The following is a 57671-nucleotide window of genomic DNA, read 5'->3' on the forward strand; positions in this document are numbered from 1 at the left end:
ATTCTGAGTCTTTGAAGTAATTCTTGAGGTACTTTAAGAGGCGTATAGGTAATGGAAGGGTTTACATGGTTATGGATAATTATTCTCCTCATAAAACCAAGGGTGCGCTTGAGGTTTGTAGTAGGAAGGGTATTTATCCCATATTTACTCCTCCTTATTCGCTTGAGCTTAATATGGCCGAGGCAGTCTTCAAGCCCTTCAAGGTATACATGAGTAATAAAGTTTCGCTCGATAGATGAGGTTGTAAATTGTATTGAACAGTTCTTTGAGGAAAAATAAGTATATGTTTAATCTTAATGCAATAACGTACTTAGGATTAGATAAAATTGAGGTCTAAGAACTTTCCGAATTTTTACCTGTTATGTGTACACGAAGTTGGGAGTTTATCTCATTTACTCTGTGGGGGATAGGAATGAGAGTACTTTCCGTGGAGTCAAAAAGTATTTGTTGGAGGAGGGTAGGTGGGTGAGTGATGATTATAACTTGTACTTCTGGTTGAAAGGTACACGGTTATCTCACCGGTTAACCCTAACGAGTCACTGTACTCTTCATTGAGGGAAAGGCTGGTTAGGTTCAAGAGGGCTACAAAGGCAGTAAATGGGAGCATTAGTACCATGATGTACTCCATAGCCCTAGTCTTATGGGAAAAGAGGTTAATCCTAGAATTTGTAGCTTAATAATTACATTATCTCCACACTCGTCCAGTCTATTGAAACGTTTATTTCCTTCTCTCCTTCAGCGTCTTCGAGGATATTTTCCTCACTTGTTCCAAGAGTTTTTCAAGTGGTGTTAGGTTTTACGGCATTGAATTAGAGGACATAAGGAAGGCAATTGAGAGGGCTACTGTTAAAGAGTAAAACATTTGATTTTCCTTAAATCTTGTTTTTTCTGCCAACTTTTCCGGAAAAGCTGACAGCATATTAGCAAAATTTATTTAAATCTTGACACCAACTATTATTGTGTCATACATTTCACAGATGAGCTTTCAAAACCCTTGGTGGGTTGATAAGAATAGGATACTTGAAGATGAACACGTGAAAAGGGCTAAGGTTATAGTACCACCAATCGATGAGAGTGCTTTGATATTAGGACCTAGGCAGGTGGGAAAAACGACTTTCCTGAAAACTACCATAAAGACCTTGCTTGAGAGAGAAGACCCTAGGTCAATTTTCTTCTTCTCTTGTGACGCGTTTTCCAAGAAGGAGGAGTTAATAAGTTTAGTTAACGAGTACAGAACGTTAGTCAATAGGGAGAAAAGTGCATACATATTTTTAGATGAAATAACTTCAGTGAGCGATTGGAATACAGCTTTGCTACACTTGTTCAATGCTGGTTACTTTAATGACTCATTGATTTACGTCACTGGTTCTTCCTCTATAAATTTGAGGAAAGAGATGCTACCGGGGAGACCCATAAAGAAGTACGTGTTTTACCCCTTGAATTTTAGAGTTTATTTCAACACTTTTTATAAAAAATTAATACAAGATCACGTGAAAGTTGACGAGAAGGATGAACTTTACGAAAACGCTTTGAAGCTTTTACCATATATTTCAGAGTTAAACAAGGCTTTATTGGAATACATTAGGCGAGGGGGTTTCTTCGCAACTTCATTTTCCGAAAACCCATTATCGCTTTACGAGGCTTATAAGGACGCAATACTTTCAGAGTTTTTAAAGACTGAGAGAAAGGAGAGCATGTTTAAGGTAATTATTAGGAAAATAATTGAGAGCTATGGTAGTAGGATTTCTGAAAACACTATTGCCAAAGACGTTAACGTTTCTCACACTACTATTGGCGATTACATAGACGTTTTAGAGAAGTTGTTCATTATAAGGACTTTTAGGAAGATAGAGGGAGGGGGAAAGACTAATTATAGGAGTTTGAAGAAGGTGTATTTTATTGACCCCTTCTTCTTTAGGGTAATGAAGATTTATAGTGTTGGCAAAGACATTGATGATATCGAGATACCTTTGATCGTTGAGGGAATTGTCGGCGAGCATTTGGCAAGGGAATACAAAGAGGTTGGTTATTTACATTTTAAGAGCGGTAAGGAGGTTGACTTCTCTGTAGGTAATGTAAAAGTTGAGGTTAAGTGGAGGAGAGAGAAAGAAAAGAAGAGATATAATAACGTTGATTACGTTTTAACTATTGATGAGTTTAAGAAAAGTGATGAGCAATTAACTTTGCCAGTCTCAATTTTCCTCTATTTAATCTCCTCTGATAAGTTATTTTATGAGTTGACTAGTATTTCCCACTTGTAAAAAACCCTAGTATTCTTGTACAGATAAGTCCACATCTCATCCACAACCTTAGTAACAACACTACCCTTAACTAAGCCTTTAGTCTTCCCCCACAACTTAACAAGCTTCTCGTACTTCTGCCCACTATAACGCTTAATCCAAGTGAACACAGTAACTAGAGGTACATTAAGCACCTTGGATATGGCCCTCATGCCATTAACATCTTTAAAGCCTCCTCCCTCAACTTCTTAGAATGGTAAGTAGCATCACCCAAGAAGTACCTACCACAATCCCTACACAAATACCTCTGCCTACTACACTTAACTACATGATGAGAACCACAAGAGGGGCAAGAAACGTCTTGCCTAACTACAGCCTTCCTACCCATAAGTAATACTCGTTATAAAAATATAAATAGCTTAATTGCTACACTATCTTTACACCGAATTATTCAGATTTAGGTTTAAACATTTCATGTCTAATATAAACATTAAGCCATAAGATTTAAAAATTAGAAATACTATTTATATATTAGTGGTGTTGTATGAGCTTAACACTTAAGCAAAAGGAAGACCTTCAGAATGTTAAGAAGAAGCTAGAGGAGATCTTCGACCCTCCAATATATGAGATACCGATAGAGAGACTACCGGAGGATCTAAGATATTGTCTTGAATACCCTAACGAATGGAAATATGTACAAAGAATAGGTTTATTCTTTAAAAAAGTAGTTTATCTTATGATAAAAAGTTAAATGAAATCTTCATCTCTTTTCTACATATAAGTTAATCTCTTATACTTCGTAATTCAGACAAGTAATTTTCTTAATTTGGAATTTAGCTAAAATTTACTTAAAATCTTTTCTTTTAAACTCTCTGAGTAACAATAAAATTTTTATATTGGGTTAAACTTACAATACTGTCACTTTATTAATAGATAAATCTTACGATAATTGAAACTAAATTTATACTTTAAATGATTTATACTGCACTAACAAAATTGTTGTCCTATATAGAACACCACACTCGCGTAAAGCTTTAGACTTAAGTCGTCGTCTCCGACCTCATCACCGCCCTAAAAGTGAGATTTCCCTTAGGGTAGCTCACAGTTTGGGTTTATCGCCTTCATCCTCACAACTTCATAGCTAGTGGGATTTACCCACCGTTTGTCCCTACACTTTCATTTCACTCATTTTATCTTCAATCATGATCGAGTGTAGGGACTTAGCCCTCAACCACTCACTTACTGTAGGTGGGTCATGGGACTCCTTTGAGCCCAACGGCACGGGGCTCACATCTCCAGCTCTCCTCGCTAAGTTGTACAGTGCAACTACATCCCTATGCCACTTTTCCTTCCCCTTCTCACAAACACCAACCCTTGGGGCATCGCCCCCATCGGGTTGGTAAACGATCTTAGTTCCATGAACTGGGCAAACAGTGGAAGTATAAGATGGGTTAACTAAGACCACGGGGACACCAAACTCCCTAGCCTTCTCAATAATAGCATTCTTCATTGAGGAAAATGCAGATCTATAAATCCTCAACCTAAGCTGTTTATCCTTAATATCCTTAACCATATGCTCTGGAGCCCTCTTGGGCAAGTCCTCTAAAACTATGACACTCCTACTTTCAAAAGCCTCTTTAACGATCAGCTTAGCTAATTTCCTCCTAATGTCTACTTTCTTATCCCTCTCCCTCAGCATCTTTAACTTCCTCCTCACTTCCCTATCCTTAGTTGACTTACCAGTAGTTATTGCCTTCCTCCTATACTCATAGCCCAGAGTAATTTTCTTAGTGTTAGTCTCAAGCAATAAGGGTTTACTATTGATGAGCACCGAGACCGAATTCTCGTTAAGGTCGACGGGAATAAACGCTTTAGGCTCATAAGGTTTAACATCTCTCTTAAAAATGACGTAGAACTCTACAACATTCCCCTTCATCAGCCTAAACCTGGCCTCACTCGCAATCAACCAACCCTTATTATAATATCTCCAGAAGATCTTAGGGAAGGTTGGTGAAATGAAAACCCTACTCCTCTTTGTGGAAATTGAAATCCTATCAAGGTTGAACTTCCACAGATGATCGTCGAGGTGAATAGTAACTCTCCTCACTGACGGTTTCTCAGTGTAACTTTTACCTCTCTTCTTCAACTTCTCAAAACTCTCTAATCTCTCGCTTGCATCCTCACAAGCGGTGTAAATATAATGGGAGGGTAAGTCCTTATGCTTCTCCCTCTCAGTCTTGTAAACTCCAGCTTTAATCCTGGTGAAGGAGGTAGTTTTGTTTGACAGTCCATAATTTATTGCCTCCTCTAGAACCTCTCTGTACTCCTTCTCGACCTCCTTAAGTGCTGAGTATGTAGAATAGTCAACCCTAACCCTTAACTTCACTGTCCTCTCCACTCAACTCACCTATTAACTTTTTTACACCTTGAACTAGGAGTGTTTTCTTGTGACTCCTCATTCCGTAAATTTTCCCTGCGAATGATGTAACGACGGAAATTAAGTCCTCAACTAGCTCTTGTGCGTCATCTTTGGGCTCCTCACCAAAAACTACTTCAATCTTAACTCCCATGGTTGAGAAGAACTCTTCAATGTACTCAAATCCAAATCTTGTAAGTCTGTCTTTGTATGTTATTAATACGATGTCGACACTCCTCCCCTCAACAAGTTTGAATAACTTAAGTAATCCTTTTCTTTGTGTGTTTAACCCGCTAGCTATATCTTTCAGTACTTCAACTACCTTGTAACCTTTTGCCGTTGCGTAATTTGTTAGGTAGTTTATTTGTCTTTCCAAGTCTTCTCTCTGGTCTGCTGACGAAACTCTTGCGTAAATTACAGCCCTCGTCTCTTCCCTCCTTTCTAAGTACTTCTTTATCTCGCTGTAAGGTATCCTATACTTCCCTCCTTCAGTCGTTACCACCTTTATTTTTCCTTCTCTAATCCACCGTAGGAGTGTTGAGTATGAGATGCTGAGTAGTTGGCAAGCCTCCTTAGGTCTCAGTAGTCTCTCCACAAAATTGGTTGATAATAAATAAATATAAAAAGATTTCTATTAACGTGAGAAAGAATTCAGCCCCGATTAAAATGCTGGAAAAGTGGAAATAGTACTTTGCAATGAGCGGTAAAGTCGTAATTATCATATTATTTGAAGCCCTTAATGAGAAAGTTATAATAACTATTATAACTGCATAGATAAGCGTTCTTCTGTTCATAAAGATATATCATAGAATAAAAGATATATCGTTTTCCCAGTCTATTTATGGTTATTGCCTAATGTGTGAATGCGGGGAATACCAAGACCTGATCACGTAATGCTCCTTTGAATGTTAGTATCGACTTTCTTCATTAATGAGAAGAATATTCCTTGGTCTACATGATATTCGACTTCAGAAAACCCTGCATTAAAGAAATCTTTCCTCATGTTTCTAACAATCTCCGGTTCAATAAGTATAAAATATCCGTTATCCTTTATTACTTTGCTTACCTCATTGGCTAAGTCGCTTCTTTCCTTTCTTATTTTATTATAAAAATAAAGGACAGAATAAGCTAAATCGAAGCTTTTCTCTTTAAAAGGTAAAGGAAACAAGTTCTCCACTAAATTATAATCCTCATCTCTTAAATAATCCTTAACTTCCTTGTCTGTAATTTCCTCGTTTCATACTTCTATTGAAATTAGGGAAGGAAGTTTAGTTTCCTTCTCGACGCTTAACGTAACTAAACAGTTACCGCAACCTATTTCCAAGACTTTTTTAGGATTGATCCTCTTTATTATTGATGAAACGAGTTTACCTATCCTCAGCTCTTCGCAAATTGTGACTCCCATTCTCCTGAAAGGTTTATAATTCCAGGAATTTATACTGTCAAAAATAGATGACATAGTTAATTATGATATCTTAAATTTATAAATTATGATAAATACTACGTCACTTTCTGACTACTCATAATCTTTAATGTTTACCTCCTTTATTTTGAAATTTTTGATTAAAACATTAAAATATTCTTCCACTTTTTGTCTATATTCTTTTTTAAGTTCATCCTTCCTTACATGCTCTCTTACTATACCTGAGATATAATCTGCCGAATGAATTAATTCGCATTTATCATGTCCGGTAAAATCGACTCCAAGGACTTTAGCTAAAGTCCATTTAGGAAAATTAATGGTAATGTATTGTTTATCGCTTTCTCTCAATATCGGAGTTCTATCATAATGAACAACGACGCTCTTGCTTGCTACGTATTTCCTTAAATGTAAGCCCAATATCTCTCCGTAAATTTTCGCCGAGCAATTACTTAATTTTGTTTCATTTACCTTCCTTATAATTAATGAGATTCCCGTCAGGTTCTTTAATACCTTGTTTACAAAAATTCCTTTAACGTCCTTTCCTAACTTGAATTGTTTAGGTGAATCTTCCGACCATTTAAAATATTTTATATTCTTGCCCGTGAGCCTTTGTGCATCCTTTATTGCTTCCTCGTATAAATTTAGGTAACAGTTTATATCGTTAATTAAAACTGCTGAAATTATAAACGGTTTTTCATCATTTGGATTTCCTGCCTCATCAATTGCTATGTGAATCTCATTTTTAGTCATTATTTAAAGAATTCAACTACGAGTAAAAAAGAAATCGATCACAAGTAAGCTTAAATATCTCTCCACACAAGTTATTAATTGGGAGTGCACGGGGATACGTGCACGATGATCAAAATTCACGAGTGCACGGGGATACGTGCACGATGAGTTAACCTCAAAAATCCTTCTTCAAAAATTATCATATGCTTGAGTCAATTAAACCTATGAGTAAGGGCCAGGAGGAATTACTTAACGCACTTACTAACTCCAATTATAATATTATAGGTATATTTGGTCCCACAGGGACTGGGAAAAGTTTATTTTCATTAGCTTACAGTATCGATTCAGTATCCACTGGAAAATTTAGGAAATTAATTGTAGCAAAGCCTATAGTTGACGTAGTAACTCAGGAAGAATTAACAAGAAAAGAATATGACAAGTATGAAGATATGGTAAAGGATTATATAAAGGACGTTCTTGGCGGTTTTGCTGAAGAGAAAACTATAGATGATCTGTTCTCTTCTGGGAAAATAGAAGTGTTAGATTCAAGGTACTTAAGAGGGAGGTCTTTCAATGATTCGATAATATTTTTAGATGATGTTCAGCTAATGAAGCCCGAAAGCGTACTAGAGCTGTTCATAAGGGCAGGTAAGAACTCAAGGTTAATTATAGCCGGAGATCCCGTTTTCCAGACTTTAAGTAATGAGGCAGATCCTTCTGAAATTATAAGGGAAGTGTTACTAAATGAGAAAGATGCAAAGGTTGTGGACTTAGGAATAAAAGATATCGTTAGGGCAGGGACCAAGAGAGGAATTAGGCTTTTGTTAGAGTATAAATTAAGGTCCAGAAAGCTCAGCTAAGCCGAAGAGAAGGTAATGGATTCTGCAAAAATTCGCGCTCCAGATGCAGATATAATAACTGTCGTTGAATTCTCAGAAGAAAAGAAAAAGCTTAATATAACCTCAGAGCACGTCCCAGACGCATTGATAGTAGTAAAGGAAGGCAACGCGGGTAGACTAATAGGTAAAAGCGGAGAAAGGATTAACGGAATAGAGAGCGATACTAAGATGAAGGTTAGAGTAGTGGAGTTAAAACTAGACTTTAAGGATATAATAAGGGCGGTGCATCTTTTACCTTGGGTAGTTAAGCACGTTGATAATGTAGATTTTCAAGGTAACGAGCTCGTAGTGAGATTAAAGAAAGAGTCCGGAGGCTTCATAGGCCAGAAAGGTGTAAATATCAGGCTAGTTGAATACGTAATTAAACAAATGTTTAATGTAGGGGTTAGAGTAATCCAGCCTAGCGAAGAAAATCAATCATAAAGGCTTTGCGATATCATGAATTGTCCATCTTAACGGTAACTCTTATTTTTGCAATCCTAGGTTGTCGATCTCCATTATTTATTTTAAGGTAAGTAGGCAAATATACTACTTGATGTTAATTAGAACTTCAGCAGAAATATATTTGGAGGAGGCTGATGAGTTTTTGAATAAGGGAGATTTAGTTGATGCTTGTGAAAAATATTATAAAGCTACAGAGGATTTTCTAAAGTATATAGCTATTGTAGATAATATGAGTGAAATATTAAATCAGGTAAACGCAAAAAACTATTGGGAATCTGAACTTTTGTTTAAAGTCGTTAAAAAGAAAGTTGAGCTAAAAGATATCTGGAAACCCTAAAAAGCTTAGGATTTGAGCCTGCAAGTATTGGATATGTAGTTGAACCTAAAAGCGAGAAAGGAATAGTTGTTGCAAAGACTGCAGTAGGGGGAGCAAAAATATTAGAAATGCCCACAGGGGATATCGTACCTAGAATATGCTAGTGATGTAAATGGGCGAAATAATAGAACTTGTCCAAGAATTGTTAGCTTTTAAGGACGCAATTAAAGAAGAAATAACAAGGCCCATAAAACAAGAATTACTCTCAACAATTTACGACATAAAGACAACCCCTGAGGAGGTTAATTTGGATAAAATGCTTAAGGAATATGAGGCAAAAGACCTCTTAGATTTGATAAGAAAAATACGGACTGGTAATAAATGAAGTTAGTTGTGGGTTTTATTCCTTTTTCTGCTACACCCGATGGGTTAGTTGTAGAGAAAGTTTACGAGATGTGGAAAGGCAAGGATTTTGTCCTAGACCTCGGTACGGATCCTATAGCCGCAGCAGAGGAGGTAAGAAAGTTATCTCCAGAAAAAGTATTATTGGTAGGAAGTAGTAGATATGCCCCAGAAGGTATAAGTGAGAAGGAAATAATTCTTGAGACTACAGATAGGTGGGAAATGTTAGAATTATTAAGACCTGGATTAGATGGCAGGTATTATTTAGAAGACGTAGCTTACGGCCTTCTAATCTTCTCAGTAGTGAACAAAGTATACGCCTTATATTTTAGGGGGGATTATAATGACGAAAATATTGCAAAGCTTAATGCTAAGGTGGAGGAGAAGGTAAATTGTCTATTAAAATCATAGGTCTAGGAAATAGACTTTACGGAGACGATGCGGTTAGTTCATTAACTGCGGCTTGTATGGAAGAACTTGGCTTGCCTGCATTTAATGCTGGTGCTAACGGCTTTCAAGCTCTCTCGGCAATAGAAAACGGAGACATAGTATTTTTTATAGACATTGTGCAAATGGATGAGGAGGAAGGAATATTTAAAGTCGATTTAGACAAAGCTGATTTCGTAGAGATAACAGATCCGCATAGATTAACTCCGTTGCAAGTATTATCTTTATCTGCAAGATCTAATAACAGACCTAAAGAGGCGTATATTGTGGGAATAAAACCGGAATACATAGACTGGCCCGGAATAAGCGACGCCGCTATAAAAAGACTAGAAAAAGTGCTACAGAAGTTTAAGAAATTCATTTCTACTTACGGAATTGATGTAGATATAGATAAAGTTATACAATGCGTAAAAAGCAAAAGCAAAGAACCTTGGTGATAAATGAAAACTTCTCATTGTGATGTTGAAAGCAATTAGCAAACCTTACCTATAGCTTGGAAAATATTAAGACAATTGACAAACAGTGGGATCTATCTTTTCATCATATCAACTACTTTCCGGCTGTAGGTGTTTACCCGTGGCGTAACTTATCCTTACTTCTAATTATTTTTAATTCCACTACGGGCACCCCTCCTAAGGGATCATACACAGTCACCCTTAAGTCCTTGGGGCTAGTCGAGGGAAACACCAATACCCTCCCATCCACCTTTCTTGCAATGTTAAGAGGAGCAATAGAATCCCTCTCCAAAAGAACTTCACCGCTTTCCAAGTAATATCATGAAAGCAATACCTACATATATTAAACATTTAGGCGGTAGGATAATTTACCGAAAATTATGAAGTTCCTTGTATTCCGTTTGCTATTGCCATTAGTAGCCCGACGTAATAAGCTGGAAAATGGGCAAAACACTCTGCAAAATCGGGGTAAATGCTAAAAATTGATAAGTAAGCAATAAACATTCCCGACATTAAAATTACTGCCCTTATAAAATATGGGGAGTAACCCTTTATGTTAACTTTTCTATTCTTGGAGTAAAGTTTTCGTTAACCTTAAAGTAAATGTAAGGAACAGGGATAAGGGGAATCCTTTTTTGTGGAAAAAGTAAAAGGGCTAGCATAAAAAGGACACGGATTTATATCCCCACCACTTTAGTGTGAGGGATTATGTTCGTCGCAAACAAAAATAACATAAGTCCTATTCTTATCAGCACTAATCACATCTAGTCTTGTTTCCGTAATCCTTATTACTCGCTAAGTAAAAATTATTAAAGAAATGGCGAGAACCAAGAACTGGGACGATGAACTCCTCAAGGCGGCTGAGAATGGTAACTTGATTAAAGTACAAACAGCACTCGAAAATGGGGCAAACCCAAACGCTAAAAATAATGACGGCTGGACGCCATTGCATATAGCAGCATATAAAGGTCATGTTGAGATTGTTAAGATCTTGCTTGATCGTGGTGCTGACCCAAACGCTAAAAATAATAATAACGGTAGTACGCCATTACATGAAGCAGCACTTAATGGTCATGTTGAGATTGTCAAGATCTTGCTTGAGCATGGTGCTGATCCGCGGATTGCCGACAATTGGGGGCATATTCCCTTAGATGTTGCTAAAGATAGTGCAATTCGTAGTTTACTTGAGAGTGCCTTGAGAAATAGCTACTCTGAAGTACAAGGCGTAATGCAAATCCCCAACTACGAGATCTTGGAACCTATAGGTGAAGGTGGTTTCGCTATAGTTTACAAAGCAAGGAGGAAAAATGATTCATTGCCTGTAGCTATAAAAGTTCCTAAAGTTCCTGATAAGGATTTCGTTAAAGAGTTGGCAGTATGGTTACACTTAAATCATCCAAATATAGTAAAACTCTTAGATTATGATGTAAATCCTAGACCTTACATGGTAATGGAACTAATGAATGGGTCACTTCATGGAAAGACTTTTGATAAGGATACAGCTACTAGGATAATTTTAGATGTTCTTTCTGGATTAAAATATGCTCATGAAAAGGGAATAATTCATAGGGACATAAAATCGTCTAACATACTTTTAGATGCTAACGGTAGGGCAAAGATTAGTGATTGGGGATTAGCAAAATTTTCAGATATAACCACATCTGCAAACGGAGCATTTACCACTATTTATGCGGCTCCGGAGCAATTAGATACACACTTAGGTCCAATTGACGAAAAAACGGATGTATATCAAGTATGTGAAGTATTTTATGAGATTCTTACTGGTAGGCCGGTTTTCCAAGGAGATGTAAGTGAAGTATATAATAAAAAACTTAATATGCAAATCACTCTACCGTCTAGCATTAATCCAGACCTAAAGGATTATGACGAAATTTTTGAAGTGTTTATCTCCCAAGAAAGAAAACAGATATTCTACTGAAGAACTTATATCCATTTTATCTAATAGGCAATATACTAGACTTACAACTAAAAATACTGCGTATGCCTTTGTAGAGTTAGCATATCATGTTGTTAAATATTCAGATAATTATGAGGAAGCGCTATTTTGGATAAAGAAAATTAACACTGTAGATACAAAGGATGTTATAAGCAGTTTAGAGAAAAAAATTAAATATAATATAGGCACAAAGGAAGATATTTTAAAGAGGATAGAGCTTTTAAGAAATCAAATTGGTTTATCGAAAAAATAGATATTGAAATAATTTATTTTTGTATATAACTAATATGCTAGAAATTTTTGGTAGATTAGGCAATTCTTACATACCCCTATATTTTAATCTACTGCTGATAAATATCCAAATATATTACTAATACCATGATCTATTTAGTCTCTCTTTAAAACTATTTCTCCCTTTACTTCATGGATTTTTCCTATATTCTCATTTTTTAACGCATAAAATGCCTTTTTAGCTATCAATTCTGTTAAATTATAGTTTTGTACTACTGATGATAGTGTAACATAGCCTGATTTCATGAGTTCTCTTTTAATTATATCTTTAGCTTCAAATATTTTTTCAGTTTCCAGCTCTGGTTCAAAAATATGGATATAACTATTTATTCTGTCATCTAGCTTATTACAGATTTAGACTTTCTTAGATTTCGCACAAAATTGTGTTTTGTTTATTTTTAAGGCTTCACTTTTCTTTTGGTGAAAGATTAAATACTAATCTTTCTTAACTAATATAGGATGAGCATAACTATAAGTGCTGAAGTATACTATGACGAAGCAGAAGAATTACTTTCAAAGGGTGACCTTGTTCAAGCTTGTGAGAAGTATTATAAAGCTGCCGAGGAAGCAATAAAGCTTCTGGTTATAGAAAATAACCTAAAAGAAATAATTAAAGAGGTCGAAAATAAGGGAAGATGGGAAAGTGAAAGTTTATTTAAAGCCTCTAAATTGTTACGAAATAAATATCCCGAAATTGCCATTCAATGGAGAAATGCATGGACTCTTCCTGTTGAGGGATTTCATGAAATTAGCCTAAATGAGAAAGAAGTTACAAAATTGAAAGAAGATGTTAGAAAACTGGTTGTAATAGCCGTTGTCAGCAGTTTCCGATAAACTGTGAAGTTTATATTACTTTGATGGAAAATATAAAGCAGTCACACCAGATGGGTGGATATATCACGATGAGGTGTGACGGTGAATAAAAGATATGCGGGTTTCCCCACATCCGTGCTGGATGTAGGCTGGGGTTATCCCGCTAAAGGGTCAGAGGGGTAACGGATGTGACGGGGCTACTGGGTATAGTTGTGTGAGAAAATATGTAAGCAGAAGGTTAAAAGTCTTCATCAAGACTCACCTGGAACCTTGAAGCGTGGAGTTGTTTGAGATGATATGAGTAATGCCTTATCACCGACATGGGCCTGAACTTCCAACGCGAATTACTTTCATGGATCGAAACGTAGAGATAGACCTCCAAGGAGCGAAGAGAGGGAAAGTAACCTCCGAGCTCCTCCTCGAACCTAGCCAGGGTCGAGTTGAAACTCTCCGACGTGTTATTAGTGTAGAGGTAGTGTCTAATCTCCCTGGGGAAGTTGAGAAAGGAACAATACTTGTCAGCAGCGTCAAGAAGCCTCTTGGCTCGGGCTGGAGAAAAGGGTTGGACAAGTTGGCTGAGGGACAATATAGCCTTCCTTCCCTCCTCCACGTTCCTGGAGGACTTTAGATCCCTAACTCTAATCATTAGTTCCTCCTTGTCTGGGAGGACCCTCATGAGGTTCCTAACCATGTGTGTTATACAGAGCTGGTGTTGAGAGGAGGGAAAGAGCGTGGACACGACGCGATCGAGTCCAGAGAAGTCATCGCTCACGATTACGTCAACCCTGCTGACTCCCCTGCTTACGAGTCCGCTCAAGAAGGACTTCCAACCGTCCAAGTCCTCCCTATCCCTAACTTCGTAGTCCAAGACGAACTTATTCCCTTCTAAGTCAACTCCTATGGCAATGTAAATGGCTCTCTCCATGATCGACTCGCTGATTCTGACCTTTACGATCTTCACATCGATGTAAAGGGCTAGGAGATCGTGAGGTAGTTCGCGGCTCTTGTATTCCTTGAGTTTGTTGGATATTCTCTCGGCAACCCGATCCATTACGATCTCACTATACGGTATTCCCTTGGCTGCTAACACGGCCTTGACTTGACTTGGAGTCATGCCTGATAGAACGAGCTGCTGGAGGAAGTCCTCGTAATCTGGGCTGGTCCTTTCTCCGGAAGGATCTTGGGTCTGAAGCCACCCTTTCTGGTTCTCGGTACTCTGAGTCTTAATACTCCGTCTCCGGTTCCCAGATATCTGAAGTAGGTCCCGTTCTTGTGGTCGTCCTCAACTTCTAGGTAGGCTTCCCTCTCTTCCATCATGGCCTCTTGCAAGATTATCTCCTCTATTTCCCTTAGGCTAACTCCTTCTTTGATTGCCTTTCTTATCTTTTCTCTTATTTCTTCCATTACCTTCATGGTATTACTCTCCCTTATGGTATTACCCCTTCCGGGGTTATTTTTACTTTTTGTCATTATTTTTCACCTTTTGCTACCACAACTATAACTGGTAGCCCCTGTGACTCTGTTGAAGTCCAAGGGCTGAGGATTAGATATAATTTCATGAAAATTCAATGAAGTCCAAACCCTCAAAAATCTTGCTTATGTTATTTCTTATCTCCTCTATAAGGTAATTTCACCTTTAATGGATATTCTAACGATAGGTTAAATTTTGACAGCAAATTCCTAATTCTTTTTACTCAGTTTTAAAAGCCCAGAGTAGAGTTCCTCGTAAAGCTTTTCAGCAGGAACTTTTTAGATACGTCGTCGTAGATTTTCCTTACGTCTATGAAAATGCAATTCACGTTTAAAGAGTTAAGAGTTGAGAGTACTAAACTGGATTTTCCAGTCCTCTTTAAGCCGAGAACTACTATCATTCTCTCGTTTAAACTCCTTTTAACTTATCTATTTCAGTTTCGCGATCGAATAAGTGTCTTTAATGGAATCTTTAGGTTCTGTTGAAAATAGCAAGTATCACCCCTGATACTTAGTATCACCGTTTGTCCCTACACTTTCATTTCACTCATTTTATGTTCATTCATGATCGAGTGTAGGGACTTAGCCCGTGGGTCATGGGACTCCAACGGCACGGGACTCACATCTCTGCAATCACTCCCACTCTTTTGGGCATAGCCCACATCGGTGTGAGAGATCATTATTTATCAACAAAAATTTGTTATAAACAGACAAAAAGATTTCTATTAACGTGAGAAAGGATTCAGCCCATTTCATTCGTCCAGCGGTAGACCACGGGCTGAGCTTTCAGCCCATTACGCCTATCCCTCACCAAGAGTGTCTTTTACTCCCGGTTTTTCGAGACTCGGGGATATGCAAAGGCCCGCGGGGATCCTTATCTTCAGTATGTCCACTTTTGTGGGCTTCCTCGCACTTCATCGATAGCACACTTCAAGCTATTAAACTAAGATTAAAAGCTTTAACCCCATCTCAGAGAGGCGAAGGCTTGTCGTTCTTTTTGTTAAGCATAACATAATCAAGAGTAATGCATACTTGATTACCATACCTAGAAGAGTTGGAAAGTCCATTTAAGCATCAAGATTTATATACTATGACTATAAAGAGAGATCATGCCTCAGTATGAAATTCTTGGAAAAGATTTACAGTACTTAAAAGTAATGCTAGGTGAAGGAGAAGCAATTTACGCTGATGCAGGGCATATGGTTGCAAAACAAAGTTCAGTGATAATGAAGACGACAATGAGGGGTGGATTTTTTGGGGCTTTAAAAAGGGAGATAACTGGCGGATCATTTTTCGTAACTGAATTTTTAGGTCCAGGGGAAGTATACTTATCTGGAGTCTTTCCAGGTCCGATAGTTCAAATACAACTACAAGGCAATGGAATTCTAGCAGAGTCCCATTCTTTCTTATGTGCAGAAAACAATGTGAATTACGATGCTACTTTAAATAAACTAGGTGTAGGATGGTTAGGTGGAGAAGGTATATTTTTAGCAAGGTTTAGGGGTGATGGCAACGTATTCTTGCACGCTTACGGAGGTTTAATTGAGAAATACCTTAATCCTGGAGAGAGTTTGGAAGTTGAAGCGTCTCATTTAATGGCATTTGAAGAAGGTATGAGATATGGTATTCAACCCGTAGGAGGAATACGATCACTGTTATTCTCTGGAGAGGGTCTATTCTTTGTAAATATTGAAGGTCCAGGAAAAATATGGCTACATACATTGACTGTTGAACAATTAGTAGCCTCATTAAGACCATATTTACCTCAAGGTCAGCAAGGTGGTCCAAGCTTTAATATTAGGATATAACCCCCATTAGTTTTATTCTTTTTGTGTTAAAATGCTACTAACTCTATTCTGTACATTGATGATTTCAAAGAGTTGGCTAGAAAGAAACTCGGTTTTCAGATAATATATGATTATCAAAAGCATGTTAGTGTTAAGATAAGGGAGAGGGTCATTCACGCATCCTTTGCGAATTCAGTTTATTTAAAGAATCGTAATGAATTTAATTAAATATCGCCGCTCTGACTAGGTGGAGATCCACGCTCAGTAGTTTACTTTGTTTTATCCATCTTATTCACAAATTACAATTCGCAAAAGAGACCTGAATCGCCCTAAGGGAAACGAGTGTTAACAACAATTTCATTCATTTGAAATATTTACATTTATTATCACCTCCTTGTCTAATAAACATGTCGGGGTGCAAAGCGTGTTGAATATTAGAAAGAATGTTGATAACCACCTCGTTATTGTTAACTTGTTGGAGTTCCAAGGGAAGTGGAAGTCCATTGATGCCAGCCTGTGTTTCAAGCTTCTGAACCCTTGTTCCGCATATTCCCTCTCGTTGAACGTTACCCTTTTGTGTTCTACGTTAAACCATGAGAAGGCGTTGTATGCAGTTGCTCCGTCATGCAGATAAACTACCTTATCTACCCTCGTCCTAAACACCCTCCTTGTGATTTCCTCAACCCTACTCATGTTCACCAAAACTACCAAAATATGTACTCCACTCCTAACACCCGTTAACATGAAGAAAAGTATAGCCTTGGTTTTAACGTCCCTGACGATCCACACGTAATAGTACTTGTCCTTGACCAGCCTCACCTTAGTCTCATCAATCGCATAAACCCCGCTCAATGGTACAGCGTACTTAACATAACTCAACCTCCTATGGTAGTAGAGCAAGGTAGAGTGGGGTAACACTGCCCTCCAAGAGGATAATCCGGAAATGTAGTCAGCCAAGGCATAGGCTAAGGTATCCTTAGAGTAAAACCTTGGCTTAAGATTAATATACTCCATTAGTATTAGTAGTAATTGGATGAGCACGGGAACTTTCCATATAGTTCCCGTAATCTCACCTCCAAGTAATATTACCCCTGCTCACCCAAAAAAGTATTACACAAATTATTCTCTCTAAAAAGAATAGACAATTCATATAATTTATTTGGAATTAGCAAAATTGTTGTCCATACTGGTAGTGTCGTCGTTAAGTTATTTATATTTGTATAACGAGTATTACTTATGGGTAGGAAGCCTGTATTTAGGCAAGACGTTTCTTGTCCCTCTTGTGGTAGTCATCATGTTGTTAAGTGTGGTAGGCCTTTGGGTAGGCAGAAGTTTTTGTGTAGGGATTGTGGTAAGTACTTCTTGGGTGATGCTAGTTATCATCATCATTCTAGGAAGTTGAGGGAGGAGGCTTTGAGAATGTATGCTAATGGTATGAGTATGAGGGCTATTTCTAGGGTGCTTAACGTACCTCTTGGTACTGTTTTCACTTGGATTAAGCGTTATGGTAGGAAAAAGCATGAGAAGTTGGTTGAGTTGTGGGGTAGGGCTAAGGAGCTGGTCAAGGGTAAGGTTGTTGCTAAGGTTGTTGATGAGATGTGGACTTACTTGTACAAGAATGCTAGGGCTTTTTACAAGTGGGTTTTCACTTGTTACGTGTACACGAAGCTGGGAGTTTACCTCATTTACTCTGTGGGGGATAGGGATGAGAGTACTTTCCTTGAGGTCAAAAAGTATTTGCCTGACGAGGGTAGATGGGTGAGCGATGATTATAACTTGTACTTCTGGTTGAAAGACCACACGGTTGTCTCGCCAGTTAACCCGAACGAGTCCTTTCATTCCTCATTAAGGGATAGGCTAATTAGATTCAAGAGAGCAACGAAGGCAGTAAATAGGAGCATTCGCACCATGATGTACTCCATAGCCCTAGTCTTATGGGAGAGAAGGTTAATCCCAGAATTTGTAGCTTAACGACGACACTATCTCCATACTGGAAACTTTAAAAGAAAATTTTATTTAGCTTTTGGATTTGTTATTATATTGAAAGACCTAAATGTATTTTTAATAGGGAAATCAACTTCAGCAGTGACTAGTAATAAACTCCACAGCCTCTTTTATCGAGTCAACATAATTTTCTATTTTTGCAAATCCATGTCCTTCATCTTTGTATATCTTATATTTAACTTCTCTACCTAACTTTTTAAGTTCTTCAACTACTTGCAAAGTTTCCTCAGCTGGACATCTTGGGTCATTTTCACCAGCTAAGAGAAGCAATGGGGCTTTAATCCTATCAACAAAGAATATAGGTGATCTATCTCTCAATAAGTTTTCGTCACTACCAACCTTTATTTCGTCATATTGTTGAAGTATTTCCCTCTCAAACTTCTTTTCGGTAAACCAATTAACAAAAGGTACTACAGCTACAGCAGAGCACCAAAGATCTGGGAACTTAGTAATAGCCATCATAGTCAAATAACCACCATAACTTGCACCAGTTATTGCAATCTTTTTAACTCCTAAGACCTTCACTGAATTTATAACATCTAACAACTCACCTCCGCCTGGGTCTTTATCGTTCAAATGGTTAAACCTCCTTCCATAACCTATAGATCCTCTGTAATTGGGACAAATAACCTTAAACCCTCTCTCCATAAAGAATTGAATTTCCGGGTTAAATGAGTTTACGCATTCCCAATCTGGGCCACCGTGAATATAAACTATACCCTTATCCTTATCACCTTTTTCATAGAGTAAGGCGTAAATTCTAAGTCCATTAGAGTCGTAAGAGACAACCTTAGGTTTTATGAAATCCCCTTTAACATAGTTCATTGAGTCAGTTAACCTCTCTACCTCTTTCCCATATCTGTATAGGTCTGCTGATCTATCATGTTTAGAGTTTACGAAATAAATATAATCTCCATCAACCTTTAAGGAGTGTGTAAAGCCTTCATTAACTACTTCTTTTTCGTGAATTAAGACGAAGTTGCCGTGCCTATCCTCGACATAAGCGATAGAACCCTTATATGGAATAGCCTCGAATATTTCATAATCACTTTCCCTTATTTTTCTGATCTCTTCCTTTAAAATATCAAACTCATAAACCTTAGATAAATCCTCGTGATTTGAGAGGAAGATGAATGATGAAGGAGAAGTAAAACAGTTCTCATTTGCAAGCTCTTGCTCTGAGTTTGGAATATTAATTACATGAATTTCATTACCACTGAGATCTATCACGTGAATATTATTATCATAAATCCCAGTAGAGTAAACTATGTATTTGCCATTAAAACAGTAATTGTTTACTGGCCCTTCACCCTTACTTAGCTTAATATATTTTCCTTCATTGTGAAGGTAAAGATGTAATGTCTTTTTATCATAGTTTGAGATTACTAGAATCCCTTCATTTGTCTCGCGAGGAGAGAAATTATCAAACTCATTATCAATAATTTTCTCTATCTTTCCGTGATCATAAAGGTAAATCTTCCTAATTTCACTACCGTTAGGGTCTACTGTGATAAACATTTTATTTCTATTTATCCAGTCTATTTTTTTGGCATATCCTTCTAGCTGGACTTTTTCCTTGTTGACGTAAAGGACGGGTTTTTCATCTCTTATAATTGTTGCTATTTTTCCGTTATATACATCATAATCGAGTACAGGTTTTATCTTAAATAAATCTTCATATTTCATAAATAATAAAAGAAGAGTAGAAATAAAAAGTTATTCAGATAGCTGGCCTCATATCACCAATCGTTCTCATTCAAGTTCATCATCAGAATATGATATAAACTCTCCCATATTAAATCATTATTATTTAGCTAATTATGGTTCCATACACTTCCTTCCTATTGCATGCATCCCGGATTTTGATATAACAAGTTGATATTACTTATCAAATAAATCTTGCCCTTTGAGGTCTGACCGAGCATAATACTTACTAATGATTTTTAGAGCCAAGGGTAACCATCATAATATGAATTGGAAGTAAATATTTATCCTAAGTTTATACTTTTTTTAGCTTAAAGGGTGAAAATATCTTCAAGAGAGTGTCCCAAACGCAAATAATTCAATAAATATAGATAGAAAAACGATCTTATAATTAATTAAGAATAAAATGCAATTATATCTTTCAGTATAACGAGAGATTAAGCTTATATTGTAATAGAAAATAATCAAGTATAGAGAAAAACAGAATTTTCAACATAGTCCACACTACCTCGATTAACTCACGCGGTACAAGTTAGTGGGCGAGTTGGCTCTCGGGAACCCGCGAGAGCACTGAGGTGTAGATGGAGGAGTTATAGATCAACGCAACAACGTAAACGAAAAGTTCCTCCATATCCTTTTCAGTAGCTCCGTGTTTAGTTTAGGTTATGGAGTTTGTCAAGATTACATCCACGTTACTTTGGGATTACTCAGAGCATTAAGTATTCCAGCCAGATATGTCATGGGGGTGAGATGAGGATAAGAGCTCAGCAAGAAAATCAACCGTAATAAGGGTTGAATCCTTTCTCACGTTAACAGAAATCTTTTTATATTTATTTATTATCAACCAATTTTGTGGAGAGACTACTGAGACCTAAGGAGGCTTGCCAACTACTCGGCATTTCATACTCAACACTCCTACGGTGGATTAGAGAAGGGAAAATAAGGGCAGTAACGACTGAAGGAGGGAAGTATAGGATACCTTACAGCGAGATTAAGAAGTACTTAGAAAGGAGGGAAGAGACGAGGGCTGTAATTTATGCAAGGGTCTCCTCTACCGATCAAAAAGAGGACTTGGAAAGACAAATAAACTACCTAACAAATTACGCAACGGCAAAAGGTTACAAGGTAGTTGAAGTACTGAAAGATATAGCTAGCGGGTTGAACACACAAAGAAAAGGATTGTTAAGGCTATTCAAACTTGTTGAGGGGAGGAGTGTCGACATCGTATTAATAACATACAAAGACAGACTTACAAGATTTGGATTTGAGTACATTGAAGAGTTCTTCTCAACCATGGGAGTTAAGATTGAAGTAGTTTTCGGTGAGGAGCCCAAAGATGACGCACAAGAGCTAGTTGAGGACTTAATCTCAATCATTACCTCATTCGCAGGGAAAATTTACGGAATGAGGAGTCACAAGAAAACACTCCTAGTTCAGGGTGTAAAAAAGTTAATAGGTGAGTTGAGTGGAGAGGACAGTGAAGTTAAGGGTTAGGGTTGACTATTCTACATACTCAGCACTTAAGGAGGTCGAGAAGGAGTACAGAGAGGTTCTAGAGGACGCAATAAATTATGGGCTGTCAAACAAAACTACCTCCTTCACCAGGATTAAAGCTGGAGTTTACAAGACTGAGAGGGAGAAACATAAGGACTTACCCTCACACTACATCTACACCGCTTGTGAGGACGCAAGCGAGAGATTAGACAGTTTTGAGAAGTTGAAGAAGAGAGGTAAAAGTTACACTGAGAAACCGTCAGTGAGGAGAGTTACTATTCACCTCGACGATCATCTGTGGAAGTTCAACCTTGATAGGATTTCAATTTCCACAAAGAGGAGTAGGATTCTCATTTCACCAACCTTCCCTAAGATCTTCTGGAGATATTATAACAAGGGCTGGAGGATTGCGAGTGAGGCCAGGTTTAGGCTGATGAAGGGAAATGTTGTAGAGTTCTACGTCATTTTTAAGAGGGATGTTAAACCTTATGAACCTAAGGGTTTCATCCCAGTTGATCTAAATGAGAATTCAGTCTCTGTATTAGTTGATGGAAAACCGATGCTTTTAGAGACTAACACTAAGAAAATTACTCTGGGCTATGAGTATAGGAGGAAGTTGACAATCACTGGTAAGTCAACTAAGGATAGGGAAGTGAGGAGGAAGTTAAAGAGGCTGAGGGAGAGGGATAAGAAAGTAGACATTAGGAGGAAATTAGCAAAGCTGATCGTCAAAGAGGCTTTTGAAAGTAGGAGTGTCATAGTTTTAGAGGACTTGCCTAGGAGAGCTCCGGAGCATATGATAAAGGACGTGAAGGATAAACAACTTAGGTTGAGGATTTATAGATCTGCATTTTCCTCAATGAAGAATGCTATTATTGAGAAGGCTAGGGAGTTTGGTGTCCCCGTGGTCTTAGTTAACCCATCTTATACTTCCACTGTTTGCCCAATTCATGGGACGAAGATCGTTTACCAACCCGATGGGGGCCATGCCCCAAGGGTTGGTGTTTGTGAGAAGGGGAAGGAAAAGTGGCATAGGGATGTAGTTGCACTGTACAACTTAGCGAGGAGAGCTGGAGATGTGAGCCCCGTGCCGTTGGGCTCGAAGGAGTCCCATGACCCACCTACAGTAAGTGGGTGGTTGAGGGCTAAGTCCCTACACTCGATCATGAATGATCATAAAATGATTGAAATGAAAGTGTAGGGACAAACGGCAGTAGGAAAAAGAAGATAGTTTAGATCTTATTCTTGGACTTTCGCATAATATTTCTCAAGTTAGATGTTTTCTCGTAGTTAACTTTGTTATTTTCAATTACTACACCATAAACTTTTTGTGCTATCTCAGATGTGATATATTCATTTCTTACGTCTTGTAGAACTAGTTCTGGGTCTCTATCTAAAGGATCTCCCCAACCTCCTCCTCCAGCACTATGTAGACTTACCTTATCTCCATACTCTAATTTTATCGCTGCTACCTTTCTGATAACTCTGGGTTTTTCTCCTTTCTTATAAACTATTGCATAGTTTGGAGGACCATTAAATCCTCCATTAATTCCCCAAGGTGGAAATTTAGATCTTCCTATTGAGACTGTAAAGTATGCTTCTTTAGATAACACTACATAATCCTTAATAATTCCCAGGCCTCCTCTGTATTTTCCGTGACCTGGACCGTCTTCTGAATTTAGACTTTCTCTTTCAACTAAAATGGGCATTTTTCTTTCATAAACTTCTGCAGACGCTATATATGTTTCTCCATCACCGCTAGCTACTAGGGCGCTTTCCCCATCTTGATCATTACATCCTCCCCAACCACCTGGTTGAGGTTCCACGATTGCAAAGGGTTCACCAGTTTTTTCATCATATCCTCCTAAGATTGTAGCTAATATTGATAAAAAGTGTCCCGCAGACAATTTATCCGGTACGTAGGGAGCTAATGCTTTCCATACTAAATCTGTTGCGTATGACATCGACTCCCAGTATGTTGATGTGGGAGCTGGTTTTCTGGGATTGAATATACTTCCCTCACGTGCTATCACTTTTAGAGGTGAGAAAAATCCTGCATTAGGCAAAGCACGGGGATCCGTTATAGCCATGTACGTCTCTCTGACTGCAGAAACAGTCGCTGGTAAAGGTGAATTTATAGGCCCATTAACTTGATTAGAACTTCCAGTGAAGTCAACAATGAATTCATCATCAGTTATGGTCACCTTTACCTTGACATAAACAGGGTTGTCCGAAATTCCATCATCATCAATATAATCTTCCGCTTCAAATTTACCTTTAGGTAATTTGGCTAGTTTTAACTTGCTTAATTTAACCCCATCTTCTATAAGCTTATCCATAGCCTCAAGTACGTTATCTAAACCATATTTTTCAATAAGCGTATTTATTCTTCTTGCTGCAATCTTCATGGAGGCAATCTGAGCTTCCATGTCCCCTAATGTAGCGTTAGGCATTCTAGAATTGGCAGATATTATATCAACTACATCTCTATTGGGTTTTCCTCCAATGTATAATTTAATGTTTGGTAGTTGAAGTCCCTCTTGGAATATCTCCGTGGCATCTGAACTCCAACTGCCAAAATGCATTCCCCCAATTTCGCTCCAATGTCCTTTATTTACTATGAATCCGACTAACGTATCCTTCGCAAACATAGGCATAATTAATGCAACATCATTGAGATGCGTACCACCCGAGTATGGAATATTAGTAGCAATCACATCCCCTGGATTTATATCACTTTTCCATTTTTCTAGCACCTCTCTTATCGTAAAGTCTAAAACCCCTGAAAACCCCGGAACTCCCGGAGCTTGTGCTACCAAGCCTCTCCCCTTAGCATCAGTTATTCCAACAGCGTAATCTAGTACCTCATATATAACTGGACTTTTAGCAGTCCTTCCGAAGGCGTAGAACATCTCCTCAGACGCCACTACAAGACCATTTTTTATAATTTCTAATGTAAATGGATCCACCATGGTCAATCCCTCTCAATAATTAGATTGCCATAGCTATCTAGCATTCCCATTTGTCCCTCTAGTATTAACGATGTAGAAGTTGGATCTTCTATGATTGCTGGACCATCTATTTGATAATTAATGGGCAAAAATTCTTTATTATATACGTTCCACTCCTCGTATTTCCCTTCATAGAATACTTTTCTTTTTCCGATTAACGCTTTGCTAATATCTGAATTATTCCTTTCTATCTTCATTAATGGAATACTCTCAGCCTTAACTACACCACTCACGTGGAAGTTTACTATTTCAATTGGACTATCTAAAGTAAATGCGTAAGCGATTTCATGAGCCTCATGAAACCTTCTTTTTATCTCCTCAATTTCACCAGTTCCAATCTTTCCCGGCATTACATTCACTTTTACAGTGTGTTCTTGGCCGTAATATCTCATTTCGGCGTATCTTAGCATTACGATATCCTCCTCTTCGAATCCTTCCGATATTAATATAGATCTTATTTTGCTTTCTAATTCATTAAATTTTTCATTTATCAGATCTATACTATTCTCCTTGTCAATCCTCAAAGGATAAGACAAGACAAGATCGTGTCTGATATCTGAAACAAGCATACCCCATGCAGAGAACACTCCTGCAGGGAGAAATGGTACTATTATCTTCTTTATATCTAATTCTTCTGCAACAAATGGAGCGAACATTGGACCAGAGCCACCGTATGCTACTAACGTAAATTCCCTTGGATCGTATCCTCTTTGAACAGATATTAATCTCACTGCATTTACTGCATTATTATTAGCAATTTTAACTATACCGTAGGAAACTTCTTCAATAGACATGTTGTAATATTTCGCAATATTTGAAATAGCTTCCTCGGCAAGTCTTTTATTAACCTTTATTTTCCCACCAAGTAGTTCCTCTTGATTTAGAAATCCGCAGACTATGTAAGCATCAGTCACGGTAATATCTTTACCTCCTTTTCCATAAGCCACTGGTCCCGGATAAGCACCAGCGGCTTTAGGTCCTACTTTTAAATTGTTTGTTTCATCAATCCAAGCTATGCTTGTTCCACCATTACCTATTTCAACTATATCCAATGTTGGGACTTTTACTGGATATCCTGGGTTGTACTTATCTCTTCCAATATAGTAATCAGTGTTTATATTAGGTACTAGGTTTCTCACTAAACTTGCTTTGGTTGTAGTGCTTCCACCATCCATTGCTATAATATCTTTCTCTCCTAATGCGCCACTTATCTTAATAGCTCCCATAACTCCTGCTACCGGACCGGATTCTAATGTATATATTGGAAATCTTTTAGCGTATTCAAATGTGGCCATACCTCCATTGGAAAGCATAGCAAAATAATTTCCTTTAAAACCTCTCCTTTTAAATTCACTTTCCAACTTGCTCAAGTATCTATTCATTTTTGGCATGACGTATGCATTAAGTACGGCGGTACTAGTTCTCTCGTATTCTCTCCACTCTCTAGTGACCTCATGGGATAGTGTTACCATAATACTAGAATCAATTCTCTTAATAATCTCTCCTGCCTTAAGTTCATGTATAGGATTAACGTAAGAATTAATAAAACCTACAGCAATAGCTTCTACGTTTTCCTCTTTTAGTTTTTTAACTGCCTCAACAACTTCGTTTTCGTTTATAGGCAGTAAAATATCACCATTGCTCTTTATCCTTTCACCAACCTCTAGCCTCAAATACCTTGGAACCAAGGGAATTGGCTTCTTATATCTGAAATTGTACATATCTCTTCTATTAGCCCTTTGGATTTCTAGGATATCTCTAAAACCCTTTGTTGTGATTAGACCTACCTTTGCTCCTTTCCTTTCTACTATTGTGTTTATGGCTAGTGTCTGACCATGAATTATAGTATTTACATAGCCTAAATTTATTTTAGTCTCGTCTATCGCCTCAAGTACACCATTTGAAGGATCATCTGGCGTAGTCTCTACCTTTACCCAGCTTATTTCTCCATTTTCTTCGTTATAGACCACTACGTCAGTAAAAGCACCTCCAATATCAATGCCCACTTTTGTCATTGATTAAGTTGTATTGTTTTGAAAATATTAAGCAGTCTAATAATCCTCTGTGTTAACAAAGTGTTTCAAAAAGACTAAACAGCACGTAAGAATATCTTCTTAAATTACTATATATATTTATTATTAGACAATGATAGATCAGTCGAAAGAAAATTATAAATAAGGGTAATTTTTATAAGTTTATTAAGTTAGGAAATGTCTTGGGAAGAAGTATTTCGAAATTATCTTGATGATAAAGATATAAAGATTTTGAAACTTTTAAATCAAGACGCAAATATCTCTGATGCTAAGCTTGGAAAATTAGTCGGGCTATCAAAGACCGCTGTGAGATTAAGAAGAGTAAAGATGCAAAATTCTGGAATCTTAAAAATAGTTGGTGTAGTTGTGTTACAAAACTTAGGTATTCCGTATGCTGACATTTTAGTAAAGTTAAAGAATGATATAATACTAAGAGAGCAGTTTATAAACAAACTCATTGCTGATGATCTAGTATATGAAGTAACGGAATATATGGGAGATTGGGATTTACTTATAAGATTATTTCATAACAATATCACTAAGTTAAAGGATGAATCATTAAAAATTATCAGTGATAAAGCTGTTCAAGATTACAGAATTAGTTATGTAGTAAAAACTTATAAGGCATGGGGAAAATCGATTCTTTCAAGTATATAAACCTTACTTGAAAACTCATAGTCTAATAGACTATTCCATTTTAGTTTTTTAGAATAGAGATAAAGGAATAGTCGACTGAATAACAGGGTTAGTAATTGTTATTTTATATTGAAACGATTTCTTCTAAACTATCATAATATTTTTATTCCATATTTAAACATTAGAAAATATGACTGGAAAGGAAGAAATTAGCTCAAAATATGATGACTATTCACTAAAGGAAGTTCCGAAAGATTCCAGATATGGCTTCTTTAACGTTTTTCTAGTATTTTCATCTGTTTATGGTGCAATAGCTGTAATATGGGCTGGAGGAGCACTAGGTTATGGACTCACATTTTCTCAAGCTATAATAGCAGTATTGTCGGGAACAGTAGTATTAGGCATCTTAGGTTCATTGACTGCAGCTGTGGGAGCTTATAGTGGTCTCTCAACTTATGTTATGTGGAGACACCCCTTAGGAAGATGGGGAGGTAAAGTTGCTGGATTATTGCTGATAACTATAACTACGGGAATAGGATGGTATGCAGTCGAAACGTGGCTATTTGGTATAGTAATGAGTGAGATATTCCCAAATAATCCTTTCTTTTCTGTTGGAGTAGCTGCCATTTGGGGAGGAATTTTAATGACAATAATGACATATGTAGGCTATAGGATGCTGTCTTTCCTAAGCTACTTTACAATTCCATTTCATATATGGCTGATAGCAATAGGAATAGCAATAGTGTTAGCACTTAAAGGTGGATTTCACACAGTTATGGCAGCAGTTCCAACAAGTCATATGAGCTTACTTGATGGTATATCCGCTACCATAGGATTATATAGCGCTGGGACTATAATTTCTCCCGATATCTCCAGATTTGCCAAATCAGCGAAAGATGCTGGCTATGCATGGTTTGCTCATATAATTTTCCTATATCCATTCTTAATATTGGGAGGAGTAGCAATAGTGTTAGCAACTGGTTCCTATTTGATAACTAATGCAATGCTAGAGTTAGGAATGGGAGTTGGTGTTTTACTAATTATAGTTTTCGGTCAATTCATAATAAATACTGATAATCTATATAGTGGTTCCTTATCTTTAGTTAACCTAATTCCAATGAGACGTGAAATAGCCTCCATAATTAACGGTGTCATAGGTACTGCAATTGCAGCATATGTTGGATTCTCTGCAGGTTCGTCAATAACTCCCTTTGAGAACTTTATCTCTTTGTTAGGAGACTTCTTACCTGCAATGGGAGGAATTGTACTAGCTGACTTTTACATTGTCAAGAAATACATTAATAAGATTCAAGATCCTCATAAACGGTATCAGTTCGTACCAAATAATAAGTATTATAATATAAATATTGCAGGAATATTAGCCTTAGCATTAGGTTCAATAGTAGGTTACTTCGTAAATGCCGGTATACCAGCAATAAACTCCTTAGTTACCGGCTTCTTATCCTACATTATAATATATTACATTATCAACGCATTAGGTAAGAGTCCAGAAATACTGCCTTTCAATTACGAAGGAGGGATATTAAGATGAACTTATTTGATAACTATAAAATATTTACCATTTCTAACATTATAGTGGGGTTAGTCTTTAGTGCACTGTATTTCATTACAACTGGGTTTATACAATACTATAACTTAGTTTATGGTATCCTTACGTTAGGAATAGCCATATGGGGAATTGGAAGATATTATTTCAAAAAGATAGAAGATGATAAAATAAGAGTAGGAGTTCAGACATCATGGCTAATAGTCTCTTTCGCTTTAGGTTACATATCAATAATTTATGCCCCTGTTCTGTTCACTAGGTTAGAAATAATAATAATTGAATCCATTCTATCAATAATACAAATTTTGTGGGGTTCAGTCTTATTAGCAATTTCATATAGGAAAGGATATTCAGTCATAAAGGTGTAACTAAATGGAAACGTATTTCATTCAAGAGAGAGATTTACAAAACTTAGTTACTGGAGCGTCTTTTTTAGGTACCGGAGGCGGAGGAGATCCATATATAGGAGGGCTTATGTTAAAAAGGGAACTAGAGCTTGTAAAAAAGATAGAAGTAATAACTGGAGTGAAGTACTCAAATAGCAAATCCTTTGTTTTAGGTAGTGCAATGATGGGGGCTCCTATAGTGATGATAGAAAAAATACCCAGTAGCTCTGAAGCTAAAAAAGCTCTTGAAGTTTATTCCAAATTTTCCGGTAATGAGGTTGAATATATCACACCATTGGAAATGGGTGGAGTTAATTCAACGATCCCATTAATAACATCAGCTAAGACTGGTATTCCAGTAATTGATGGAGATGGTATGGGAAGGGCATTTCCAGAATTACAAATGACTACCTTTTACTTTTATGGCGTTCAACCTTCTCCGATCGTAATATTCGATGAAAGAGGCAATGTAAGCATAGTACAAGGTATAGATGGCTATTGGTCTGAGAAAATAGCAAGAGTTATTACTGTAAGATACGGAGGAAGTGCATACATCGCTCTATATGGTACGTCATTATCAACTTACTCAAATACTGCTGTGCTGGGCACACTGAGTTTAGCCTTAGAAATAGGTGAGCTATTAAATCAAATGCGTCTTGATGATGTCTTAGACCTTTTAAAGGCAATGATAGTGTTTAAAGGTAAGGTAGTAGATGTGCAAAGAAGAGTAGAGAAGGGATTCTCTAAAGGAAATGTAATTATAGATGGATTAGAAAACATCAGTGAACAAACTATGAAGATTGATTTTCAAAACGAATTCTTAGTAGCGAGGATTAATAATAACATAGTAACTACTGTACCAGATCTCATAACAGTTTTAGATTTATTCACGTTAAAACCCATTACGACAGACAGAATAAAATATGGTCAAAAAGTCATGGTTATCGGTATACCTTCAAGTGTTAGACTGAGGAGTAAGGAAGCGTTAAGGTATATAGGACCCAGAGCCTTTGGATATGATGTGGATTTCATACCACTCGAGGAAAGGTGGAAGAAGGTTGAGAATTAGAATAGGTATTGATATTGGTAGTACTCATACGGATGCAGTAGCATTAGAAGGTAAAGAACTAATAGTAGCGGATAAAGTAATGACTACGCCAGACTTAACCACTGGACTTTTAAATGCCATAAGTAAAGTAATGGAAAAACTTGGAGAGAGAAAAAACGAAGTAGATACACTGATGATAGGAACTACTCATGGTCTAAACGCTTTACATCAAGGTAAAGGCTTAAATAGAGTAGCAATCATTAGAATTGGCTTACCGGCTGGGGAAGGAGTTCCTCCAGTATTTGACTGGCCCGAGCAACTGGCAAACTTTGTTACTTATAAATATATGGTAAGAGGAGGGCATGAATATACTGGGGAAGAAATAGTAGAGATGGATGAGGACAAAATAAGAAAAATCGCTGAGGATATAAGCGGTAAAGTCGATGCCATAGCCATTAGTTCAATATTTTCAGTGGTAAATTCATCACATGAGATTAGAGCAAAGGAAATTTTAAGAGAGAAAGGAATTAATGTCCCCATAGTTCTTTCTCATGAAATCGGTGGAATAGGACTGCTAGAGAGGGAGAATTCAGCAATCTTAAATGCGTTGATACTTAAAATCTTTGAGAACTTAATAAACAAAATCAAACAGTTACTATCTTCTTTGGGCATAGAAAATGTGAAACTATTCTTTGCACAGAATGATGGAACTGTAGCTTCTGAAGATTTTATCAAGAACTATCCAATATTCACTGTAGCAGGGCCAGTTTCAAATAGTATTAGAGGAGCTCACTTACTGACTGGAATAAAAGATGCCATAGTGATGGACGTAGGAGGTACTACGACAAATGTGGGTGTTCTCCATGAGGGATATCCCAGAGAATCCTCCTCTGTTGTAGAGATAGCTAAAATAAGGACTAATTTCAGAATGCCTGACATATACACGATGGCATTGGGAGGAGGCACGATAGTTAATAAAGAGAAAATAGGACCAGAGAGTGTGGGTTATGCGTTAATAAATAAAGGAATAGCATGGGGAGGCGACACTCTAACTGCAACAGATGTAGCTATGATAGTAAAAGGAATAACAATAGACGGTACAAATCCGCAGTTAATAATTAACAAATTCCCTCCAGAGTACTTCCTTAGTATATACACTAAAATGGTAGGAATGTGGGAAGACGCTATAGACTTAATGAAAACTTCAAAGGATGATGTAACGGTAATTGTTGTGGGTGGTGGAAGTATAATGGTTCCAGAGAAATTAAAAGGGGCAATGGAAGTTATAAGACCACAAAATGCACAATACGCTAATGCGATAGGTGCAACATTAACCAAAGTTGGTGCTATAATGGAAAGGACGTTCTCTTATGATCAAATAACTAGGGAAAATGCTATAAAGAGTTTAATTGATGAGGCTAAAAGTCTAGCCATAAAAGCTGGAGCCTTACACACAACAATAGAAGTTAGAGAAATAGAAGAAATGCAAATTCCTTATCTACCTGGAAATTCAGTGAAAGTTAAAGTTAAGGTAGTTGGCGAATTTTCTTAATTTCTTCAAATACCATTTCCTTAATCTTATGGTATCCCCCAACTTCTCTCCACTTATTACTTACAGGGATTTCTAATACTCTCACCTTTATTCCGTACCTAAGGGAGTCAGAAGTCACTACATTATTATTATAATCGATTAAATTGATAATTTCAGGTGATATTGATAGAATTTTTTCTTCTTTAAGGAAGCTTAAATACTCATTTTTAAATACTACTTCGGCATTTTCACCCCTATATTCTTCAAGGCCGTCAATTTTAGCTATACCAATTGCAAATCCTCCTAAGTTAAATCTCTTTACATCAACTATTTTACCTTCGAAAATTATCTTACCTCTTGCCAAGCTAATCATTTCATCCAATCCTTCTTCAGTTAATGTTTTACCTAACTCGAAAGCTAGGCTTACTGTACCCAAGATAGCTCCGTTAATATACTCCCTACCAGATGCTGGGTAAAGCGAGATATATCCTCTTCCACCAAATCTTACAGTTATACTCCTTGCAATGATCTCTGCCTTGAAGTTATCAACAGCGTCTATAATAACGCAATTTTCACGCTCATCGCAAATACTCAAAGGTGTTGCCTTATATCCTGCAAAATGCATAGTAGTCATATATAATTCTGGAAAAGCTCTACCCTCATAATCTCCATCTACTAATGGTTTCTTACTCATTAACGATGCCATAAATGGGACAACTGAGTTTATACCACCTATTTCAATAGAAGTTATTTTAGTAATGTCTTTTCTCAAAAATTTAGTTAAGGTCATAAGAGATTTATAATATTCATGGCCTGCGGGAATCTTCTCTATACCTATCAATGGCGACCCCATACCGCCTACTCCTATTATGAAATCTCTATCTTCATCAATTTCGTCAGTATATTCAACATAATCAATATTCATCTGAAGCATTTTTGCTTTGACAATTTTATATCCTAAAAACGGATTTCCACCACCACCAGAACCTAATATTGAACTCCCTATTGCGAGATTGTATAGATCACTAACAGAAATTTTCATGTTTTATTATAAACCCCCATTAATAATATAAAGTTTAAAGTTTTACTCGCCATCGTTTACTGTATAGTCTTTCTTAGTAAACGCGAAGGGAACATAACACTTTTCAATACAAAACATATCCGTCTATTTCCTTTAGGCTCATCATTCCCCAATATCCCTTAGATTAAACTTAGCCCTTTTGCTCTTTTACAACTATTGTGAAAGAGACTATAATAATACCTTATTTAATGCACATACTCTCTATAAAGACATAGTCGTTTAACAAATTTGTATACCTAATGATGATACCATGCACACTCATGGTTAATAGTAATAATTCTCTTTCTACAAGATTTTCATTGTGTTGAAGGAAAAGATATCCTTAGACCCCAAATTCATTTTACAAAAATAATTGCATTGTATAATTTTTTCTAACCAAGAAAATTTTGTAATTAGAGAAAAAGTTAAGGGAGATGTAGTCTGGTATTACTTTAGGGGAGAAACGCTTGACAACACCAGACTACATCTCCCCTAAAATACGAGTACAAATAGAGGAAAAATTATTTTCCATCATAAACTTCAAGGGAAGAAAGGCAGAAGAAGTCAAGAAAACACTTGTAACAGCAGCACTAACAAAAGATTCAGTAGAAAACAAGGCAAAAGAGCTTGGCATATCACCACAAACAGTTAGAAACTACGTGGAAGAACAACCACAAGTAATAGACCAAATGCTAAACGTGATCAAAACGATTTCCGCTAAGGAACTAGGTGGAAGAAAACGTGTAAAAATATCAATAGACTGGACATCAATAGAATACAAGGGAAAACCTATATAGGTTTATTAGTCGAGGAGAGTAATACTCTCCTCGACTGGGGAAACATGGTCGAGAGGGAAACTGAAGCGAAGTCTTCGGGTAGTGGCGTGACAAACCCCTACCATCGGACTGAACATTGTGATAAAATTCACGCATATAGGTGTGATAAAGAGGTAGGGGTAATAGGGATAGATGTATCAAAGGACCATTTAATAACTAGCAGGGGGAGGGTGAGAAGATACGAGAACAAAAAGGAGGGTTATGAGGAAATCCTCAAGATGAAAGCTTGCACAATAGTCCTAGAGCCTACCGGAGTATATGCAATAAAGCCTTCACAATACTTCAAGGAGAGAGGGGTAAGAGTACTACAAGTCAGCCCAAACGTGTTATCAAGGGAAAAGGAGTTTAGGGGAAAGAAAACAGATTTTTACGACGCAGAAAAATTAGAAAACATGGTCGACAAGGCTAAGGAGTACGATTACAACCCCTTAAAGGAATTAGTAACACTCTACCTCTTCCTAAAGGACATAGAGACGAAATACAAGAACAGGCTAAAGAGAGCACTATTCCTAGTAAGCGATAACGATAAGGTAAGCAAGGACAGGTTGGAAAAACTTGCGAAAGGAGATTTCACACAGGAAGAACTATACCAACTTGAATACACCCCCTTAGTGCTTGAGGAAATCAAAATCCTGGCTAAAAACCTCCTAGAAACGCAAGAGAGGTTGAAGGAGGTTAGGAGGATGATTGAGGGGCAAGTCCCTCAAGACCACGTCCTATTAACGATACCAGGTGTTGGGAGGCTTGCAGCTGGTATTGTTGGTGATGTTAAGCGTTTTCCTAAGCCTGAGTCCTTTGTTGCTTATTGCGGTTTAGATCCCGTAGTGGAGAGGAGCGGGAAGGCTGTGGTAAGTAGGGGGATTTCCAAGAGGGGTAATAAGTACTTGCGTAGCTTGTTCTACTTTTTAGCAATGAGGAGTTATTCTAGGAACCCAACCTTATTGAAGTTTTATGAAACACACAAGGATAGGTTGAAGGGTAAGAAGTTGTATGTCGCTTTGGCTAGGAAGTTGGCAAGGGTTGTTTGGAGTGTTTGGTATAATAATAAGCCTTATGAGCCTAAATAGGTAAGCCCTCCCCCGAATCGCCACGTGGGTTGAAAGGATCCACGTGGCAATGTTAGCTAATACTATGCTTGAAGTTTGAGCGAAAGATTTATTACTGAACGCCCGTAGAAGGACTAGGAGGGTCAGAAAAAGGCTACGCGTGGAATTACGCAACGACAAGAGTAAAGCGAAAAACACTAACACTAGCATTCACACGCGTAGAAAAAGGAATGACTAGACTAAAGATAGTTGAAAGCCTAATACAACAAATACTAGCATTGGGCCTAGAAATAGAATTAGTAACACTAGATGCTGGTTTCTATTCAGTGGATGTGATCAACTACTTGTCAAGGTTTAACTTCATCATTGGAGTACCCGTGGGTAAGGTAGGGATACATAGGAATTTTGATGGAGATTATACTGTAAAGTCAAATGGTAAGAAAGCGACATTTAGGCTAATAGTACATCATGGTAGGGGAAAGGAGTACTTGGCAAAGGGGACAAACCTAGACGTAAATAGGAGTATTGTTGTGAAATGGTATGACAAGGTTAGGACGCCAATAGAAACATCATACAAGTTGATTAAGTCTTTCCTAATCTTTACCTCATCAAGGAGTTGGTTATTCCGCTTGTTCATCTTCGTACTAGCAATGTTAATCTATACACTATACTTGCTCCTCAAGGGGACAACGAGCAAGGAAGACTTCCGCTTACTCCTAACTATCTTGCTCTTGCAAGATAATATTACTATTTTGCAAGAATATTTAGTTAAATTATTTTATCCACTTTTTAACTCCCTTGAATTATTTTCGGGGTGATGAATTTGGGGTCTAGGGATATCAACTTCTTTTGCGTGTATAAATCTTTTATAATGTTCATTATATGAGGTAAAAATATATACTAAATAAATGGAATTTGCATTACAATCATTTGATCACTTATGGTAAGTTATCAAAAATTGTACTCAAGTCTAACGTAATCAACAACCCTAAACTATTATATATTTTAAATAATATACTTTAATCGTGTCACTATTTAACTTATCACTAGTAACTTTTGAAATAGATCATGAGGATTGTTGGAGTAAGCTTACGTCAAGTTACCCTGTACTAGTAAAGACCATTTTTGCGAAGCCGAATAAGGGAAAAGATTACATTTTAGGAATGGACGAAGTTAAAACTTATAACAGAAGAACTTTTAAGGACTTTTTAAAGTCGTTCAAGAGAGATAAGAGTATTTACGAGATTATACAAATCTTAGAGTTGGACAATAGGAGGGGAATTTATAGGATATTATTTAAAGAAAGGTACGAGAACATGATCATGAGTATCATAGGAAATTATATGACGTTCTATATAAAAGACTTGATAAAAGAAGGTAATGAAAGATTATTACTAATTATGCCTTCAAGTGACGTTACAATGCTTAAGAGGGATTTGGAATCAATAGGGAAGATCCATTACTTTAATGCTAAACTTGTAAACTTTAATGACTTCGTACCTACATTCTTTGATTTTTCTGAGCAAGAAAGGAATGCTGTGCTTCAGGCCATAAGACTAGGATATTATGAATATCCTAGAAGAATAAATCTAGAAGGATTAGGGAAGATTATGGGAATATCAAAACCCACATTAGAAGAATATTTAAGGAAAGCCGAAAAGAAGATTATGTCTAAAATATTTAGGGAGTTTTGCCAACAAGATCTACTTTTTCACTCTCCAGATTATTAAGCTCTAAGCATATTATGTTTTAAAAATTTACCGGACAGAATACATATCTCCATATAAGTATGGATCCTTACTTATAAACTATATATAACATAAATACCAATAATGAGTGAACCTTCAGATCCTCTAAAAGCACTTGATGAGGCTAAACTATCATCTACGCACTATAGGTGGACAATCCTATCTGCTTTAGCAGATTTTCTTGATGCAGGAGCGATAGTTGCGGGTGCCGCATCAGTAAGTATATGGGTTTCCCTCTTCCATCTTAATTCCCTTCTCTTAGGTATAATAGCTGCGTTAAGTCCAAATGCCTTTGCCGCTGGTATAGGAGCTTGGATAGCTGGACCACTAGGTGACAGATATGGAAGGAAGGCTATATATACATATGATCTAATCGTATATGCAATAGGTGCAATAATTATATTATCAGCAATAAATTACTACATGGTTATTATAGGGTATACTATAGTAGGGTTGGCAGTGGGAGTTGACGTACCAACAAGTTGGTCACTAATAGCTGAGCTAGCTCCTAAGAGGAATCGCGGAAGATTAATGTCATTTACTAACTTATTCTGGTATATTGGACCCATAATAATATTGCTTCTAGGTATAGGCACGGTTCCATTGGGTGTTAACTCCTTTAGAGTCCTATTCGGGTTTTTGACAATAGTTGCAATAGTAACATGGGTCCTAAGAAGAGGAATTGCTGAATCCGCTAGATGGGGACTAGTGAAGGGAAAAGAAGAAGTGGTTAAACAAGCATTAGTACAATTAGGACAAAGCGTAAGTGTAATACCTAAGGCTGAGACCAAAGGTAAGTGGAGTGATATGTTCAAATATTGGAAAGGATTAGCCTTCATGATCCCAATCTATATTTTCTGGGGAGTACCAGCTGGAACCTTTGGATTCTTCTTACCTTTCCTCATAGAAGATTTGTCTATCAAAAGTTCTGTAGTAGGTGATCTAGTTCAAATCGCGTGGTTCGTGACTGCAATAATTGGAGTTGTTGGAGTATACATGCAGCTATCAGACAAAGTGAATAGGAAGCTATTATATGCAGTAAGTTCTCTTATTTGCGCAATTGGTTTCGCATTACCTATAGGTTTACCATTCAAGATACTTTGGGTAGCATTATTCAATGTATTCTTATTTGGATTCGGTCATGGAATGGCGTTATGGCCTCAAACTAGAGTCTGGTCAACGGAGCTTTTCCCAACGGAAATAAGAAATACGGCTCAAGGTTTTGTATGGGGCTGGATGAGAATAGCATTGGGAATATGGAGTATCTTCGTACCTTCAATAATTACTGTAATAGGTTATTCAGCAATAGCTGCAGTAGCTACTTCATTCTTTATACTAAATATTATTTTGGGATTATTAGTGGGACCAGATACACATGGAAAATCCTTAGAGGTGGTAATAAAGGACTTTTATGGAGGTAAAGTTCCAGTATCTAAAGTAGTAGAAGTGAATACAAGACCTCTTGGCAACAAATAAACTATTAAAGGTCATACTTTAAGCCAAAACCTTTTTCTTCTCCCAATTCGAAATATCCCTTTATTGGCTTAGGAGGATTTATCATTCTATCCTCTAGCCATTTATATTTGGTTAAGTACTCAGCCATTGGCGAAACACTTTCTGGTTCTGATATTATAAAGTGCAAATTGTATATGTTAGAAGTATGAGGGATTACAACACCACCATAAGCTTCAGCCAATCCAGTAATTCTCTTCATTGGAGTTATCCCTCCAACCCATACGGCATCGGGCTGTAATATTCTCACTCCGGAATCCAAAAGCCTCTTGAAATCGTAAACGTGATAGTGATGTTCACCAGCAGATATTGGAATATCTGTTCTTTTACTTAAGTAACTATAAGACTCGAAATCATCCGGTAAGAAGGGTTCCTCAATCCAACACAACTCATATTTCTCCAATCTCCTAGCCATCTTTAATGCGAAATTCAAATTCCAAGACATCCACGCGTCTCCAGCTAAATCCACAGAGTAACCAACACTGTCCCTTATAACTTTTACCAATTCGGCATTATTGTCAACGCCTAAAGGATCAGAGGGACCACAGCAGAACCTCATCTTCATCGCAGTATATCCCTCTTCCACATAACTCCTAGCCTCCTTTTCCAACTCCTCCTTACTTGTGGGATGTAAGTGACTTGCGTAAGCCCTTATCTTATCCCTTGTTTTTCCTCCTAACAGTTCGTAAACTGGAACTCCTAGTAACTTTGCATACGCGTCGTACATTAAAAGATTAACAACACTTATGGCGTGAATTGCTATCCCACTCCTACCGATTGGCAGGGTGTATCTATATAACAAATCCCACGCCATACCTATCCTAGAGATTGGTAGACCCCTAACAAGGTTAGCTAAATTAGACATTACGAAATTACATACTGATTCAGAGGTTTCAAGAATGGAATAAGTAGCGTTATCGTCTAGATCCATTCTTATAAAACAAATCTTATCCATGAACGCTGATTGAAATGGTGATAAAGATCCCAAATACTCTCTGTAATAATCAGTTGGCTTAGCGTAAGGAAAGTTCTGTCTTGAAATACTCTCCGTACTAATTACATATATCTTATCAATTTTTACCGTCATGCTATAACATTTATCTGCTAAACTTTTATCTATTAACCCTAACTTGTGGGGATAAGAATGATAGTCTCATACAGAATATACTCAACTAATCTTAACATCTATCTAAAAATTAATACCAAACCCTAACATGTTTGGAATCACCTTTTATTCGGCGATGAGGAAAAACATAAGTATGGTTAAATCAAAAGCAGCCCTTCTGAAGAAGTTCTCAGAACCATTATCGATAGAAGACGTTGAAATTCCTGAACCAAAGGGGGAAGAGGTTTTAGTAAGAATAGGAGGGGCTGGAGTCTGCAGAACCGATTTGAGAGTATGGAAAGGAGTTGAAGCGAAACAAGGTTTCAGATTACCAATAATATTGGGCCATGAAAATGCCGGGACAGTAGTAGAAGTTGGGGAATTGGCAAAGGCAAAGAAGGGAGATAACGTTGTGGTTTACGCAACTTGGGGTGACATGACTTGTAGATATTGTAGAGAGGGGAAGTTTAACATTTGCAAAAATCAAGTGATCCCTGGGCAAACAACAAATGGCGGTTTCTCAGAGTACATGTTAGTTAAAAGCTATAGATGGTTAGTGAAATTAGACAGCCTAAGCCCAGTTGATGCATCACCATTAGCAGATGCTGGTACTACTTCTATGGGAGCTATAAGGCAAGCCTTGCCATTCATGAACAAATTCGCAGAACCAGTTGTGATAGTTAACGGTATTGGAGGGTTAGCCGTTTACACCATCCAAATATTAAAGGCGCTAATGAAGAATATAGTTATAGTTGGAATTTCTAGGAGTAAAAAGCATAGGGATTTGGCGTTAGAGTTGGGAGCGGATCACGCGGTTGAAATGAAAGAAGCTGAAAGTTTAATAAGCAAACTCACAGATGGCTTAGGTGCCAGTGTTGCAATAGATTTAGTGGGAACAGAGGAAACTTCTTATAATTTAGGAAAGTTGTTAGCACAAGAGGGTGCAATAATACTAGTGGGTATGGAGGGGAAGAGGGTTAGTTTAGAGGCCTTTGATACTGCGGTATGGAATAAGAAGCTTCTGGGTTCCAATTACGGTTCACTAAACGATTTAGAAGACGTTGTAAGACTTAGCGAAAGTGGGAAAATTAAGCCATATGTTGTTAAAATACCTTTAGATGAAATAAACAAGGCCTTTAAGGATTTAGATGAGGGAAGAGTAGAGGGAAGACAAGTAATAACACCTTAGCTCAAGTTAAGGCTTAAATGGTAACTTTTATCTCATTGGATGAAACTATCCTAAACCACGTTATTGGCCTTTCAATAATGTTACTCCAAGCTTTAACTTTACGTTATCGCTAACCTCCTTGTTAATATCAGCTTTTAACTGTAGTTCAGCATCTCCGTTAATTGAAGGATTAATCTATTTGCACAAGGAGTGTAGTACCACTTACCCTCCCTTCCCTTGAACTACCCCTTAGTCATAGGGCAGAATCTTCTTTATCGTAGTGTAATCCACGTTTAGACTATAGCAGTTTATAAGTAAGTCTGCACACCGATATGGATTTTCTATTGTATATCAAAAATTTACTAACCGATCATATGTAGCTGATAATCTAAAGATCGAGGTACTAGAACTAAATATTTTTGAATCTGTGAGACCATTATCTTGGAATATCGAAAATTAGAAGAATTCTCATGAACACCTTCTGAAGATGGTAAAAGCTTAAACAAAAAGTTTATATATTATAGTCTTATGAGACTATTCCCGTGAGACTACATCTCAGAAGACGAGAAGAGAAGAAGATTGCCAGCATAAAGAACTGGACGCTAATTTATGGTAGGAGAAAAACAGGCAAAACTACATTAGTTAAGAGTGCATTGAAATACGACACTTATATTATAATAGGAGACGTAAATAACGCAATAACTCAAAGCGGTGAAATAGTAAGAATTGAAAAGGCATTGGAAGAGGTGAAGAGAACTCTAAAGAATGGAGGAATAGCGGTAATTGACGAATTCCAAAGATTGCCAGAGATATATTGGTCTCTAATTGCCAGTTGGGCGCCCTTCTGGTATATTGGTAGCTATTGGCTCAAGTTACGGGATTGTCAATAAGGTTTTTGATAGAAATAGCCCCTTGTTAGGGATTTTCACACCTTCAGAAATAGGTCTAATCTCATATGAAGACGTGCTGTCACAACTTAACGACCCAGTCTTATCGGTACTTTACAGAGACCCTTGGATAATTCCCTTCATAGAAAGTTATGATGAGTTAAAGAAGAGAATAAAGGAGTTTTCACTAGTTGCAAAGGGTTTAATAGGAGGGTTTTCAAAGAGGAGGAAAGACAACTCACAGATCTATATTACAAAATATTGTTAACCTTAGGGGAAGGTGTATGGAGGAGTAAGGAAATCGCTGGAATAGTACAAAGGGAAGAACCAACAATCACCTCAATGATAAATAAATTGGCTAAAATGGGCTGAATACTTTCTCACGTTAATAGAAATCTTTTTATATTTATTTATTATCAACTAATCTTGTGGAGAGACTACTGAGACCTAAGGAGGCTTGCCAACTGCTCAGCATCTCATACTCAACACTCCTACGGTGGATTAGAGAAGGAAAAATAAAGGTGGTAACGACTGAAGGAGGGAAGTATAGGATACCTTACAGCGAGATTAAGAAGTACTTAGAAAGGAGGGAAGAGACGAGGGCTGTAATTTACGCAAGAGTTTCGTCAGCAGACCAGAGAGAAGACTTGGAGAGACAAATAAACTACCTAACGAACTACGCAACGGCAAAGGGTTACAAGGTAGTTGAAGTACTGAAAGATATTGCAAGCGGGTTAAACACACAAAGAAAAGGATTGCTTAAGTTATTCAAACTTGTTGAGGGAAGGAGTGTAGACATCATATTAATAACATACAAAGACAGACTTACAAGATTTGGATTTGAGTACATTGAGGAGTTCTTTTCAACCATGGGAGTTAAGATTGAGGTTGTTTTCGGTGAGGAGCCCAAAGATGACGCACAAGAGCTAGTTGAGGACTTAATTTCCGTCGTTACATCATTCGCAGGGAAAATTTACGGAATGAGGAGTCACAAGAAAACACTCCTAGTTCAAGGTGTAAAAAAGTTAATAGGTGAGTTAAGTGGAGAGGACAGTGAAGTTAAGGGTTAAGGTTGATTATAAAACTTACTCAGCACTTAAGGAGGTCGAGAAGGAGTACAGAGAGGTTCTAGAGGAGGCAATAAATTATGGACTGTCAAACAAAACTACCTCCTTCACCAGGATTAAAGCTGGAGTTTACAAGACTGAGAGGGAGAAGCATAAGGACTTACCCTCCCATTATATTTACACCGCTTGTGAGGATGCAAGCGAGAGATTAGAGAGTTTTGAGAAGTTGAAGAAGAGAGGGAGGAGTTACACTGAGAAACCGTCTGTGAGGAGAGTTACTATTCACCTGGATGATCACTTATGGAAGTTCAACCTCGACACGATTTCAATTTCCACAAAGAAGGGTAGGGTTTTCATTTCACCAACCTTCCCTAAGATCTTCTGGAGATATTATAATAAGGGTTGGTTGATTGCGAGTGAGGCCAAGTTTAAATTGTTGAAGGGGAATGTTGTAGAGTTCTACGTCATTTTTAAGAGGGATGTTAAACCTTATGAGCCTAAAGCGTTTATTCCCGTCGACCTTAACGAGAATTCGGTCTCGGTGCTCATCAATAGTAAACCCTTATTGCTTGAGACTAACACTAAGAAAATTACTCTGGGCTATGAGTATAGGAGGAAGGCAATAACTACTGGTAAGTCAACTAAGGATAGGGAAGTGAGGAGGAAGTTAAAGATGCTGAGGGAGAGGGATAAGAAAGTAGACATTAGGAGGAAATTAGCTAAGCTGATCGTTAAAGAGGCTTTTGAAAGTAGGAGTGTCATAGTTTTAGAGGACTTGCCCAAGAGGGCTCCAGAGCATATGGTTAAGGATATTAAGGATAAACAGCTTAGGTTGAGGATTTATAGATCTGCATTTTCCTCAATGAAGAATGCTATTATTGAGAAGGCTAGGGAGTTTGGTGTCCCCGTGGTCTTAGTTAACCCATCTTATACTTCCACTGTTTGCCCAGTTCATGGAACTAAGATCGTTTACCAACCCGATGGGGGCGATGCCCCAAGGGTTGGTGTTTGTGAGAAGGGGAAGGAAAAGTGGCATAGGGATGTAGTTGCACTGTACAATCTGAAGAAAAGGGCTGGAGATGTGAGCCCAGTGCCGTTGGGCTCGAAGGAGTCCCATGACCCACCTACAGTAAGTGGGTGGTTGAGGGCTAAGTCCCTACACTCGATCATGAATGAACATAAAATGATTGAAATGAAAGTGTAGGGACAAACGGTTGGTAAGTAAGATTCTCACATTAGGAAAAGAGAACTATTATAAAGTATCTTCCCCTCCCCTTTCCTTAATCTTGTATGCTGAAAGTAAGTATATGGTAGGCGAAAGGGATGCGTTGATAGAGGAACTACCCATTGGAAGGGAAGTCCAGTTTTCAATAGGAGAAATGTTAGCTAAGTACTTTGGAGGCCAACTCTACTATTCTCCTAAAGAGGACATAGATGTTGTAATAGTTAAGAAAAAGAAGCCAATATGGGCTTTTGAAATTAAGATGGGAGAAATTACTAAAAGTGAAGCATTAAATAGTATAAAGAGGATGAGTAAGGTAAGCGAAAGGGTTGGTTTTGTCAGTTTAAAGGAGAAACCAAACGATTATGGTGACTTAAATTTAGGTCCTAAGGAGTTAATGCAAATCGCAAAGGAGTTATCTAGTTAAGAGAAGAAGAAATATTACTTCCAACTACCACACTCTATATAATGGAATGGAAGATAAGGATTAAGGAGGTAATCGAAAAGATCGCTACGGTAAAGAGGAGGATGCCAGAGGTTAGGGTAGATAACGAGGGAAACCCAGAACATGAAATTGAGGAGAGAATAATGACGATAGAGCTACTTAGTGAAAAGGTAAAGCCAGAAGTCTACCCCTTGGACTACTTTAAGTACGATAGTAATAAGAGAATTGCCTCCTTAGATTCCTCCTCTAGGTATTTAAGGGACCACTCCGTCAACACTTGTCTTGTAGGATTGTCAATTTACAGTAATAAAAAGGGGTTCATGGACGGTCCATATACAATAAATACTCCCTACATGGGGATAAGTAGCTATGAGGACATCTTAAAGGCAATTAACGTCAATGACAATTACATCAGGACTAAGAACGTCATAGGCTACTATTACGTGAATGAACCCAGAAACGAGTACAAAATAGATGACATAGCTGATGAGATCAGAACTGAGGCAGAAAATATAGGTTTGAAAGAGGTAATTGACGATCATGATATAGTAATAGTTGACGGCCCCATTTATCCAACACCCCTAGAGTTAACTGAGGAATTGGAAGTCATAACTGAGGCTAGAAGGAAGCACAAAATCGCGTATGCGAAGCTTGTGAACGATAGGATAAAAGCTCTAAACGACAAAGTCATTGGAGTAGTTAAGAGGTTGGAGAACTCCAAGAAGCTCGTAAATGAGAAGAAGATCACCGAATTGTTGGGAATAGAGAACAGAAACATTAAGGATAATACTGTATTGGAATTAATAGATGAAAAAGTGTGTAGAAAGAGTAATTACCCATATATTTGCATTATAGGTCCCTTCAAGATAGAATACGCAATACAAGTTGAGGAGGAGAACGGAAGTAAGGTTATTGAAAAGGTTCCACCTAAATACGCCTATTACGTTATAATGAGAAGACCCTATTTTCCTCCTAGCTTTTTGAGGATAGAAAGTATAAGTGATAAAATGAACTTATCCCCAGTTCTCTCAAGAATAACTGAGAACAACCTATTACCAACTTACATTGAGATCGTGGATAAAAGGAGTAAGAGGATATCAGCTTCCCTCTTCATTTACGCTTATGAAATCGCGTCAAATAACTTGAATATAATTCACGACGATAAGATGACCTACGCTAACGTTTTCCAGCAATTCCTAACTAGTTAAAAGTTGCAGTAAGAGTTCTAGCTTTCACCTTCTATACAACCCTTAACTAGTCAAAATGGTCTTTATCGGTATTTCGCTGAAGTTAATTGAATACACAATACCTAACCCTGGAATTGCGTGTTTTAGGAAATCCTCGTACTCCTCTAATCCTATTCTCCTCAACACGTGACTTTCATTCCTCATCACCACTTTAGTATTGGCTAACTGTAAAACTAGTGGATTCAGATCCTCTGGAACGTGGGTAGCTAACACAACACCCATATTCCTTACTCTACCTAACCTCATTACCTTATTTATCAATCCCTCAACTATATCCTTTGACACGTTCTCAGAGTCAGTCTGCGGAAAATACTCGTGAGCTTCATCCATAATTATTAACGATAGTTTAGTGTCTTGCTTTTTCTTATACAGTTCATCTTTCCAAGCGAAGAAGTCTTCCAATACCTTATAAGCAATGGTTGCGACGGCCTCGATTGAAGCTGATCTCTCCATAACCCAGCTCAAGTCCACAACCACGTCGTCATTTGGTATCTTATCAAGTCTGAAATCAACTGTCCCTGGGACTGTGAATATCCCATAACTATCGTATGCCTTCAATGTCCTAACTATAACGTCTTGCGTTGAATAGGCCAACTCAAGTTCCTTCATTACACTACGTAACATCTTACCCATGTGGAAAGTTAACGTCCTAGTCTTGGGATCATAGGCAACTTCATCCTTGCTAAAATTTGAACTAATGCTAATGCCACTTAAAGTAACGCTTATATTACCTATAAGTTTCCCCGGAGTTAGATTATCCCTTAATATGGATGCGATCTCGTAATCTGTCAATCCCCTATTGATCTTATCCTTTAATGAGTACCTAATCTTATCTAGCAATTCGTCAATAATGGCCTCCCAGTACATGGAAGCTCTAGCAGTAAAGTAAGGGTTTATCTTATTGAAGTTCCTTAGATTATCGTAAAAGTTTATGGAATAGGGAACTACGAAAACGTCGTGATTGTTACACCTAACAAATGCCCCGTAACCGTTTACTACGTTAATGGTGTTAGGGTCGCATCCATACCAGTTGGCGAAATCCTCAACGTGGTCTTGAATTGAAACCTTACTATTGGGTTCTTCAACGACTGGCATTAAAACGGAGAAGTCTTTCCTATCCTTTAAGAAATTAACGAAGTCCCCTTGCCTATCGAATATCAAAGTACTCTTATCAATGTCTTGGCTGGAAATTATCGTCTTAAGTAAAGTGGTCTTACCGGATCCAGTTGTGCCTAAAATTAAGGTGTGATGCCTTAAGGCGTATTGGTCAAGTTTAACCTCAGCCTCAATCTCCTCTCCCCCAGAAAATATTTTCCCAATCACGATACCCTTTTCTGGAATCCTCAAAATTCTCTCGATTAAATTAGGGTTTGGGATGAACACTGGACTTTGAGGGTCGATGGGTGAAACAGCTGGCCTAATCTTATCTCCTTCCATTTCCGCAATTGGTCTCAAGGCTATGTAAGTGGTTGTAATAATGGTAGAGGGATCCCTAGGGTAAGTTAATTCTCTTATTCCCAGTCTAGATAAGGCGTCAGCTCTACTAATGGAGTAAACTTGCCCAAGCATTATGATTGGTTTTATGATACTCCTTATAGCTAGGTATTGACCCCTCTTTATATCGCTGTTCTGATAATTATCGAAAAGTACGTCAACTCCTACTAACTCGTTCTCGTTAACGGTAACTATCTCATACCTAGTCACCCTTCCGATTATTGTTCCGTATTTACTTGCCTCATTCTCGGCATCATCGAGCTTTTTCCTTAGTTCATCAATAACGTTTTCTAAATTCCTTTCCTCTGATGACATAAATATAAGGTTGAAAAATAGAAATTAAAATTTTACTCGAGTTGAAAACGCTTTACCTTCTCGTCGCTGGTGTATCAAAGTAGGAACCATACCTTACTAGAAGGTATTTGAAAATCTCATAATAGTCCTTTCTAATCCAATACCTAAAGAAGTTCATAATGTTATCCTCAATCTCAACTTCAACGTTATTCCTCAAAACGTAAATGTCGAAAATTGATAGGCTAACACTTTTAATTACCTCAACTGTGCCTTGACTAACTAACCTCTTCAGTGTTTCCTTAAGCTTTAGGGAATAGGGGCCAAAAATACTTGGCGTGAAGTCTAGGTTTAACTCAACTCCTAGCACCTTTTCTAGCAAGAATATTATGAACTGTATTTCATTTAGTGTAAGTTTAGCCTCATCCTCCCGACTGACTTTAAGCAAAGCTAATAGGTACATTTCACTCTCTTCCATGGTATTTTATAGGGTTTAATAATACACAGTTTAGTGATAATGACTAAAAATAAAAGGTTAAAGTGTATTTTAGAAATAAAATGGATTTTCTTTAGAACTATAAGATCTTTACAGAATGGTATAATATTGGGGTTATTATACACTATAGTCCTACAACTGAAAGCCTCGCACTTTACGGAGTTGAGGTTCCAATTCCCGTAATATGAGCAATGTGGAGCCTAGTTTTGCTGATAATAGCATATAAGGCGGGATACAACGTTCTTGAAGTATTAAAAAGGGTATCTGCGCCACCACCAATACCTCCTCCCTAACTTCCTTTAGCCACCTCCAATAGTACTCTTCCTAACGCTTTTATTGAATCCAATAAATCTTTAACGTAAACGAACTCATCTGTAGAATGTGCTAACTCAATCCTACCCGGACCGTAATTAATACTCTTTATCCCCTCACTTACGGTAAACCTAATATCGAAAGTCCCTGCAGATAAAACAACATTGGGATCAACTCCCCTAACCTCCCTTATAGCCTTTCTCAGAGCATCTATTAGTCTCCCATCCTCACTTACTACAGTATCGACAGCGTAAAACTCATCGTAATCAAACTTAACGCCAGTCTCACTACTCACATCCCTTAACAACCGTAAAATGCTCTCCCTAACCTCATTAATCCTCTCCTCTGGGATTAATCTCCTAACTATACTGAACTCACAATAGTCTGCTACAGTGTTAACCCACGTACCACACTTAACAGTACCAACTAATATTGACGGTTTCTTACCAGCCTCTGGTACAATGTTGTACTTTGAGGTAATGTTGGATAAAGACGAGTAAAGTCTTTCAATCATAATCGCTACAGCCTTGACTGCGTCAATTCCTAATTGAGGAAAACCTCCATGACTTTTCTTCCCATATATTTTAACCACAGCCCAGATTGCACCCCTATGACCATTGCAAATGTTATCTGGTCCAGTAGGTTCTGTGAATATTACGTAATCTGCGTTTTTCTTGTAGATTTCCCTTAAACAATAAGTACCAGCATTTTTATTGCCTACAGTCTCCTCATCTGGGACAATGGTCTGGATGATTTTCACGTTAGAGGGGAGTAGTTTAGCTCTCTTCAACATTTCAACAGCGTAAATTTGCGCAACTATTCCAGACTTCATGTCAGAAGCTCCTCTTCCGTAAACCTTGCCATCTTTTTCAATCCCCTCATAAGGGTTAATACTCCATCCCTCACCGGCGGGAACAACATCGTAATGTCCATTAAACGCAATCCTTACGTTGCCATTACCCAAATAACCTACTAGATTTGGTCTATTGCCATTTCCGAACTTGACAAACTCTTTATTACCCTCAATAATTTCCGTTTTATACCCAAACTCTTCTAATTTATCCCTCAACACGCTAATTATCTTATCGTAATTTAAGCCTGGAGGATTCTCAGTTGGGATCCTTATTAACTGCTTTAAGAACTCCACAATTTCATCCTTAGAGGCTTCAACGATCTCATCTAATATCATATGTCTATATAAAAGGCAAGGATATATTTAAACTATGTTAAGTGCTTTCTCCTATTCACTTCGCAGTGTACGAGATGAGGGATAAAATGGAGATATTCCTTCATAAGTTATAGAAAGTGTTTCCTTCTGGATATAGGAAATTCGACTACCCTATAAGTTAAATATAAGTTAAGCAATAAAATTATTAATGGTTTATGGCTTAAATAAACAACAATGGTTGGCAATATTCTCTACTTGGCTAGGATGGTTAATGGACGGATACACTAGTATAGCCTACGCATTAGTTGGAGTTATAATATCAAAAATATTTTTCCCCTCCTCAATTGGAATTTTAGGTCTCATAGCTACTTTTGGAGGATTCGCAGTTGGTGCATTAGCAAGGCCAATAGGATCTCTAGTGTTTGGAAACTATATAGGGGATAAGATGGGTAGAAGAAATATGCTAGTTATAACTATCTTAGGATTTTCGTTGTTGGCTTCTTCAAAATCGCTCTTACCGTCATATGAGGCTGTAGGTATTTTAGCGCCGATACTCCTATACGTCATATTATTTGCGGAGGGAATGTTTGCCGGGGCCGAATATGGAGGTGGAACAACACTGGCTCTAGAGTCTGTTCCAGCAGAGAGGAGAGCATTCATAGGCTCATTTGTGCAAAGTGGTTTCGGAACGGGATATTTCATCATCTCTCTAGTTTATTCTTTGTTATATAGCATTTATGGGAGTAGCGGTTTCCAGCAAATAGGTTGGAGAGTACTCTTTGCTACTTGTATAATTCCAGGGTTAATAACATTAATTATTAGGAGGATAACTGACGAAAGTCCAATATTTAAGGAAATGGAAAGTAAAAGAGAAGTAGCAAAAATACCGATTAAGAACCTCTTTGCGTCATCCTACTCATCAGTGCTAATCGGACTAATGATAACCAGCGGGTTATTGTACATTAATACTGCTACATTCTCTTTCTATCCCTCAGTTTTAACACTCGAAAATATCCCAGGATCGTTAGTGGGTATAAGCGTTGCTATAATCAACCTAATATCGTTATTTGGAGTGTGGATAGGTGGGTTTATAGCGGATAAGATTAAGAGGGGAAGAAAGTTCCCAATGCTATTGTATTCAATAATCTTCGTAGCCCTAATATATCCAATACTTTATCTAGGACTCTCAAAAAGCTTCTCTTTGGCAACATCAGTGTTCAGTATACAAGCCTTCTTGGAAGCGATGATATTCTCAACACTACCAGCGTTTCTTGCAGAGCAATTCAGTAAAAAGTACAGGACTACTGGAGTGGGTTTTACGTATAATGGAGGAGCTATAGCCGGGGGATTTGCAATTTCAGCAATATTTGCTTTATCAACATCCCTAGGATTACTTTACGCTTGGTTCCTTAACATGATCATAGCAGGGATAATAATGATAATTGGCATAGTCCTTGCGAAAGAGACTTATAGTGGAAAACAAGACCCTATCATGGAGTGAGGTGTTTTATTGAAATGAGAATAGGAATAGAGGGAATTAACGTTGGAGGGTACACAGACGAAAAGGCAAAATCTGGAGCGACGGTAATATTAGTTGAAGAACAAAACAATACTGTAGGGATTTCACAGAGGGGAGGATCACCAGCAACAATAGGGACCGACTTGTTAAGGCCTAGACATAGGGGAAATCAAACAGTTAACGCCATAGTATTAACTGGAAGGAGTGTCTTTGGACTTAGAGTAGTAGATGCGGTAATTACTAAGTTATTTGAATTGAAAATAGGATATAAAATAGGAGAGGATCTGAGAATACCCATCGTTGCCTCGGCTTCAATATTCGACTTTTACGACAACACAATATTACCAACATCAGAATGGGGATATAGGGCTATGGAAAACCTCTCAAAGGAGATACCAATAGGAAAGCATTGGGCAGGGAGAGGTGCAACGGTAGGGAAATTGAAAGGGATTAAGTACGCTAAACCATCTGGTCAAGGCTATTACGAAATAGAAAATGATAATCTGAGCGTGGGAGTAATTTCAGTAGTAAATAGCATAGGCAATATATACGACGAAAGTGGAAGACTAGTAGCGGGAGAGGAAAGTGAGGAGTTTATCGTAAACAATGTATTGGGAACTACATTGGGAGTTGTAATAACTAACGCTAAGTTAACAAATTCAGACGCTTGCAGGGTTGCTAGTAGTGCAGAAAACGGTTTTGCCTCTGTGATTAGGCCTTATAATTTATCCTTAGATGGAGATACTGTATTCACTATTTCCACTAACCAAATTGAAACGTCAGTAGATAAAGTAATCTTTTTAGCCTACGAAGCTTCTAGAAAATCTGTGCTTTCAATATTTAGGTGAGGAAAAATGAGCTCAGAACTCTTTTCACTAAAAGGAAAAGGTGCAGTTGTAATAGGAGCTGGGAGTGGAATAGGAAAGGCAATAGCGGAACTATTCAACAACTTAGGAGGAAAGGTTATGGCAAGTGATATGAAAGGATTAGAGGAATTAAGTAAGATAGTGAATACGTTTAGGGCGGATATAACTAACGTTAATGAGGTAAGAGATCTTGTTAAGTTTAGCCTGGAAAAATTAGGTGAAATAAACGCTCTATACGTAACTCCATCAATTAACGTTAGGAAAAGGATAGAGAATTACACCTATGAAGAATTCGATAAGGTTGTAAACTTGAACCTTAAGGGCACATTCATAGTGTTAAAGGAATTCCTTCCGGTAATGAAGAAGATTGGAGGTAGCGTTGTCTTATTCTCGTCAATAAGAGGTAAAGTTACAGAGCCCGGCCAATCTGCATATGCTGCAACTAAGGCTGCTATAGAACAGTTAGCTAAAACTGCAGCTGCTGAGTATGGAAAATACGGTATAAGGGTTAATGTAATTGCTCCGGGTATTGTTGATACTCCATTTACTCAACAAATAAAGAATGATCCAGAATGGTATAGGGCTTACACGGAAAAGACGATATTAAAGAGATGGGCCACGCCAATGGAGATTGCCAGTGTCGCAGTATTTTTAGCTATGCCCGCTTCATCTTACATCACTGGTACGGTAATCTACGTAGATGGAGGATGGACTGCAATAGATGGGAGATATGAACCAAATGTCTGAACTTTATGCATGCTTTCCTTCTCTCCATTTATTTTAGAGTATATAGTAATTATATAGAAATAAAGGATAAAAAGGGAAATGACATAATAGTAACTAAAGGAGATTTTAATATTTGTTACAATTATATTAGTAGGGCCTTTTCCCCCCCCTTTTCAATAATATTTACTCTAAATAGATCCGATGAAGGAAATCATAAAATAGAATTGAGAAACATAGGTCAAGAAGATATTAAAAAACTAAACAAGATTTTATCCGGGAATTTAGGAATAACATTACAACTTTGCGATTAAGAATATTTTAAAAATATCATATATGTGTATAATATGCTGGCCTATATGATAGTGTCTGCACTAAGTACAATGATTAGTACTTAGTATATTGAAATATAAAATTTATAGCTTAATAACTACACTATGTAAATGATTAATTGTTTATAAATTAAAGCTTAAGCATTAATAACTTAAAAGTATAATTCCAGCATATTGTAATTTATAACTTAACCCTTAATACTCATATAAATATTACTTCATTCATTCCTTTAAATATTTCATCTCCAGTAACTATTTTTGCAGTATATTTTCTACTTATTGCTAAAAGTACACTATCTGTTAAACTAGGTTTGCTCTTTCCCTCACTTTTAGCCTTACTTAGTAATTCAATGTAAGCCATTGCTCCTTCAACACTTAACTCTGAGTTAATGCAAAGAATTACGCTATTTTCCTCCATGAATTTCAATCTTTCTATAACAGCTTTTTCATCAATTCCTTCTCTAATGTATTTTCTACCTATTTCAGCTAATACTAAATCCGGTGTTAATATTTCATCGGCTGAGGAAAGAATTTCGAAAACTTTCTTTCCCTTATCACTTCCTAAAAAGAACTCTATCCAAGCATAACTATCCATTACGAGCCTCAATTCTATCATCTTTGCTAAAGGGAGTTATTCTCCCTTTGTCTACGCCAAATAATCTCCTTAACTTCTCCTCTCTGTACAATTTTATTAAATAAGCAATAGTCTCATCCATTGATGAGAAATTGTTCTCTTCTTTAAGTTTTTTAAGCATATTGAGAGTATTTTCACTTACCTTTATTGTAACTTTCTCTTGCATGTGTATACTTTCTACTTTCCACTTAAAAGTTTTCTTAAATATTAGTGTTTTTACAATAGTCTAAATAAGATATCTAACATTATATACAACTTTTATAACTTCTAGGAAGAAGAGGAAAATATGAAAGAAGTATTAAAAATTTGCAAAAAGCGAAGGTATTTATGTTATAGACGTAATAATTAGTGCTGTATCAAAAAAGGATCATTTCCAAGAGCATAAAGATAAGGTTAGGTTTAGGTAGAAAGTATTTCACAGAATATGAGGATTATATAAAGAAAGGCGATCCTATTCACGCGTCTGGAAAAGCATAAAAATTGCTGAAGAAGTAGTTAAAAGCCCTTTACGGAAAAGTTCAACCTAGAAGAGTATAAGAAAGCGTTAATTGAAGGCAGGTGGTATATGAATTAGCTAGTTAGAGTACTAAGCAAACTTTCAAAGAGCTTAGGAAATTGGATAATGAACGGTTGGGATGCAGGATATACTCTTCATGTACGGGGATTTCATGAGACTAACACCTAACCGCCCTGGAAGGGTGATGGTTCCCCTCAAGAGGGCTCATCGTTCCCCTCATCGATTCGGGACTACATCTCTCTCCTCCTACGGGCGTTCAGTAATAAATCTTTCGCTCAAACTTCAAGCATAGTGCCTATATAGGAGATAGTGTCGCCATTTAGGTATAAATTTACACTTTAACGTAAAAAGCGTCTCTGAGAATCTGAACTAGACTGTACTCTATTGGAGAATTTCCTTTTAATAAATGATAGCTAAATGACTAAAACTATAATTTTTTCCTCCTAACTCGTATGGGAAAATAATTATCTATAAGGGAAATACAAATTAAACCAATGATAAAGTCGTTTAAAATGTTCAAAGTAGGAGATCATGGTGAGGTTCCAGGGGCTGAGGTCTATTGGATGAGGGATTTCGACAAGTGGTATAGATTATATTTTTATTCATTTCTTTTAGAGAGTGATGACGGATACGTGTTAATAAACACTGGGCTACCCGATGATTTATCCTTAAGGAATGAATTCCTAAGGAACTGGGCTAAAAGTGATAGATGTAAATTTACTGTAAGAGAGGAGGAGAAAATAGAGAACATTTTAAGAAGGTTAAATCTAAATACTGACGATATATCCCACATTATAATTACGCCATTTCAAGATTACACAATAGGTAGACTTCACTTATTTAAAAGAGCATTTATATACTTCTCTAAAATCGGCTGGTATCACGACGTGGTAAATCCTTCTCCTTCACCATTTCTAAATAGGGATATTTACTTCCCTAAACATATAAGAAATTACATTTTCGAGGAAGCTTGGAATAGGATTAGATTAGTTGAGGATGAGGAAGTCATTAAGGGAGTAGAAATTAAATGGTCTGGTTGTCATCATAGAAGTTCAATGGTAGTTAAATTCTTTTACAATGGTAAAAGGATTTGTATTAGTGACTCAGCATTTTTAATGGGAAATTTCGAGCAAAATATACCAATTGGAATAGCTGAGGACATATATGAGTGCTTAAGAACTTATGATTACATGAGGAGAGAGTGTAATATTGTAATCCCAGCTTATGATCCAGAGAATTTGAACAGATTTAAGGAATTTACAAAATAGGTTAAGGGAACGGAAAGCCTCGCCAGTGGAGATGAATAGCCCTCTTATATTTAAATATTAGTTATTCTAAATTTCTTTTAGTGATGCTAACGACGCCTCTCCTCAGCTCGATTGAGGGCTTAATGGGACTGTGGGAGGAGCTGCTACCATCTCTGTTTAAGGGACTAGACGTTATGGATGATAGTCCCCTCCTCTTTTCCGGTAGACCCAAAATCACCTCCTTAAAAATAAATCTATAGTGTAAATAAGTGTTTTAATTATATTAAATGTAAAATTCTCTGGATTGAATAAATCAGGAAATAAAAGAATTAATAATAATCTAAACTCCTCTCTCCCCACCTCCCCCTTGAATATGGTATATAAGGAGTAGAGTACAAGGGCCAGCACGAAGATCAACGTGCGAAAAACAAACTTAGTAGAACCAGTAAATGGAAGAAAAGCCTTAATGTTCCTATAAGAGGTCTCTATGGGACCTCTTACCTTATTATACAAATCCAACACTTCCCTCTTGGATAGGTCTAGGTTAGTAGCCCTAGCAAAATAAACAACACTCTTTCTCCTCACTTTTTCCTTGCTGTACACGAGAAGCCTGAACTTGACCTGCTCATCCCTCCTATGCCTCTTACTATTAGTTGTGTAATCCCCGTCAAACTCCTCATACACCTTAACATCCCCAACAGGCACAGCAACTATATACTTAAACTGTGAAATGAAATTGAGCACATCAACTGTGTAGAAACCAGCGTCAAGAGTTATCAACCTTATCTTGAATCCCATTGCCATTACTTGCTCCACAAGAACCTTCACTATCTCGTCCTTAGTCATACCGTTCACTTGCGGAATAAAGGCAAGTAAAAGCACTTTCCCCTTATACTTGGTTGTTGCGTAGTTCCACGAGTTTCCTTTTTCAGAGCTCCCTTTCACTGGTTTCCCATACCACGTCTTGGTTGTCCAGTCTATTGAAAGATCATCTCCTTTACCCCCTTTAATATCTCCAAGGATATTTTCCTAGCTCTTTCCAATAGCTTTTCAATCACTTCCATCCCTTGTTTCTCTACGTAATTCCTCACGGTCTGTGGGGATACGTCATACGCTCTGGACTTGTTCTCTACAGAGTCGTTCCACAAACACGCGGGGATGAGAGTTTTCGCTACCTTCTCTACCTTTTCCCCTTGGAAGTTCAACATGGAAAGTAATTTATATCCTATTTGTTGAATGTTCGGTGAGGGAGACCGGGTGTTACCATCTTCCTATCTCACGTGGTAATACTCCATCTCCCTCACCTTAAACCCTTTCTTCAATTGAATTCTTTATACTCTTATAAATTTCTTTATCTTTTATAAATTCGATATTATCCTACCAGAAATATTTTTTCTAATATGATTTTGGGTCTGCCGTGAAGGGGAGTAGTTACATCTTCCCATTTTTCTTTCGATTTTCACTACTTTTTTCGGGTCCATATGCTTAGTTGCAAAAAATCGTATAAAATTTTTCCTAAAATAAGTCTAATATGAGCCTTAATTAAAGGGGTTTCATAAATTTTTATTTCTAATCAAGATTTACTCTTTACTTCATTATTATCCTACCTTGTCTTATCTCCCTCTTTAAAGGGTCTAGGACTAATCCAAAGATTTCGAGAGTTACTACGCCTAATAAATTCTCGTCCTCACTCTCACCTAAGATTACTGGTGAGTGTCTTTCACCATAAGGTGACAATTCTATTATGGCTTCAGAAACTCCCCTCTCTATAGTTGTACCATCAGCTAAGATTAGTGATACATGAGAAATCTCCTTTAAGCCCAATTTTTGCCATACTTCCTTCTTTAGAACAGTATAATAAGCACCAGAGTCAATTAAGAACCTAACTTTTTCACTTTCTCCACGTTCATTTTTCACTATCCCATCAATGTAAATTAAACCCATAATTATAATTTTAGCATGACTATTTAAAAACCTAAGTATCCGATCAGTGTGAAAATCTTAAGGTTCTTTACCCATGGATACAATTTGTTAACTAGCCTACTACATGATGCGAATATTATTTTGGAATATCTAATTAACCTTCACGCCAACCGCAAATTTCTGTTAGGATTAAGGAATGTGGATAACAATTTTGTTAATTCAGTATAAATTGTATAAAGTATAAATTTATTTTCAATTTACCGTAAGATTTATCAGTTAATAAAATATAGTATTGTAACTTTAACCTTGTTCAAAAATTTTTATTGTGAATCAGGGAGTTTAAATGATACGACTTTAAGGAAATTTTAACCAAATTTCAAATGAACGAAATTGTTGCCCACACTCACTAACATTACACAAATACTCAATCAATCCCTTAAAACTTATAGCTAGATTTTTACTGCTATAATAAGAATATAATGATAATTGTTTTATTTTAAATTAGTTTTACAACTAAAAAACTTAAAAAGTTATAATTGATATCTTAATCCTATTATATATGTATTAGAACTTCTTATTACTGTTACCGCTTATTTGCTTCTCACATTTAGCCCTATATTCACAAATATCGCATTGCCATTTCATATCCTGATTCTCCTTACCCTCTGGTGGTGGCAATTCCCTTTTTATGAGGTAATCATGAAGCATTTCAACCCTCTTAATTGTCTCGTTAAAGAGATCTGGGTTAAAGGAAATTTCAAACTCCTCCATTTCAAAACTTCCCCTATCCACATAAAGGATAATCCCCTTAGAGTTAGGGTAAGCCCTTAAATATACGTTAAGCTGGGCTATATGCTCCTTTCTAGGTAGATAAGACCTCTTACTCTCTAAATCATCAATAGTTTTGACCTCGACAACATATCTCGACTTTCCAACTGTCACTATTATAATATCGTCAGCTCTACCAGAAATTACTACATCGTGCCTATTTGGATGAGGTATCCTTATGGGTACTTCAGACTCAACCCTCACGGATTCCTCTTTCTTGAGTGTTTCCGCTATAAATTCATGAATTATAGTTCCCAGGGTTGTAAACTTCTTACTTTCTAAGGACATGGGAAAAGGAGAAATTCTGGAATAGTACTGCTTTCTTAAACAATACCATATCTGGGACGGCCAATATTCACCGTCGAAGAACTCTGGAATAGAAGTATAACTTAAATGCTTGTGAATAATTTCCTTAACTACCATGTATAAATAAGAAAGAAAAGTAACTTATAACCTTTACTAATACTTTAAATTA

Annotated in this window: 58 protein-coding genes and 8 pseudogenes (1 of these 66 running past the window's edge); 41 read left to right on the forward strand and 25 right to left on the reverse strand. The window is 37.2% G+C overall.

Going from position 1 to position 57671, the window contains the following annotated elements:
- The 3 genes and pseudogenes from YN1551_RS16065 to YN1551_RS10745 all read left to right on the forward strand — a co-directional run.
- Positions 1 to 337, forward strand: a pseudogene (locus YN1551_RS16065) (IS630 family transposase) (its annotated part extends 202 nt beyond the left edge of the window); the annotation flags it as partial.
- An 11-nt stretch (positions 338 to 348) separates the two neighbouring features.
- Positions 349 to 677 (forward strand): annotated as a pseudogene (locus YN1551_RS10740) (IS1 family transposase); the annotation flags it as partial.
- A 300-nt stretch (positions 678 to 977) separates the two neighbouring features.
- Positions 978 to 2261, forward strand: coding sequence for an ATP-binding protein (locus YN1551_RS10745; protein WP_012717791.1), 1284 nt, complete (start codon positions 978 to 980; stop codon positions 2259 to 2261).
- On the opposite strand, the pseudogene YN1551_RS17265 reads toward YN1551_RS10745, so the two are convergent.
- Positions 2252 to 2628, reverse strand: a pseudogene (locus YN1551_RS17265) (IS1/IS1595 family N-terminal zinc-binding domain-containing protein); the annotation flags it as partial. The gene YN1551_RS10745 and the pseudogene YN1551_RS17265 sit on opposite strands and share 10 nt — an antisense overlap.
- A 156-nt stretch (positions 2629 to 2784) precedes the next feature.
- On the opposite strand from YN1551_RS17265, the gene YN1551_RS10755 reads away from it, so the two are divergent.
- On the forward strand, positions 2785 to 2991 hold the full coding sequence (locus YN1551_RS10755; RefSeq protein WP_012715654.1) for a hypothetical protein: 207 nt from the start codon (positions 2785 to 2787) through the stop codon (positions 2989 to 2991).
- A gap of 417 nt (positions 2992 to 3408) precedes the next feature.
- Here the strand turns inward: YN1551_RS10755 and YN1551_RS10760 are convergent, their stop codons facing one another.
- From YN1551_RS10760 to YN1551_RS10775, 5 genes are all read right to left on the reverse strand, one after another.
- A complete protein-coding gene (locus YN1551_RS10760; protein ID WP_012717792.1) occupies positions 3409 to 4626 on the reverse strand; it encodes an RNA-guided endonuclease InsQ/TnpB family protein in 1218 nt (405 codons plus the stop codon).
- Positions 4610 to 5251, reverse strand: coding sequence for an IS607 family transposase (locus YN1551_RS10765; RefSeq protein WP_012717793.1), 642 nt, complete (start codon positions 5249 to 5251; stop codon positions 4610 to 4612). Before YN1551_RS10765 ends, YN1551_RS10760 begins: the two co-directional genes overlap by 17 nt.
- 291 nt (positions 5252 to 5542) lie before the next feature.
- Positions 5543 to 5833 carry a methyltransferase domain-containing protein gene (locus YN1551_RS17600; RefSeq protein ID WP_012717794.1) on the reverse strand — a complete coding sequence of 97 codons (291 nt, stop codon included), beginning with the start codon at positions 5831 to 5833 and terminating at the stop codon, positions 5543 to 5545.
- 60 nt (positions 5834 to 5893) lie between these two features.
- The gene (locus YN1551_RS17605; RefSeq protein ID WP_238527823.1) at positions 5894 to 6115 is read right to left on the reverse strand and encodes a hypothetical protein; all 222 of its coding nucleotides are present in this window, start codon (positions 6113 to 6115) and stop codon (positions 5894 to 5896) included.
- Between the two features lie 57 nt (positions 6116 to 6172).
- The gene (locus YN1551_RS10775; protein ID WP_012717795.1) at positions 6173 to 6829 is read right to left on the reverse strand and encodes a hypothetical protein; all 657 of its coding nucleotides are present in this window, start codon (positions 6827 to 6829) and stop codon (positions 6173 to 6175) included.
- A gap of 203 nt (positions 6830 to 7032) precedes the next feature.
- On the opposite strand from YN1551_RS10775, the gene YN1551_RS17610 reads away from it, so the two are divergent.
- The 6 genes from YN1551_RS17610 to YN1551_RS10800 all read left to right on the forward strand — a co-directional run bounded on the left by YN1551_RS17610 (position 7033) and on the right by YN1551_RS10800 (position 9753).
- The gene (locus tag YN1551_RS17610) at positions 7033 to 7668 is read left to right on the forward strand and encodes a PhoH family protein (protein WP_238527824.1); all 636 of its coding nucleotides are present in this window, start codon (positions 7033 to 7035) and stop codon (positions 7666 to 7668) included.
- A gap of 15 nt (positions 7669 to 7683) precedes the next feature.
- On the forward strand, positions 7684 to 8130 hold the full coding sequence (locus tag YN1551_RS17615) for a KH domain-containing protein (RefSeq protein WP_012717796.1): 447 nt from the start codon (positions 7684 to 7686) through the stop codon (positions 8128 to 8130).
- Positions 8131 to 8242: 112 nt separating this feature from the next.
- Positions 8243 to 8488, forward strand: a complete 246-nt coding sequence (locus tag YN1551_RS10785; protein WP_012717797.1) for a PaREP1 family protein — start codon at positions 8243 to 8245, stop codon at positions 8486 to 8488.
- A 151-nt stretch (positions 8489 to 8639) separates the two neighbouring features.
- Positions 8640 to 8852 (forward strand): hypothetical protein, encoded by a 213-nt coding sequence (locus YN1551_RS10790; protein ID WP_012717798.1) that lies wholly within the window; start codon positions 8640 to 8642, stop codon positions 8850 to 8852.
- Positions 8849 to 9280, forward strand: coding sequence for a hypothetical protein (locus tag YN1551_RS10795; RefSeq protein ID WP_012717799.1), 432 nt, complete (start codon positions 8849 to 8851; stop codon positions 9278 to 9280). The genes YN1551_RS10790 and YN1551_RS10795 overlap by 4 nt, the downstream gene beginning before the upstream one ends.
- On the forward strand, positions 9262 to 9753 hold the full coding sequence (locus tag YN1551_RS10800) for a hydrogenase maturation protease (protein WP_012717800.1): 492 nt from the start codon (positions 9262 to 9264) through the stop codon (positions 9751 to 9753). The genes YN1551_RS10795 and YN1551_RS10800 overlap by 19 nt, the downstream gene beginning before the upstream one ends.
- Positions 9754 to 9886: 133 nt before the next feature.
- Here the strand turns inward: YN1551_RS10800 and YN1551_RS16685 are convergent.
- A pseudogene (locus YN1551_RS16685) lies at positions 9887 to 10087 on the reverse strand (IS200/IS605 family accessory protein TnpB-related protein); the annotation flags it as partial.
- Between the two features lie 501 nt (positions 10088 to 10588).
- On the opposite strand from YN1551_RS16685, the gene YN1551_RS15525 reads away from it, so the two are divergent.
- Positions 10589 to 11710 (forward strand): protein kinase domain-containing protein, encoded by a 1122-nt coding sequence (locus YN1551_RS15525; RefSeq protein WP_012717801.1) that lies wholly within the window; start codon positions 10589 to 10591, stop codon positions 11708 to 11710.
- Positions 11667 to 11981, forward strand: coding sequence for a hypothetical protein (locus tag YN1551_RS15530; protein ID WP_052292745.1), 315 nt, complete (start codon positions 11667 to 11669; stop codon positions 11979 to 11981). The genes YN1551_RS15525 and YN1551_RS15530 overlap by 44 nt, the downstream gene beginning before the upstream one ends.
- A 134-nt stretch (positions 11982 to 12115) precedes the next feature.
- On the opposite strand, the gene YN1551_RS17125 is transcribed toward YN1551_RS15530, so the two are convergent.
- Entirely contained in the window at positions 12116 to 12265 is a 150-nt protein-coding gene (locus YN1551_RS17125) for a hypothetical protein (protein WP_012717803.1), read from the reverse strand.
- A gap of 213 nt (positions 12266 to 12478) precedes the next feature.
- Between YN1551_RS17125 and YN1551_RS10815 the strand changes: the two genes are divergently transcribed.
- The gene (locus tag YN1551_RS10815; protein WP_012717804.1) at positions 12479 to 12853 is read left to right on the forward strand and encodes a PaREP1 family protein; all 375 of its coding nucleotides are present in this window, start codon (positions 12479 to 12481) and stop codon (positions 12851 to 12853) included.
- 217 nt (positions 12854 to 13070) lie between these two features.
- Here YN1551_RS10815 and YN1551_RS10820 read toward each other — a convergent pair.
- Together YN1551_RS10820 and YN1551_RS17620 are read right to left on the reverse strand one after the other, a co-directional pair.
- Positions 13071 to 14302 (reverse strand): annotated as a pseudogene (locus YN1551_RS10820) (IS256-like element ISC1332 family transposase).
- A 230-nt stretch (positions 14303 to 14532) separates the two neighbouring features.
- Positions 14533 to 14703 (reverse strand): hypothetical protein, encoded by a 171-nt coding sequence (locus YN1551_RS17620; RefSeq protein WP_238527825.1) that lies wholly within the window; start codon positions 14701 to 14703, stop codon positions 14533 to 14535.
- Between the two features lie 708 nt (positions 14704 to 15411).
- On the opposite strand from YN1551_RS17620, the gene YN1551_RS10830 reads away from it, so the two are divergent.
- On the forward strand, positions 15412 to 16110 hold the full coding sequence (locus YN1551_RS10830; protein WP_012717806.1) for a TIGR00266 family protein: 699 nt from the start codon (positions 15412 to 15414) through the stop codon (positions 16108 to 16110).
- 336 nt (positions 16111 to 16446) lie between these two features.
- Here YN1551_RS10830 and YN1551_RS10835 read toward each other — a convergent pair.
- Positions 16447 to 17212 (reverse strand): annotated as a pseudogene (locus tag YN1551_RS10835) (IS6 family transposase).
- Positions 17213 to 17325: 113 nt separating this feature from the next.
- Here YN1551_RS10835 and YN1551_RS10840 point away from each other — a divergent pair.
- Positions 17326 to 18060: an IS1-like element ISC796 family transposase gene (locus YN1551_RS10840; protein ID WP_012715555.1), complete on the forward strand. Its 735-nt coding sequence runs from the start codon at positions 17326 to 17328 to the stop codon at positions 18058 to 18060.
- 108 nt (positions 18061 to 18168) lie between these two features.
- Here the strand turns inward: YN1551_RS10840 and YN1551_RS10845 are convergent, their stop codons facing one another.
- Positions 18169 to 19779 (reverse strand): S9 family peptidase, encoded by a 1611-nt coding sequence (locus YN1551_RS10845; protein WP_012717808.1) that lies wholly within the window; start codon positions 19777 to 19779, stop codon positions 18169 to 18171.
- A gap of 550 nt (positions 19780 to 20329) precedes the next feature.
- Positions 20330 to 20443, reverse strand: a pseudogene (locus tag YN1551_RS16690) (IS5/IS1182 family transposase); the annotation flags it as partial.
- Between the two features lie 3 nt (positions 20444 to 20446).
- Here YN1551_RS16690 and YN1551_RS16085 point away from each other — a divergent pair.
- From YN1551_RS16085 to YN1551_RS10855, 3 genes are all read left to right on the forward strand, one after another.
- Positions 20447 to 20551 carry a transglutaminase domain-containing protein gene (locus YN1551_RS16085; protein WP_012715659.1) on the forward strand — a complete coding sequence of 35 codons (105 nt, stop codon included), beginning with the start codon at positions 20447 to 20449 and terminating at the stop codon, positions 20549 to 20551.
- Positions 20552 to 20649: 98 nt separating this feature from the next.
- A complete protein-coding gene (locus tag YN1551_RS10850) occupies positions 20650 to 21291 on the forward strand; it encodes an IS607-like element ISC1913 family transposase (protein ID WP_012717809.1) in 642 nt (213 codons plus the stop codon).
- Positions 21275 to 22492 (forward strand): RNA-guided endonuclease InsQ/TnpB family protein, encoded by a 1218-nt coding sequence (locus YN1551_RS10855; RefSeq protein ID WP_012717810.1) that lies wholly within the window; start codon positions 21275 to 21277, stop codon positions 22490 to 22492. Before YN1551_RS10850 ends, YN1551_RS10855 begins: the two co-directional genes overlap by 17 nt.
- Before the next feature lie 31 nt (positions 22493 to 22523).
- Here the strand turns inward: YN1551_RS10855 and YN1551_RS10860 are convergent, their stop codons facing one another.
- Together YN1551_RS10860 and YN1551_RS10865 are read right to left on the reverse strand one after the other, a co-directional pair.
- Positions 22524 to 24263, reverse strand: coding sequence for a hydantoinase B/oxoprolinase family protein (locus tag YN1551_RS10860; RefSeq protein WP_012717811.1), 1740 nt, complete (start codon positions 24261 to 24263; stop codon positions 22524 to 22526).
- Positions 24264 to 24265: 2 nt separating this feature from the next.
- Positions 24266 to 26317, reverse strand: coding sequence for a hydantoinase/oxoprolinase family protein (locus YN1551_RS10865; protein WP_012717812.1), 2052 nt, complete (start codon positions 26315 to 26317; stop codon positions 24266 to 24268).
- Between the two features lie 195 nt (positions 26318 to 26512).
- Between YN1551_RS10865 and YN1551_RS10870 the strand changes: the two genes are divergently transcribed.
- From YN1551_RS10870 to YN1551_RS10890, 5 genes are all read left to right on the forward strand, one after another.
- The gene (locus YN1551_RS10870; RefSeq protein WP_012717813.1) at positions 26513 to 26992 is read left to right on the forward strand and encodes an Lrp/AsnC family transcriptional regulator; all 480 of its coding nucleotides are present in this window, start codon (positions 26513 to 26515) and stop codon (positions 26990 to 26992) included.
- 169 nt (positions 26993 to 27161) lie between these two features.
- Positions 27162 to 28523, forward strand: a complete 1362-nt coding sequence (locus YN1551_RS10875) for a purine-cytosine permease family protein (RefSeq protein WP_012710672.1) — start codon at positions 27162 to 27164, stop codon at positions 28521 to 28523.
- On the forward strand, positions 28520 to 28906 hold the full coding sequence (locus YN1551_RS10880; protein WP_012713487.1) for a hypothetical protein: 387 nt from the start codon (positions 28520 to 28522) through the stop codon (positions 28904 to 28906). Before YN1551_RS10875 ends, YN1551_RS10880 begins: the two co-directional genes overlap by 4 nt.
- Positions 28907 to 28910: 4 nt before the next feature.
- Positions 28911 to 29993, forward strand: coding sequence for a DUF917 domain-containing protein (locus tag YN1551_RS10885; protein WP_012713486.1), 1083 nt, complete (start codon positions 28911 to 28913; stop codon positions 29991 to 29993).
- A complete protein-coding gene (locus tag YN1551_RS10890; protein ID WP_012717814.1) occupies positions 29941 to 31524 on the forward strand; it encodes a hydantoinase/oxoprolinase N-terminal domain-containing protein in 1584 nt (527 codons plus the stop codon). Before YN1551_RS10885 ends, YN1551_RS10890 begins: the two co-directional genes overlap by 53 nt.
- On the opposite strand, the gene YN1551_RS10895 is transcribed toward YN1551_RS10890, so the two are convergent.
- Complete coding sequence (locus YN1551_RS10895; RefSeq protein WP_012717815.1) at positions 31499 to 32545, reverse strand: DUF917 domain-containing protein; 1047 nt, start codon at positions 32543 to 32545, stop codon at positions 31499 to 31501. The two genes, YN1551_RS10890 and YN1551_RS10895, sit on opposite strands and share 26 nt — an antisense overlap.
- Before the next feature lie 485 nt (positions 32546 to 33030).
- Between YN1551_RS10895 and YN1551_RS10900 the strand changes: the two genes are divergently transcribed.
- The 5 genes from YN1551_RS10900 to YN1551_RS10920 all read left to right on the forward strand — a co-directional run bounded on the left by YN1551_RS10900 (position 33031) and on the right by YN1551_RS10920 (position 37669).
- Positions 33031 to 33360: a DUF4322 domain-containing protein gene (locus YN1551_RS10900; protein ID WP_012717816.1), complete on the forward strand. Its 330-nt coding sequence runs from the start codon at positions 33031 to 33033 to the stop codon at positions 33358 to 33360.
- Positions 33361 to 33404: 44 nt separating this feature from the next.
- The gene (locus tag YN1551_RS10905; protein WP_012717817.1) at positions 33405 to 34466 is read left to right on the forward strand and encodes an IS110 family RNA-guided transposase; all 1062 of its coding nucleotides are present in this window, start codon (positions 33405 to 33407) and stop codon (positions 34464 to 34466) included.
- Positions 34467 to 34675: 209 nt separating this feature from the next.
- Positions 34676 to 35263 (forward strand): hypothetical protein, encoded by a 588-nt coding sequence (locus YN1551_RS10910; RefSeq protein ID WP_238527826.1) that lies wholly within the window; start codon positions 34676 to 34678, stop codon positions 35261 to 35263.
- A 207-nt stretch (positions 35264 to 35470) separates the two neighbouring features.
- Positions 35471 to 36175 (forward strand): helix-turn-helix domain-containing protein, encoded by a 705-nt coding sequence (locus YN1551_RS10915; RefSeq protein WP_012717818.1) that lies wholly within the window; start codon positions 35471 to 35473, stop codon positions 36173 to 36175.
- A 102-nt stretch (positions 36176 to 36277) separates the two neighbouring features.
- A complete protein-coding gene (locus tag YN1551_RS10920) occupies positions 36278 to 37669 on the forward strand; it encodes an MFS transporter (RefSeq protein ID WP_010923298.1) in 1392 nt (463 codons plus the stop codon).
- Positions 37670 to 37673: 4 nt separating this feature from the next.
- Here the strand turns inward: YN1551_RS10920 and YN1551_RS10925 are convergent, their stop codons facing one another.
- Positions 37674 to 38792 carry an L-rhamnonate dehydratase gene (locus tag YN1551_RS10925; protein WP_012717819.1) on the reverse strand — a complete coding sequence of 373 codons (1119 nt, stop codon included), beginning with the start codon at positions 38790 to 38792 and terminating at the stop codon, positions 37674 to 37676.
- 127 nt (positions 38793 to 38919) lie between these two features.
- Between YN1551_RS10925 and YN1551_RS10930 the strand changes: the two genes are divergently transcribed.
- From YN1551_RS10930 to YN1551_RS10955, 7 genes are all read left to right on the forward strand, one after another.
- Positions 38920 to 39999, forward strand: a complete 1080-nt coding sequence (locus YN1551_RS10930) for an NAD(P)-dependent alcohol dehydrogenase (protein ID WP_012713480.1) — start codon at positions 38920 to 38922, stop codon at positions 39997 to 39999.
- Between the two features lie 521 nt (positions 40000 to 40520).
- Complete coding sequence (locus tag YN1551_RS10935; RefSeq protein ID WP_238527827.1) at positions 40521 to 40868, forward strand: AAA family ATPase; 348 nt, start codon at positions 40521 to 40523, stop codon at positions 40866 to 40868.
- Positions 40869 to 40890: 22 nt separating this feature from the next.
- A complete protein-coding gene (locus YN1551_RS17625; RefSeq protein ID WP_238527828.1) occupies positions 40891 to 41133 on the forward strand; it encodes a hypothetical protein in 243 nt (80 codons plus the stop codon).
- Between the two features lie 160 nt (positions 41134 to 41293).
- Positions 41294 to 41935: an IS607 family transposase gene (locus YN1551_RS10940; RefSeq protein ID WP_012717820.1), complete on the forward strand. Its 642-nt coding sequence runs from the start codon at positions 41294 to 41296 to the stop codon at positions 41933 to 41935.
- Positions 41919 to 43136, forward strand: coding sequence for an RNA-guided endonuclease InsQ/TnpB family protein (locus YN1551_RS10945; RefSeq protein ID WP_012717821.1), 1218 nt, complete (start codon positions 41919 to 41921; stop codon positions 43134 to 43136). The genes YN1551_RS10940 and YN1551_RS10945 overlap by 17 nt, the downstream gene beginning before the upstream one ends.
- A 10-nt stretch (positions 43137 to 43146) precedes the next feature.
- Positions 43147 to 43581 carry a hypothetical protein gene (locus YN1551_RS10950; protein ID WP_012715666.1) on the forward strand — a complete coding sequence of 145 codons (435 nt, stop codon included), beginning with the start codon at positions 43147 to 43149 and terminating at the stop codon, positions 43579 to 43581.
- Between the two features lie 41 nt (positions 43582 to 43622).
- Positions 43623 to 44807, forward strand: coding sequence for a DNA double-strand break repair nuclease NurA (locus YN1551_RS10955; RefSeq protein ID WP_012717822.1), 1185 nt, complete (start codon positions 43623 to 43625; stop codon positions 44805 to 44807).
- 42 nt (positions 44808 to 44849) lie between these two features.
- Here the strand turns inward: YN1551_RS10955 and YN1551_RS10960 are convergent, their stop codons facing one another.
- The 3 genes from YN1551_RS10960 to YN1551_RS10970 all read right to left on the reverse strand — a co-directional run bounded on the left by YN1551_RS10960 (position 44850) and on the right by YN1551_RS10970 (position 48628).
- Entirely contained in the window at positions 44850 to 46655 is a 1806-nt protein-coding gene (locus tag YN1551_RS10960; protein ID WP_012715668.1) for an ATP-binding protein, read from the reverse strand.
- Between the two features lie 52 nt (positions 46656 to 46707).
- Entirely contained in the window at positions 46708 to 47109 is a 402-nt protein-coding gene (locus YN1551_RS10965; protein ID WP_012715669.1) for a hypothetical protein, read from the reverse strand.
- A 307-nt stretch (positions 47110 to 47416) separates the two neighbouring features.
- Positions 47417 to 48628, reverse strand: a complete 1212-nt coding sequence (locus YN1551_RS10970; RefSeq protein WP_012717824.1) for a M20 family metallopeptidase — start codon at positions 48626 to 48628, stop codon at positions 47417 to 47419.
- 187 nt (positions 48629 to 48815) lie between these two features.
- On the opposite strand from YN1551_RS10970, the gene YN1551_RS10975 reads away from it, so the two are divergent.
- The 3 genes from YN1551_RS10975 to YN1551_RS10985 are packed head-to-tail and all read left to right on the forward strand — an operon-like array spanning position 48816 to position 51739.
- A complete protein-coding gene (locus tag YN1551_RS10975; RefSeq protein WP_012715671.1) occupies positions 48816 to 50108 on the forward strand; it encodes an MFS transporter in 1293 nt (430 codons plus the stop codon).
- A gap of 14 nt (positions 50109 to 50122) precedes the next feature.
- Complete coding sequence (locus tag YN1551_RS10980) at positions 50123 to 50974, forward strand: P1 family peptidase (RefSeq protein WP_012717825.1); 852 nt, start codon at positions 50123 to 50125, stop codon at positions 50972 to 50974.
- Between the two features lie 6 nt (positions 50975 to 50980).
- Positions 50981 to 51739, forward strand: coding sequence for an SDR family NAD(P)-dependent oxidoreductase (locus tag YN1551_RS10985; RefSeq protein WP_012713473.1), 759 nt, complete (start codon positions 50981 to 50983; stop codon positions 51737 to 51739).
- A gap of 510 nt (positions 51740 to 52249) precedes the next feature.
- Here YN1551_RS10985 and YN1551_RS10995 read toward each other — a convergent pair.
- Positions 52250 to 52642, reverse strand: coding sequence for a PIN domain-containing protein (locus YN1551_RS10995; protein WP_012713471.1), 393 nt, complete (start codon positions 52640 to 52642; stop codon positions 52250 to 52252).
- A complete protein-coding gene (locus YN1551_RS11000) occupies positions 52635 to 52847 on the reverse strand; it encodes a hypothetical protein (RefSeq protein ID WP_012713470.1) in 213 nt (70 codons plus the stop codon). The genes YN1551_RS10995 and YN1551_RS11000 overlap by 8 nt, the downstream gene beginning before the upstream one ends.
- Positions 52848 to 53029: 182 nt before the next feature.
- Between YN1551_RS11000 and YN1551_RS17630 the strand changes: the two genes are divergently transcribed.
- The 3 genes from YN1551_RS17630 (at position 53030) to YN1551_RS11005 (ending at position 54466) form a co-directional block, all read left to right on the forward strand.
- Entirely contained in the window at positions 53030 to 53158 is a 129-nt protein-coding gene (locus YN1551_RS17630) for a hypothetical protein (RefSeq protein WP_012713469.1), read from the forward strand.
- Positions 53159 to 53303: 145 nt separating this feature from the next.
- The gene (locus tag YN1551_RS18115; protein ID WP_080513549.1) at positions 53304 to 53366 is read left to right on the forward strand and encodes a hypothetical protein; all 63 of its coding nucleotides are present in this window, start codon (positions 53304 to 53306) and stop codon (positions 53364 to 53366) included.
- A gap of 326 nt (positions 53367 to 53692) precedes the next feature.
- A complete protein-coding gene (locus YN1551_RS11005) occupies positions 53693 to 54466 on the forward strand; it encodes an MBL fold metallo-hydrolase (protein ID WP_012713468.1) in 774 nt (257 codons plus the stop codon).
- Between the two features lie 213 nt (positions 54467 to 54679).
- Here the strand turns inward: YN1551_RS11005 and YN1551_RS11010 are convergent.
- From YN1551_RS11010 to YN1551_RS11020, 3 genes and pseudogenes are all read right to left on the reverse strand, one after another.
- Positions 54680 to 55712, reverse strand: a pseudogene (locus YN1551_RS11010) (ISH3 family transposase).
- 320 nt (positions 55713 to 56032) lie between these two features.
- Complete coding sequence (locus YN1551_RS11015; RefSeq protein ID WP_012713467.1) at positions 56033 to 56389, reverse strand: aspartyl protease family protein; 357 nt, start codon at positions 56387 to 56389, stop codon at positions 56033 to 56035.
- Positions 56390 to 56932: 543 nt separating this feature from the next.
- Complete coding sequence (locus YN1551_RS11020; protein WP_012717828.1) at positions 56933 to 57619, reverse strand: PD-(D/E)XK nuclease family protein; 687 nt, start codon at positions 57617 to 57619, stop codon at positions 56933 to 56935.
- Positions 57620 to 57671 lie beyond the last annotated feature (52 nt).

This window comes from Sulfolobus islandicus Y.N.15.51 (assembly GCF_000022485.1).
In the GTDB taxonomy this organism is placed as follows: domain Archaea; phylum Thermoproteota; class Thermoprotei_A; order Sulfolobales; family Sulfolobaceae; genus Saccharolobus; species Saccharolobus islandicus.

Excerpts from the sequence above, each read along its gene's own strand:
- YN1551_RS10745 (WP_012717791.1), top strand. The coding sequence starts at position 978 with ATGAGCTTTCAAAACCCTTGGTGGGTTGATAAGAATAGGATACTTGAA.
- YN1551_RS10755 (WP_012715654.1), top strand. The coding sequence starts at position 2,785 with ATGAGCTTAACACTTAAGCAAAAGGAAGACCTTCAGAATGTTAAGAAG.
- YN1551_RS17605 (WP_238527823.1), bottom strand. The coding sequence starts at position 6,115 with ATGTCATCTATTTTTGACAGTATAAATTCCTGGAATTATAAACCTTTC.
- YN1551_RS10775 (WP_012717795.1), bottom strand. The coding sequence starts at position 6,829 with ATGACTAAAAATGAGATTCACATAGCAATTGATGAGGCAGGAAATCCA.
- YN1551_RS17610 (WP_238527824.1), top strand. The coding sequence starts at position 7,033 with ATGAGTAAGGGCCAGGAGGAATTACTTAACGCACTTACTAACTCCAAT.
- YN1551_RS17615 (WP_012717796.1), top strand. The coding sequence starts at position 7,684 with ATGGATTCTGCAAAAATTCGCGCTCCAGATGCAGATATAATAACTGTC.
- YN1551_RS10785 (WP_012717797.1), top strand. The coding sequence starts at position 8,243 with ATGTTAATTAGAACTTCAGCAGAAATATATTTGGAGGAGGCTGATGAG.
- YN1551_RS10790 (WP_012717798.1), top strand. The coding sequence starts at position 8,640 with ATGGGCGAAATAATAGAACTTGTCCAAGAATTGTTAGCTTTTAAGGAC.
- YN1551_RS10795 (WP_012717799.1), top strand. The coding sequence starts at position 8,849 with ATGAAGTTAGTTGTGGGTTTTATTCCTTTTTCTGCTACACCCGATGGG.
- YN1551_RS15525 (WP_012717801.1), top strand. The coding sequence starts at position 10,589 with ATGGCGAGAACCAAGAACTGGGACGATGAACTCCTCAAGGCGGCTGAG.
- YN1551_RS17125 (WP_012717803.1), bottom strand. The coding sequence starts at position 12,265 with ATGAAATCAGGCTATGTTACACTATCATCAGTAGTACAAAACTATAAT.
- YN1551_RS10815 (WP_012717804.1), top strand. The coding sequence starts at position 12,479 with ATGAGCATAACTATAAGTGCTGAAGTATACTATGACGAAGCAGAAGAA.
- YN1551_RS17620 (WP_238527825.1), bottom strand. The coding sequence starts at position 14,703 with ATGATAGTAGTTCTCGGCTTAAAGAGGACTGGAAAATCCAGTTTAGTA.
- YN1551_RS10830 (WP_012717806.1), top strand. The coding sequence starts at position 15,412 with ATGCCTCAGTATGAAATTCTTGGAAAAGATTTACAGTACTTAAAAGTA.
- YN1551_RS10840 (WP_012715555.1), top strand. The coding sequence starts at position 17,326 with ATGGGTAGGAAGCCTGTATTTAGGCAAGACGTTTCTTGTCCCTCTTGT.
- YN1551_RS10845 (WP_012717808.1), bottom strand. The coding sequence starts at position 19,779 with ATGAAATATGAAGATTTATTTAAGATAAAACCTGTACTCGATTATGAT.
- YN1551_RS10860 (WP_012717811.1), bottom strand. The coding sequence starts at position 24,263 with ATGGTGGATCCATTTACATTAGAAATTATAAAAAATGGTCTTGTAGTG.
- YN1551_RS10865 (WP_012717812.1), bottom strand. The coding sequence starts at position 26,317 with ATGACAAAAGTGGGCATTGATATTGGAGGTGCTTTTACTGACGTAGTG.
- YN1551_RS10870 (WP_012717813.1), top strand. The coding sequence starts at position 26,513 with ATGTCTTGGGAAGAAGTATTTCGAAATTATCTTGATGATAAAGATATA.
- YN1551_RS10875 (WP_012710672.1), top strand. The coding sequence starts at position 27,162 with ATGACTGGAAAGGAAGAAATTAGCTCAAAATATGATGACTATTCACTA.
- YN1551_RS10880 (WP_012713487.1), top strand. The coding sequence starts at position 28,520 with ATGAACTTATTTGATAACTATAAAATATTTACCATTTCTAACATTATA.
- YN1551_RS10885 (WP_012713486.1), top strand. The coding sequence starts at position 28,911 with ATGGAAACGTATTTCATTCAAGAGAGAGATTTACAAAACTTAGTTACT.
- YN1551_RS10890 (WP_012717814.1), top strand. The coding sequence starts at position 29,941 with ATGATGTGGATTTCATACCACTCGAGGAAAGGTGGAAGAAGGTTGAGA.
- YN1551_RS10895 (WP_012717815.1), bottom strand. The coding sequence starts at position 32,545 with ATGAAAATTTCTGTTAGTGATCTATACAATCTCGCAATAGGGAGTTCA.
- YN1551_RS10905 (WP_012717817.1), top strand. The coding sequence starts at position 33,405 with ATGGTCGAGAGGGAAACTGAAGCGAAGTCTTCGGGTAGTGGCGTGACA.
- YN1551_RS10910 (WP_238527826.1), top strand. The coding sequence starts at position 34,676 with ATGACTAGACTAAAGATAGTTGAAAGCCTAATACAACAAATACTAGCA.
- YN1551_RS10920 (WP_010923298.1), top strand. The coding sequence starts at position 36,278 with ATGAGTGAACCTTCAGATCCTCTAAAAGCACTTGATGAGGCTAAACTA.
- YN1551_RS10925 (WP_012717819.1), bottom strand. The coding sequence starts at position 38,792 with ATGACGGTAAAAATTGATAAGATATATGTAATTAGTACGGAGAGTATT.
- YN1551_RS10930 (WP_012713480.1), top strand. The coding sequence starts at position 38,920 with ATGTTTGGAATCACCTTTTATTCGGCGATGAGGAAAAACATAAGTATG.
- YN1551_RS10955 (WP_012717822.1), top strand. The coding sequence starts at position 43,623 with ATGGAATGGAAGATAAGGATTAAGGAGGTAATCGAAAAGATCGCTACG.
- YN1551_RS10960 (WP_012715668.1), bottom strand. The coding sequence starts at position 46,655 with ATGTCATCAGAGGAAAGGAATTTAGAAAACGTTATTGATGAACTAAGG.
- YN1551_RS10965 (WP_012715669.1), bottom strand. The coding sequence starts at position 47,109 with ATGGAAGAGAGTGAAATGTACCTATTAGCTTTGCTTAAAGTCAGTCGG.
- YN1551_RS10970 (WP_012717824.1), bottom strand. The coding sequence starts at position 48,628 with ATGATATTAGATGAGATCGTTGAAGCCTCTAAGGATGAAATTGTGGAG.
- YN1551_RS10975 (WP_012715671.1), top strand. The coding sequence starts at position 48,816 with ATGGTTTATGGCTTAAATAAACAACAATGGTTGGCAATATTCTCTACT.
- YN1551_RS10980 (WP_012717825.1), top strand. The coding sequence starts at position 50,123 with ATGAGAATAGGAATAGAGGGAATTAACGTTGGAGGGTACACAGACGAA.
- YN1551_RS10985 (WP_012713473.1), top strand. The coding sequence starts at position 50,981 with ATGAGCTCAGAACTCTTTTCACTAAAAGGAAAAGGTGCAGTTGTAATA.
- YN1551_RS10995 (WP_012713471.1), bottom strand. The coding sequence starts at position 52,642 with ATGGATAGTTATGCTTGGATAGAGTTCTTTTTAGGAAGTGATAAGGGA.
- YN1551_RS11000 (WP_012713470.1), bottom strand. The coding sequence starts at position 52,847 with ATGCAAGAGAAAGTTACAATAAAGGTAAGTGAAAATACTCTCAATATG.
- YN1551_RS11005 (WP_012713468.1), top strand. The coding sequence starts at position 53,693 with ATGATAAAGTCGTTTAAAATGTTCAAAGTAGGAGATCATGGTGAGGTT.
- YN1551_RS11015 (WP_012713467.1), bottom strand. The coding sequence starts at position 56,389 with ATGGGTTTAATTTACATTGATGGGATAGTGAAAAATGAACGTGGAGAA.
- YN1551_RS11020 (WP_012717828.1), bottom strand. The coding sequence starts at position 57,619 with ATGGTAGTTAAGGAAATTATTCACAAGCATTTAAGTTATACTTCTATT.